Raw genomic sequence first — 56,164 nt, 5'->3', positions numbered from 1 at the left:
AAATTGGGGGCATAAATGAAGGGAATATCGGTGGCAATTGTTATTGCATTTATTTTTATTAATGGAAGCAACGCTTTCTCACAACAAGCACCTTCACTCACTGACACCCCATCCTCATCGCAAAATGCCACATCGGATGCCATTGAGGATGTCGTCGTCACGGCGGAACGGCGGGAAACCAAGCTACAGACCACCCCCGGGTCGATCGCCGTCATCGACCAGACGCGCCTGCAGGACGCGCAGATCAATACTTTGCGCGATGCCAAGGGCCTGATTCCGAACGTCAACATTCCCGGCACGTTCCTGACGAATTCCACGCAAAGCTATTGGTTTCGCGGCATCGGTGAGAACGACCCCTATCAGGACCCCGCGGTCGGCTATTACGTGGACGACGTGGTGTCTCCCCGCCTCATCGGCAGCCTTGGCGATCTCGCTGATGCCGAGCGGGTCGAGGTGCTGGTCGGTCCCCAGGGCACGCTCTACGGCCGCAACACCAACGGCGGCGCCGTCAAGGTGATCACCAAGACCCCCGGAGACAAGGCCGAGGTTTTCGGCGACATCGGCGGGGGAGACTGGGGGCAATTCGAAAGCCACGGCTACGCGGGCGGCGCCATCGTGCCCGGCAAGGCCTACGCCAGTTTGAGCTTCTCCCACGCCCAGAACGACGGCTTCAGTTACAACGAGGTCCTGCGCAAGGACGTGATGAACAAGGATGTGACATCGCTGCGCGGGAAGTTCCGCCTGACGCCGAGCGATGACCTCGATATCCGCCTTTCCATCGATGGCGGCCGCGACAATTCGCCAAGCTTCTTCCGCACCCCGGTCAACCGGGTCGGCGGATATGATCCCGGGCTCATCGACTCCGAGCGGAATCCGCAAGGAAAGCTCGAGCTTGGCGGAACATCGCTCAATATCACCAAGGATCTGAACGACGCGGTGACGCTGAAATCCATCACCGCGGCGCGCGGCTTCACGGAAAGCCCGATCATCACCGACAGCGACGGACTGCCCAGCATCATCAACGAGAGCTCCGACAAGCTGTTCGAGAAATTCTATTCCCAGGAATTCCAGGCGGCCGCGAACTACGACGCGCTCAATCTGGTCGGCGGCCTGTTCCTTTATCACGAATTCTATTCGACGGACCGCACGGTCTTTGCAAGCAATGTGCTGGAAGCGGGACGCCTGACCACCGACAGCGGCGCCCTCTTCGGACAGGGAACCTACAAGATCACCGACCAGCTTTCCGGCATTTTCGGATTGCGCCTGACCGACGAAAAACGCCAAAACCGCTACCGTGTCGACACCATCACCGCGACCGGAACCCCCACCGCCACCCGCTTTAACTCCTCGGCCGCCCACACATGGTATTCGTTGGCGCCCAAAGCCGGCGTCGATTACCAGTGGACTCCGAGCGTTTTTCAGTATGCGACCGTCACCAAGGGCTTCAAATCGGGAGGATACGACCGCGCGGTCACCACGGTCCTGGCCGCGACAACGGCATTCGCGCCGGAAAAGGTCGTCACCTACGAGACCGGCGTCAAAACATCCTGGCTCGATCGTCGAGCGACGGCCAACCTCGCGCTCTTCTACAACGACTACAAAGACCTCCAGCTTTCCATCTGGAACGCCGCGGTTAATACCTACGTCCGCAGCAACGCCGAGAAGGCCCATTCCCAGGGCGCGGAACTGAGCACGACGCTTCTGCTGGCGAAAGGCCTCGAATGGTTGAACTCCGCCGGTTTTCTGATCGGCAAATATGACGAGGCGGTGGGCGCGCTGGGTGCCGGAACCAACGCGAAAGGCAACAGGCTGATGAACGCTCCCCATTGGACGCTCGATTCGGGCCTCGACTACACCCTGCCCCTGGCCATTCCGGGGAAACTCAAGACGCGGGCCGATATCAAGTACCAGACGTCTTCCTTTTCCAACGTGGCCAATACGCCCCAGGTCTCCATTCCCTCCTACGCGATCGTCGATCTCGGCATTTCCTATACCACCGAGGACAATCACTGGACCTTGAGCGGAACCGCCAAAAACATCTTCGACCAGAGACCGCTGCAGATCGGCAACTATTCACCGCCCGGCATCTGGGTGGCGACACCTTATCCGCCAACCACGGTCTTCTTCAAACTGGCTTACCATCTTTGACGAGGAGCAGGGTCTTGACGATCACAACCGTTCCCTTGCCTGAACCGGCCCAGACCGCATACACCGTGCGGGCTTGCAAAAATGATCCGGTAAATCGCCACGGCGTCGGCCACCGCATGGTCGCGGGCTTGCGGGCCTTCGTCCTGGCGTCCGCCCTCCTCGCCATTCCCGCCCGGCAGGCTCTCGCGGCGGGAGAGGCCAACGCGCCGCCTACGCTCAATGTCGGTGACGTCCCCGGCGGATTGCAGACGTTGCTGCGGTCCTCCGGGGATACCCCCTCGCCCCGTTATCAGCTCGTCTGGTATCGGTTCCGCGAGGTCATCGACGAATTGCACGCCTTGAACGCCGGAGCGTTGGACCTGGGGAGCATCGGAGACAGCGGCCTGATCACCGGCCGGGCGACGGGGCTCGCAATCAAGGCGGTCGCCGCCTGGCAGACGGATGGCGCCAACAACGCGATCGTCGCCCGCGCCGGATCTCCGTTCCGGTCGTTGGCTGACCTCACGGGACACAAGATCTGCGTATCCCGTGCCTCCCTGGGGCATTTCCTCCTGCTGACAGCCGCGGCGCGCGAAGGCTTGCCGGAAGACGCCTTGAAACTGGTCTTCCTGGGCCGCGCCGATTGCAAGGCGGCCCTCAGTTCCGGCGCCGTCGACGCCTGGGCCGCCTGGGGCCCCTACACGGTCATGGAGGAGTTGCATAATTCCGCCCAGGTCGTCCTCCGGGGGTCGGAGTTGACCACCTCCCTCGGATTGATCGTCGGCACCGAAAAAGTGCTGCAGGCGAAGCGTGACGTCATCCGCGACTTTCTTGATCGCGTCGCCCGCGCCCGCGCCTGGGGCCGCACCCACCAGGAGGAATACGCCCGGGCATACGCCGAGGAGACCGGCATACCTTTCGACGCGGCCCTGCTTCTGATCAAGCGGGACAACACGCGCATGGTCCCGATTTCCCCCGAGCTGAAGGCGGCGCTGGCCCGCATCCAGAACACCTTTTTCGCCGCCAACATCCTTACCACGAAGATCGATCTCGACGAGGCCTTCGACCTGTCGTTCTCGGTCAGCCAAAACTGACGCCCAGCCCTCCAACGGAGTTCATCGAAATGAACGAAATCGCGATCAACAATGCCCCTGAACGCGCAGGTAGCGATGATGCCGAGCTGTTGCGCGAGGCCGACGCCCTGCTTCGGCTTCGCTATCGCCAGGATGACGATCGGCCGAAACCCCGCCATTGGAACGCAGTTCTGTCGTCACTGCTATCCCATCGGTCGGTCAGAGCCTACCTGCCGACGCCGGTCCCGTCCGACATTCTGGAAAGCGCCATCGCGGCCGCCCAATCGGCCTCGACCTCGCTCAATCTCCAAGCCTGGAGCGTCGTCGCCATCGAAGATCGGCAGCAAAAGAAAAGGGTCTGCGTCGGCGTGGCGGATCAGACGTGGATTCACGAGGCCCCCCTTTATCTGATCTGGCTGGCCGACCTGTCCCGGCATCAGCGCATCGCCGAGGCCACCGGCGCCGATCGGGGGTCGCCCGATCCGAACAATCTCGACCCCATACTGACCGGCGTCGCCGACACGGCGCTGGCCGCCCAAAACGCGGCGGTCGCCTTCGAGTCCTTCGGACTGGGGCTTGTCTACATCGGGGCTCTGAGGCTCTATCAGCGGGAACTTCGTGCCGCGCTCGGCTTGCCGCGTCATGTGCTGCCGGTGTTCGGCATGTGCGTCGGCTATCCCGATGCCGACCGGGAAACCGGTATCAAACCAAGGCTGCCGCTGTCGGCGGTCCTGCACCGGGAACGCTATGACACGGCGCCCCAGTTGGACGCCGTCTGGCGCTATGACCGGAAGCTGCACGCCTACAACCGGGAGCAGGGGCGCGAGGCTCCCACCTGGAGCGAATACTCGCTCTACCGCCTGGATCGCATGCATGAAAGCCAAGACCGGGAGGATTACAACCAAGCCATCCGGGATCTCAATTTGTCACGCTGACGGCGCGAGGAAATCGGCAAACCCGGTCTCCGCAAGCCTCATTTTCCTCGGGGCTTGCGGATCGCCCAAACGCGAAATGCGAATTCACCCGTCAGTTTTTTGAGGAAAAACCAGGAGAAAGCCCATCGTCCAGGGGGACGGGACGACGCAGGAGGACAATCAGCCTCAACGCCACCAGGAAAGCCGCGCCGGCAAGGATAGGCACGACCGGCAGAACATCTGGAGACGCCTCCTTGTCGAAACCGATCGCCCACACACTGCAGGCCGTTCCGATATGCATCGTCGTGGTATTCCATGAACTCGCCGATGCCCTGCGCATGGGAGCCAGCGTCGCCAGCAGCGTCTGCTGGTCGGACACGAAAGCGCCACTGGCGGCGAACCAAAGAAAGACGCAAAGCGCGACGGCGCCGATTGTCCCGCTCACCGACGCTCCCACGATGGATAATCCCAGGAGCACGGACCACACCGGCAGACGCGACGCTGGGTCCGATGCACCCCATGCGTTCGGAAGCGGCACCTTTCTGCCGATCAACGCACCGACGACGCTTCCCGTCCCGACAAGAACGCCGACCAGGCCAAGCTGCTGCGCCGACAAATCGAAGCGTCGCGTCAGATCGACGCCAAGAAACGTGTACGCTCCAAGGTTGGCTGCATGGAAAAAGAAGGTGATCACCAGCGCCACCGCCGTCTCTCGCTGCAACCAAACCCCGAACAATCGGCGGGCCGGGGGCGAACCGGACCGATCCGGAGCCCCTTTCAGCGCAGGAAGCACCGCGCCGGCGGCAAGCACGAGCAGCAGCGACAAACCGGCGATGGCTCCGAATGGCGAGCGCCAGCCGAATTGCGCCGCGACGAAGCTGCCGATCGGCACGCCGGCAACCTGACCGAGGGAAAAGGCCGCCATCCCCAATCCGATCGCGCGCCCGCGACCAGCCGCGGAAGCGAGATCGGCAAGCAACGCCCAAATGGCCGGCCCCGCCAGCGCGGCGCCGAGCCCCCCGACGCCCCTGGCGACGATCAACCAGTCGAGCCCGGAAGAAAGCGAGGAGACCAGGTTACCCACCAGGAACAGGAACATCCCAACAATGATGCCGATCCGCCGTTGCGTGCCATCGGTGACGATGGCCAGGACGGGAGCCAGCACCGCATAGCTCAACGCATAGGCATTGACGATGGCGGCGGCGTCGTTCGGGCTGCGCCCAAGATCAAGAGCGATCGACGGTAAAAGCGGCGAGACGAGGAAGGTCTCGGTTCCGATCAGAAACAGCGCGACATAAAGAATGAGACCGGTCATGACGGCAGCCCCCCCCGATAAGGAAGGCATTTCCATTGTCTGACCTGCATGGACGTGATGTATCCCTGCCGGCGCATGCGCTCCTCGGCGAGATAACCGAGGGCCTCGAAAAACAGCCGTTCCTTTGCCGGAGGAGCCAGTTGGCTGTAATAGGTCCCGAACGTCGCCGCATGGTAGCGGACGTAGGCTTCCCCGCTGGCGGCCCGCATCGTCGCTTCCTGAGGGCGGCTCTGATCGATGTCGAAATGACGGCTCAGCAGTGCCCGCAGATGCCTGACGCTGCGCGTCCGCCTCGCGATCGGGAAAACCCCGTGAGCGGCAAAACGCGCGGTCGCCGCACCTTTCGTATCGCCGAGCAATTGCAAGGCCTGCCTGACCAGTTCATCCGTTCCCCCCAGTCCATCCGCGTCGGCGACGGGGTGATAGGTGGTCAGCACGAAATGGCCATCGGCGCCGATCTGTTGGGAAATCCAGCGGAAGACCTGATCCTCGTGAGGATAAAGCCAATGCAAAACCGATGTCATGACAATGAAGTCGAAGGGCGCATCGACCTCGGGCGACTGGGTCAGATCGGCCGCGATCAGACCCACCTTGTCGCCATGCCCGCGCAGCTTTTCCGCAGCCTCGTCCAGGCGGGCTGCGAGCATGTCGATGCCGACAGCCCGCTCAAGAGCGGGAAACCGCTCGAAAGCCTGCGCCAGCAATGTTCCGGTTCCGCAGCCAAGATCAAGGATCCGCAGGGTATGATGCGGCGCCCAATCGAGAACACTTGCGAGATCCAAGGATTGCCGCAGCCGGCTCGCCTCGTCGTAGCCCGCCTGAACGCGGGCCTGGCGCATCGCGTCCGCGCTCATTGTGCTGCCACCACTTGCCGAGGCGCCGGAAACGCCGGTGGACGCAGCCTGGCGGCGATGGCCGTCCACCGGCAACCGCGAACTCCGCCATTATCCAAGAGTTCGTAATTCGGGGTGCACCCCTTGGCCCGAACGATTTCCGCCATCGCCCGCGTGCAGTATTCGCAAGGAGAGCCCAGGGTGATGGGAACGCCCCGGGCACGAGCCTTCTCGCGATAAATCCAGATGGCGCAGCGGTCGATCTGTACGGTGCTGCGCTCGGAGGACCTCTCGGTAATGGTATAGGTGGAATCATAAAGTTCAGCCTGTTGGGCGATCCGGCGGACCGCCGGGACGGGGCCCTGCCCTCCCTCCTCATCGAGCAGCCTGAGCACCTCGGCGTTTGACCGCGCCCAGTCCGTCATCGCCTCATGGCCGAAAAGTCCGACGAGGAAGCGCTCCAAAAGAGCCTGCGCCCGGAAGAACACCGACTTCCATTCGTCGGCACTGCCATTCGTGGCGGACGGAAGTTCATGGAATATCTTTGAACGGACATCCATCCATGCTGCGAGGTGACGCTCGCCATGCGCATTCAGCAGGTAATTGGTCATGCCTGCCTCAGCCTCGAAAAGCCTGCGGCGCCAAAGAGCTGCGTGCTCTTCCGTCGTCATATTGATCCGAGTCATGCCGCCTCCTTCGATTCCGAAGAGCAGCCTCACCTTAAGCAGGATCAGCCCGGCCGAGCGAATCAAATTTCTATCATAATACTAGATATATAGATTATAATAATACTATAAAATTTTGTATTTCATAAGGTTGGGGTACTTATTATTTTTTATCAAATAGTTATCACCACCTATGCCAACCCGGCATAAAGTCGGTCATGGGTGAGCGAGGGAACCTTCCGTCGCGCCGCGGCGACTTCGGCGGGATCGACCTCGGCAAGGACGAACCCCGGCTGCTCCCCTCCGTCGGCCAGAACCGTCCCCCAGGGGGAAACGATCAGCGCATGACCAAAGGTCTGGCGTCCGCCGATATGCTCGCCGCATTGCGCCGGAGCGAACACATAGCACCCCGTCTCGATGGCCCGGGCACGCAGCAGCACATGCCAATGCGCCCGCCCGGTCGTCCGGGTGAAAGCCGCCGGGACCGCCAGAAAATCGGCGCCGGCCTTGGCCAATCCCCGGTAGAGGTGGGGAAAGCGGACATCGTAGCAGATGGACAGCCCCAGTTTTCCCCAGGGCGTCCCCACCACCACGGCGTCCGCCCCCGGCTTGAAGGTCGACGATTCGCGATAAGATTCGCCATTGTCGAGATCCACGTCGAACATATGGATCTTGTCGTAGTGAGCCACCACATCGCCTCTGGGATCGAGGAAATAGGTGCGATTGGCCACCTGGCCATCCTCCAGCAACACGGCGAGCGACCCGCAATGCAGCCATAACCTGGTTTCCCGGGCCAATTCACGGAAGGCGGCCAGCGCCTTATGCTCGCTCTCCGGCATGGCCTTGCCGACGATGTTCTTTCGGCCCCATTCCATCATGCTGACGTTTTCGGGCATCAAGACCAGTTGCGCCCCGGCGGCACGGGCATCGCAGGCGAGCGTGGCGGCCGCCTGGATATTGGCGTCCATGTCGTTGCCGGCATTGACCTGGATGCAGGCGACCTTGAAGGAACTCATTCCGCCAACCCCAGCAAGGGGTTGAGCGCTCCCTGCCGATCCAGCGCATAGAGATCGTCACAACCGCCGACATGCTGATCACCGATAAAAATCTGGGGAACGCTCCGCCGACCACCGGCCCGCTCGATCATCGCCTCGCGAAGCGCCTCGTCGTCTTCAACGTTGATTTCGCGGAAGGCCACACCCTTCTTTGCCAGAAGCGCCTTGGCGCGAACGCAATAGGGACAGATCGTCGTCGTATAGATCTCGACCGAGGTCATCATAAGCTCCGAATTATGGACCTCTCAATATAACGCGACACGAAACAAAGGCCAGGGCCTCAATCCGGGGCAATCAATCACCGGGACGGACGACACGGGCAAGAGTGAGGACATCGACCACCGCCGCGCCGCCTCCGCGCAGCACGCGGACGCATTCCTCGACCGTGGCCCCCGACGTTAGGACGTCATCGATCAGCAGCACGTGACGCCCCTTGACCTCGGCATGCCGATTGAGATGGATCGCGCCATGCAGGTTGGCCCGGCGCTGGCGCCGGCCCATGGAACCCTGTTTCGGCGTGTGGCGCACGCGGATCAGGGCGTCGGGACGGCATGGCACGCCGGAGAGTTTCGACAAGCCGTTGGCGAGAAGCGCCGATTGGTTGTAACGCCGCTGAAAAAGACGCCATCGGTGCAACGGCACGGGAACGATAAGATCGGCTTCGGCCAGCAATTCCATTCCGGCGCGGGCCATCCAACGCGCGAAGTAGGGCGCACGGCCGACGCGATCGGCGTGTTTCAGACCGAGAACCAGACCCTTGCTGGCGCCGTCATAACGAAAGACCGCCCGAGCCCGGCGATAGCGGGGGGGATCACTCAAACAGCGGGCGCAGATCATGGCCCCGCCGGTATCCACTTCGAAAGGCAGCCCACAACGCAGGCAAAAGGGCGGTCCAAGAAAGGTGATGCCTTCCCAACAGGACGGGCAAAGCGTTCCCTGCGCTTCGGTCACGCCGCCGCAGGACAGACAGCGGGGCGGGATCAGCACATCGATGACAACCCCCGCCCATCGGCGGAAAGCCGCGAAAAGGACGGAGCACGCCCGGTCGATCTCCATGGCGATGATTATTCCACAATGATCCATAATGGCAATAAGGGGAAACATCAACTTGACGGTTGCCCCGGCGGCATGCCATGCCCTATAGCCAATGGATGAGCGACTTCCTGGTCTTCGATCGGCATCAGGTTCGACGGCAACGCGAGCGCGCGGCGGCGACGCTGGGCGCGCACGACTTCTTGCTGCGCGAAATCGGCGAGCGTCTGGCCGACCGCCTGTCCGATGTTACGCGGCGTTTTCCCCTGGCCCTCGATCTCGGATGCCATTCCGGTGAACTGGGCCGCCTGCTCGCCGGACGCGGCGGCATCGAACGACTGGTGGAGGCTGATCTGTCCCCGGCGATGGCGGCACGGGCCGGGCATCTGGCGGTGGCCGTCGATGAGGAGGCCCTTCCCTTCGCCGCCCAGAATTTCGATCTGGTAATCAGCAATCTGTCATTGCACTGGGTCAACGATCTGCCGGGATGTCTTCTGCAGATCCGGCACAGCCTGAAGGATGACGGCCTTTTCCTCGCCTCCATGCTGGGGGGCGAGACGCTGATCGAACTGCGCGGATGTCTTCAGGAGGCCGAACTTGAGATGGAGGGGGGCGCCAGCCCGCGCGTCTCGCCTTTCGCCGACCTGCGCGACGCCGGAGCCCTGCTGCAGCGGGCCGGATTCGCCTTGCCGGTGGTCGATGTCGACACCATCACGGTAACCTACCCGTCGCCACTGAAACTGCTGACGGATTTGCGAGGCATGGGCGAAACCAATGCCGTTGCCGCCCGCCGCAAGACTTTCACCCGTCGAAACACGCTGCTGCGGGCCTTGGCGCTCTATGAAGAGCGTCACGCGGATCGCGACGGCCGAATTCCGGCCACATTCCAGGTGCTGACGTTAACCGCCTGGCGACCGGATGCCTCCCAACAAAAGCCGCTGCCACCGGGCAGTGGACGGGTTCCCCTGGCCCGGGCATTGGAGGAAGGTGTACCGCGCAAGAAAAATTTCGATGCCTGACGGCACAAGCCGACCGAGACGGCATGTGCCGGCATGCCTTATCTGAAATGTAACAACCGCCGGACATTATCGACGCAACGGTTGAATTGGATTAGCCTTCACCGATGATTTTCACCACCCCTTTGCAACGCGCCACATTGGTACGACGCTACAAACGCTTCCTGAGCGACGTCACCCTGCCCGACGGTGAGTTGGTCACGGCGCATGTGGCCAATTCCGGCGCCATGCTGGGATTGGCGGATCCGGGCCTGGAGGTATGGCTGTCCCACCACCCGAGTGCGACGCGGAAATTGGCCTGGAGTTGGGAATTGGCGCGCATCGACGGAGGATTGGTCGGCATCAATACGATGCACCCCAATGCCATCGTCGCCGAGGCGATCGCCTCGGGGACCGTAGCCCCCCTCGCCGGTTACAGCCAAATTCGACGCGAAGTGCCTTATGGAACGAATTCGCGCGTCGATCTGTTGCTGACGTCACCCGATCGCCCCAGATGTTACGTCGAAGTGAAAAACGTTCACTTGAAACGAGGTGACGCGGCCTGTTTTCCCGATGCCGTGACGGCGCGGGGGACCAAGCACCTCCACGAACTGACCGAGGTCGTCAAAGCCGGCGACAGGGCTGTCATGCTGTTCCTGGTGCAGCGTGAAGACTGCTGCTATTTCATGCCGGCCAGCGATATCGATCCGGTCTATTCGCAAGCGTTGTTGCAAGCCGCCGCCGCCGGAGTCGAAGTATATTGTTATGCTTGCCGCCTGACGTTGGAGGAGATTCGGCTCGATCAGCCGTTGCCCCTGAGACTGTCCGGCGACGGGCGTTCGTTTGAAAAGTGAGAGATAGGATGGAACGAAACGACAGCAGCCGGGAGGTGAACCGCATCACCCTGCACGGCCCCGAGGATTTCGAATCGATGCGCCGAGCCGGACACTTGGCTGCCTTGTGTCTCGACTATATCACCCCCTTCGTCGTCCCGGGCGTCACCACGGGTGAACTTGATCGCCTGTGCGACGAGTTCACCCGGACGCACGGCGGCGTTTCGGCGCCGCTCAACTATCGCGGATATCCGAAATCGATCTGCACCTCGGTCAATCATGTGGTGTGCCACGGAATTCCGAGCGACAAGGTCCTGGTGGAAGGCGACATACTCAATATCGACGTCACGCCCATCCTCGACGGCTGGCATGGCGATTCCAGCCGGATGTACTACGTCGGCAAGGTGGGGGTGAAGGCCCGCAAGCTGTGCGAAGTCACCTATGAATCGCTGATGCGGGGAATCGAGGTGGTCAAGCCGGGCGCCACCCTGGGCGACATCGGTCATGTCATCCAGCAGTTCGTTGAGAAGCAGAAATTCTCGGTGGTCCGCGATTTTTGCGGTCACGGGGTCGGACGCATCTTCCATGAACCGCCGAATGTCGTGCATTACGGCAAACCCGGTCACGGACTTGAGCTCCGCGAAGGCATGATCTTCACCATCGAACCGATGGTCAACGCCGGCCGCCACGAGACCAAGATCCTGTCCGACGGCTGGACCGCGGTGACCAAGGATAAAAGCCTCTCGGCGCAATTCGAGCACACCATCGGGGTGACGGCGGACGGTTGCGAGATATTCACCCTGTCTCCGGCCGGGCTGCACTGCCCGCCTTACGCGGTGTGAGCAGGCCAAGGGGACAAGAATTTAAAGGGGCCAAGCGGGTTCACCGATTGCCCCGATCGAGCCCCTTTCAACCATTGGCCGGGAACGGTAATCTCGGCCAATGACTTCCGCCGCCCCCAAGGATTCGCCGCATTATCTCGGACATCGGCAACGGTTGCGCCAGCGTTTCCTCGATGGCGGCGCCGAAGCGCTGCCCGACTACGAATTGCTTGAGCTGATTCTCTGCCTGGCCATACCTCAAAAGGACGTCAAGCCGCTGGCCAAGACTCTTCTGGCCCGTTTCGGCGGCTTCGGCGCGGTAATTCATGCCGAACTCCCGGCCCTGCTCGCCGTTCCCGGCGTCAAGGACAACACCGCCTGCGCCATCAAGCTGATCGGCGCCGCGGCACAAAGGCTGGCCCAGGCCGAGGTGCTCGGCAGACCCGTTCTGTCGTCATGGGAAAAACTGCTCGACTATTGCAAGGTCACCCTGGCCCATCTGCCCCAGGAACGTTTTCACCTGCTGTTCCTCGATCGGAAAAACGCGTTGATCGCCGACGAGCCCCAGCAAAAGGGAACCATCGACCATACGCCGGTTTATCCTCGCGAGGTGGTCAAGCGGGCGCTGGAACTGAACGCCAGCGCCATCATCATGGTCCACAACCATCCCTCGGGTGATCCGACGCCCAGCCAGGCCGATATCGAAATGACCGGCCGCATCAGGGATGCGGCCGGCCCTATCGGCATCATCGTGCACGATCATCTGGTGATAGGCAGAAACGGCTGCTTCAGTTTCCGCTCGCAGGGATTGATCTGAAGCAGCCGCGGGGCCGGTTTTACGCGGAGCGGACCGTCTCCAGGAAACGGCTGACGACATCCCGCAGATCCTTGGCCTCCTTCGACAATGTCCGGGCCGAGTCCAGAACCTGCCCGGCCGCCGAACCGGTTTCCGCGGACGCCTGGGTCACGCCGCCGATGTTGGACGAGACCTCCTGCGTGCCGGTCGCCGCCTGCTGGATGTTGCGGGCGATTTCCGCCGTGGCCGCCGATTGCTCTTCGACCGCCGAGGCGATCGCCGTCGAGATTTGCTTGATTTCCTCGATCCGGTTGACGATGCCGGCGATCGCACTGACCACTTCCCCGGTTCCCGTCTGCACGGCGTTGATCTGGGCGCCGATCTCCTCGGTCGCCTTGGCGGTCTGGTTGGCCAGGCTTTTCACCTCGTTGGCAACGACGGCGAAACCCTTGCCCGCATCGCCAGCCCGCGCCGCCTCGATGGTCGCGTTCAAGGCCAACAGATTGGTCTGGGAGGCGATATCGTTGATCAGCTTGACCACCTCGCCGATGCGGGCAGAGCTGTCGGCCAATCCCTGCACCGTCTGGTTGGTGCGATTGGCCTCTTCGGAGGCGGACAGGGAAACCCGGCTGGACTGCTCGACCTGGCGGCCGATCTCGCTGATCGACGAGGAGAGTTCCTCGGCGGCGCTGGCCACCGTTTGAACACTGGCCGAGGCCTGTTCGCTGGCGGTGGCGACGTTGGTGGCCTGTTGATTGGTCTGCTCGGCGTTGGCAGACATGGCCTGTGCGGTGGTCTGCAATTCGGTCGCGGCGGAAGTCACCCCGCTGACCACCCCCCCCACTGAGGATTCGAAGGTGTTGGCCATTTCATGCATGACACGGCGCCGTTCCGCCTCGGCCTGCGCCTGGGCCTCCGCCCGTTGCGTGATACTCCGCTTCAAATCGTCCTGCATCTTGCGCAGGGCATCCGCCAAAAGCCCCACCTCGTCGACCTGCCGCAGCTCGAGGTTCTGATTGAAGTCCTGGTTCGCGATGCCGTTGGCGAAATCCGAGCAGCGACGGATGGGAGCGGCGATACCGCGCGCGGCGACGATGATCAGGCTGATCGCCGCCGCGGCGACGACCAGGGCGACGCCGATCTGCCAGGCGGTGCTGGATGCCGATTGGGCGCTCAAGGCACCGTCGAGTTTACGCACCGGTTCCATCACCACGTCCCTGGGAACCGAAATGACGACCGCCCATGGCGTGTCGGTCGAACCAAGCCTGATTGGCGAATAGGTGTCGATGAAGGGTGACTTGGGGTCATCCTGGATCACGGCTTTTCCCGCCCGGACGATCGCCTGGCTTTCCGCCCAGCGCGGATCGGCTTCCGCTGCGGTCTTACCGATGACGTCCGCATTGGCGCTGTTGGCGACGATCAAGCCGGTATCGTTGAGAATCGCCACCTTTCCCCTGTCTTTGCTTCTGCCGTCGAACAGCGTGTTGTTGACCTGCACGGCCACCTTTTGGACGAAATCGAGATTGTAATCGGCCCCGGCGACACCGCGGAACTTTCCATTGACCACGACGGGAACCGACATGGTGGCCAGAAACACCGACTTTCCCTGGACGATGTAAGGCAGCGGGCCAAGGATGTTTTCCTTGCCGGAGGTCTGCGGGTTGATAAACCAAGCCCCCTTGACCAGCCCGTTGGGATGCTTTTCCTTGCTGTCATATTCAACCAAAGGCTGAATTGCGATCGTGCCATTCGAGCTTCTTGTCCAGTAGGGAAGGAAGCGGCCGGTGCCGTCCGAACCCAGATCCCGATGGTCCTTGAATTCGGCGTCGTCGCCATCCAGCGCGTTCGGCTCCCAGGCCGAATAGGTGCCGTTGAAGCCGGGATTGTGCTCGAGCACGTTTTTCAACACGGCATTGAGCTGCGAGCGCCGCTGCGCCGTCGGCGTCCCGTTCTTCTCGTCGGCCAGGATCGCGAAGGCATGCGCCATATTGCGGGCCGCGTCGAAGGCCAGATCAAGTTCCGCCTTGACGGTCGCGGCCTCCTGGCCTGCCCGGTTCAACAACGCCTTCTTGCTGAGGTCGTCGGCCAGGGCCGAGGTTTCCGCCGCGACATAGTCATGGCTGCTTTTCGAGGAAAAAAGGCCATAGCCGATCAAAACGGCGATCGTCCCGACCAGGCAAAAACCGGACACCAGAGCGATTTTCATCTGGATGGACCGGATATTGGAGAAAGATACGAAATTCATTTTGCCCCCTACAGAGCGCATAGATCTAATAGCCAGTATGCCATAAGCCAACTTTATCAACCCTTGATTTTTTGTAAATAAGTGAATCGTAGATACAATCACACTCTGATTAAAATTATGCACAACATGTAAACATTATGATATTTTTTTGTAAATAACTACAGCTTTAGTCTCATAGTTGAACGATTTACCACAAACAAATACACCTGTTTCCCTTCCAAAGCCGATGCTTAATCGACCATCCAACCATAAGAATGTTTGCAAGATACGAATAGCGATCCGTCGAAACGATCGTATCAGGCCGAAAATGGCCATCCAGCCAAGACGGCAGTGATGGATACCCCGGCAAAAATAGAATTTTCTCGTTCGCCGCACCTCGACAGATCACCCCACCAAAACAATTGACGCTTTGGTTGTGCCGGCACAATAAAGAGTGATGGGGGATCGACCATGCTTGTTAATCTGAAGATCAATACAAAAGTTCTGCTCATTATGGCGATATCGGTCCTGGCGCTTCTCGGCTGGGCGGCCGTCAGTCTCACCATGCTGTGGAACACGCAGCTTGAGGAACGGAAGGCCAAACTCAAAGACATCACGGAAATCGCCATCGACGTGACACGGCACCTCGATCAACGCGTGGCAAATGGGGAAATAGACCGAAAAACCGCCATGCAGGAGGCCGATCGGCTGATCTCGGCGATGATCTACAGGAACGGCCAATATGTTTTCATTCTGGGCAATGACGGCGCCTTTCTCGTCCACCCGACCCGTGAACTGATCGGCAAGGACAGCTCCGGTCTCAGGGATACGAATGGGGTCCCGGTGGTCCGCGCCCTCATCGCGGCGGGTGGAGCCGGCGGCGATTTCGTCCGTTACGATTGGGCGAAGGCCGGTGTTCCCACGCCACAGCCGAAACTCTCCTATGCCGCCCCGCTGCCAGCTTGGAACGCGGTCATCGGCACGGGCGTCTATATCGACGACCTGGTCGGTGACTTCCGGCGGCAAGCCATGCTCGCCGCCGGATTTCTGATCGGCTTTGTGGCTTCCGTCGGCCTCGTCACCTACAAGGTCGGCAGGACCATTTCCCGTCCGGCCAGCGACATCGTGCAAACCATGAAGGCGCTCGTCGAGGAGCATCTGGACACCGAGATCCTCCACAAGGAGCGAAAAGACGAGATCGGAGCCATGGCGCATGCCCTGGAGGTTTGGAAGGAGCGCCTGCAAAAGCGACGGGAAGTGCAGGCACTGATCGACGAGGAGAAACAAGCCAAGGAAAAGCGGGCCGAAAAGGTCAAGCAGTTGACCTTTGCCTTCAACCGCGACATCAGCGGCACCATCAACACGGTGGTCGGCGCCGTCGGCCAGATGCAGGAGATAACCCGCTCGATGTCAGGCGTCGCCGAACACACGTCCGAACGCGCCTCGAACGCCGCGACGGCGGCGGAACAGGCGTCGTCCAACGTTGAGACGGTCGCCTCGGCGGCGGAGGAGTTGGCGAGCTCGATCGCCGAGATCACCCGCCAAGTCAGTCATTCCAACCGCATCGCGACCGAAGCCTCGGAGGAGGCGCGAACGACCAACGAGCTGATTGGCGGCCTGATGGAAGGCGCGCAGCGGATTGGCGATGTGGTCAGCATGATCAACGATATCGCCTCCCAGACCAATCTGCTGGCCCTGAACGCGACCATCGAGGCGGCCCGGGCCGGAGACGCCGGCAAAGGCTTCGCCGTGGTGGCGAGCGAGGTCAAGACGCTGGCCAATCAGACGGCGAAAGCGACTGAAGAAATCGCGGCTCAAATCGGCGAGGTTCAGACGGCAACCCAACGCGCGGTGACGGCCATCGCCGGCATCACCAAGACCATCGGCCAGATCAACGAAATCTCCACGGGCATCGCCGCCGCCGTCGAACAGCAAGGCGCGGCGACACAGGGAATTGCCCGCAACGTCCAACAGGCGTCCGAGGGAACCAGGAATGTCACGAAAAACGTCCGCGAGGTAACCGAAGGAACGCAAAGCACGGGCACGGCCTCCCGTCAGGTGGCGACGGCGGCCGATGACCTGGGTCGGCAGGCCGAAACCCTGCGCAGACAGGCCGATGCCTTTCTGGCGGAAATGTCGAACGAGGCTTAATACCGAGTTGCGGAGATCGGAAACCGATCAGCGGAGCCCTCAAGCGCCGGGCGGGTGGGACTCCTTCATTTAAGACGAAACGGGGCCGCTAGAGATCTTTTAACGGCCCAGGAAGCGCCCGCTCCGCCGCCTCCTCCAGGTTGTGCTGGTGGCCGCGAACGTAGCGGGCGGAAAGCAGCATCACGACGATGCCGGCCAGAAGCGCTAGCAGACTGACCGGCCCCGTCACCTCCTGGATTTGACGGCCGAACAGATAGGCGCCCCCGCCGTAGAGACCGGCCCACAGGACGCCGCCCGCGATATTGCAGACGAGAAAATGTCCCCAGGCCATGCGATTGACGCCGGCGAGAAGGGCGGCCAGGACCCGCAGCACGGCGACCATGCGTCCAAAAAACACCACTTTTCCGCCGTGACGGAGAAACAGAAACTGACCGAGTTTCAACTGCCGCTGGCGAATACCGATCCGCGAGCCATGGCGCAACAGCAGACGAAAACCGAACTCCCGCCCCACCCAATAACCGATATTGTCTCCGACCACCGCTCCGGCGGCGGCAACGGCGATCACCGTTGAAATATCTAGGGTCTGCGTGGTCGCCGCGATGATCGCCGCCGATATCAGGGTGATTTCGCCCGGCAACGGCAATCCGGCGCTTTCCAGCCCGACAATCAGGAAAACCGCCCAATATCCATAGTGAACAACGAACTCTTCTATGGGCACGCACGACAACAAACTTGGCACGGTTCAAAAACTCCAATGGATCGCCCCGTCCCCGGGGGATATTTACCGGCGGTCGATCCAGCCGCCCACGCTTTTATCCCCAGACAGCAGGATGTCTACCAAAGATGTCCACAATAGGACGGCGGACGAACCGCTTGGAGGGGCCTCCCGCCCCGCGAAAATCCAGGCTTCCGGCTATTCGAAAGACATCCTCGTCCAGGATGCCGCGCCTCTAATTTATGAAAGTATTGATTGGGTGTTGCGCAACATCCGTTATGACCATATCATCCATCCCGTGAGCGAGCCCTATTTCAACATAGTCCGATTGGTCGAAAGACTGCACCGCCATTTCTTGGATGTGCTCAGGACCGAACTTCGTCGCCTGGATGTGGAAGACATCAACGCGGTACAGGCGTTGCTTCTTTATAACATCGGCGAGGCCGAGGTGGTTATTCGCGATCTCAAGGATCGCGGCTACTATCACGGCTCGAATGTTTCCTACAACATCAAGAAGCTGACCGAGTTCGAATATCTCGAACAGGAACGCTGCTCGCATGACCGCCGGTCCATCCGTCTGAAGCTGACGGACAAGGGCATGCGCCTTTGCAACGGCATCCGCGAATTGCAGAACCGATTGGCAGCCAAGATCTTGACCTCTCCGGAGACTCAAAAAGGTCTGGAAGTCGCCACGCAGAGCATGCTGCACGTCGAGCGCACTTGGACGGATTTCATCCGCTACGGTCGCGAATAGAACGCGAAACCAGACGGTTTCGCGCCCGGTTTTTCTCCTTTATCATGCGCCCCTTAAGGGTCGTCGCGAAATTATCGCGTCTCCGCCCTGAGGCTTCATATGGCGCCGCCCTGCCGCTTCCGGCGGGCTCAGACGCAGCTCGGACTGAAGGGCCTGTTTCACTTATCAACGGGCCTTTCCGTGAAGCGACTTCAAAAGAAGGCGGAAGTTTGCCATAACCACCGCTTGGCACATACGCTCTTCGCTTCTCAAGGACACCCCTGATGATCCCTCGTTATAGCCGCCCCGACATGGCCCGCATCTGGGAGCCGGAAAACAAATTCCGCATCTGGTTCGAAATCGAGGCGCACGCCTGCGACGCCCAAGCCAAGCTCGGTGTGATCCCGGCCAGCGCCGCCAAGGCGGTGTGGGAAAAGGGCAACAAGCCCTATACGGCGGAGCGCGTCGCCCATATCGATGAGATCGAAAAGGTCACCAAGCACGACGTCATCGCCTTCACCACCGAACTGGCCGAGCATGTGGGCCCCGAGGCGCGCTTCATCCACCAGGGGATGACCTCCTCGGACGTCTTGGACACCTGCCTCGCCGTACAACTCACCCAGGCCGCGGATCTTCTGCTGTCCGACATCGACGGGCTTCTGGCCGCCCTGGAGCGGCGGGCCTTCGAGACCAGGGACGTCGCCTGCATGGGACGCAGTCATGGCATCCACGCCGAACCGGTCACCATCGGACTGAAGTTCGCGGGCTTCCACGCCGAATTCCAACGCAACCGCGAACGTCTGGCCGCCGCCCGTAAGGATATCGCCACCTGTGCGATTTCAGGAGCGGTCGGCACTTTCGCCAACATCGATCCCTTCGTCGAGAGCCATGTGGCCGAAAAACTGGGATTGACTCCGGAACCGCTGTCGACCCAGATCATTCCGCGTGATCGCCATGCGATGTTCTTCGCCACCCTGGGCGTCATCGCCAGTTCCATGGAACGCGTCGCCACGGAAATCCGCCATCTGCAGCGCACGGAAGTGCGCGAGGTCGAGGAATATTTCTCCCCCGGGCAGAAGGGCAGTTCGGCGATGCCCCATAAGCGCAATCCGGTGCTGACCGAGAACATCACCGGGCTTGCCCGCCTGGTGCGCGGCATGGTCACGCCGGCCTTGGAAAACGTCGCCCTCTGGCACGAACGCGACATCAGCCATTCCTCGGTGGAGCGGATGATCGGCCCCGATGCGACGGTAACCCTCGATTTCGCCTTGGCGCGCCTGACCAATGTGGTGGCCAATCTGGTCATCTATCCCGATGCCATTCTGCGAAATTTGAACCAGTTGGGCGGGCTGATCTTCAGCCAACGCGTGCTTCTGGCGCTTACCCAGGCGGGCATGAGCCGCGAGGACGCCTATAAGGCGGTTCAACGCAACGCCATGCAGGTATGGAACGGCCAGGGGCGCTTCCTCGATCTGCTGAAGTCCGACGACGAGGTTGTTTCCCATCTGGGCTCCGCGGCGATCGAGGCCCTGTTCGACCTCGGCTATCACACCAAGCACGTCGGAACGATTTTCCAACGGGTGTTCGGCAGACAGGAATAGGCATCATCACTCCGGCGGGATCGCCTGCTTGCCGGCGGTCACTTCGGCGACGATCTGACCTCTGGCTTCCGCCTCCAGCCGATGGAATTCATCGGCGAGGCGGCCGACCGCCGCGTCCTTACCGCCGGCCAGCAGATCCGTGCGCAATTTGGCCAACAGGCCGACGTGGGCCGAATCGCCCAGATCGGCCTCGACGGCCTTTCGGGCATAGACCACCCCCGCCTCGCCCGAAAGCCCCAGCTGTTCGGCCACCCACAGGCCGAGAAGCTTGGCGCGGCGCACGCCGATCTTGAAAGCCAGTTCCTCGTCGAGATGGTATTTGGCCTCGAAGGCCTTTTCACGCTCATCGAAACCGCCCATCCGTCACCCCAGTGTTCTGATTTTTCGCGATTGAGTAATATAGCTGTTGGAAATCTCACATCAGCGCCATGTAATATAGCGGTTGTCTCAAACCCTCTTGCGGAGATATCCGCAGGTTTCCTGGAAAGCCCATGTGCAGCATCGTCATCCTTCGTCGTCCCGACCACCGCTGGCCGATCCTCATCGGCGCCAACCGCGATGAGATGACGGGGCGGCCATGGCGTCCGCCGGGCCGCCACTGGGACGACCGCGAAAACGTCGTCGGGGGACTGGACGAATTGGCCGGCGGTTCCTGGCTCGGCCTCAACGACGAAGGGGTGGTGGCCGCCATTCTTAATCGCACGGGCACGCTGGGACCACAACAGGGCAAAAGATCGCGGGGCGAGCTGGTGCTCGAGGCCCTCGACCACGCCGACGCGGTCGACGCCGCCGACGCCCTGCTCCACCTCCACACGGGCGCCTACCGGCCCTTCAACATGGTCGTCGCCGACAACCGCGACGCTTTTTGGCTGAGAGCCGACGGAGAAACGGTTCGCGCCGTTCCCCTGGCCGAAGGGGTCAGCATGCTGACCGCCTCGGAAGTCAACGACGACACGGACCCGCGTATCAAGGCCTTTCTTCCCCGTTTCCAAACAGCCGGGGTTCCCGATCCCGATGCCGGTCAATGGCGCGATTGGCAAGATCTGCTGGCCAACCGGGCGCCGCAGGGGGTGCTCGACAGGCAAGCCGGCCTGACCTTCCAACTCGACACGGGATTCGGCACCCGAAGTTCCGCTCTGATCGCCCTGCCTTCCGTCGAATTACCGGAAATCGAACCGGTTTTTCTGTTCGCTCCCGGCCCTCCCGATGAAATGAGCTACCGCCCCGTCATCCTGTGACGAGAACGGACGTGCAAAACCGCCTCCGCAGGGCTGCCACGCCCGTGGAACGGGGCGGAGGTTGTTGTACTGGCGGGGCGCGCCTGCTATATGGAGCGTAAATATCTTGAAGGGACCGGACGCCAAGCGTACCGGTCCTTTGGTGCTTAAGGACATCAAGGCGACGAATTCGCTTTAAGCACATACTCTTATGCCGGAATTCAGAGCATGGCCAGACGCAAGCAAATTTACGAGGGAAAGGCGAAGGTCCTCTTCGAAGGCCCGGAACCCGGCACCCTCGTGCAGTACTTCAAGGATGATGCCACCGCCTTCAACAACAAGAAGAAGGGGACCATCACCGGCAAAGGCGTGCTGAACAACCGCATCTCGGAATATCTGATGCTGCGCCTGGGCGAGGTCGGTATTCCCACCCATTTCGTCCGCCGCCTCAACATGCGCGAACAGCTGGTGCGCGAGGTCGAGATCATCCCGCTCGAAGTGGTGATCCGCAATGTCGCCGCCGGTTCGCTCAGCCAACGCTTCGGTATTCCCGAAGGCACTCCCCTGCCGCGCTCGATCGTCGAATATTATTACAAGTCGGACGAATTGAACGACCCGATGGTTTCGGAAGAGCATATCACCGCCTTCGGCTGGGCCACCGTCCAGGATCTCGACGACCTGATGGCGCTATCCCTGCGCATCAACGATTTCCTGACCGGCCTGTTTCTCGGTGTCGGCATCCGCCTCGTCGATTTCAAGCTGGAATTCGGCCGCCTTTACAGCGGTGACGACATGCAGATCGTCCTCGCCGACGAGATCAGCCCCGACAATTGCCGTCTTTGGGATTTCAAATCCGGCGAAAAGATGGACAAGGATCGTTTCCGCCGGGATATGGGCGGGGTCGAAGAGGCATATCAGGAAGTGGCGCGCCGGCTGGGCATTCTGCCCGAAGGCGGCCCACGCGATTTCAAAGGTCCGGAAACCGTTCAATAAGGAAGCATATCGTGAAAGCCAAGGTTCATATCACCCTCAAGTCCGGCGTTCTCGATCCGCAGGGAAAAGCGGTTCAGCACGCTCTCTCTTCGCTTGGCTTCGCCGGTGTCGACAATGTGCGCCAGGGCAAGTTCATCGAACTCGAACTGGCGGAAACGGACCCGGCCAAGGCGAAGAGCGCTGTCGAACAGATGTGCAAAGGCCTGCTGGCCAATACCGTGATCGAAAATTATCGCGTCGATCTGGAAGGCTGATCCAGCCGCGCCACGTCTTTTTCCCAGGCAAGGCATGCCATCTGATCCTGGAAGATGGCATGCTTCGTCCATGCTTCATGTCATCGTCCATACTCCCGCCGATACCCTCGCGGCCCTGGAAGCGGCGGAGGAGACGGGCGTCCACCCCATACTCCATTCTTCCGCCGTCGCCGCGCAAAGCCTTGGCGCCGGCTATTTCCTGGCGATGATCGAAGACGCCCGGCGACGACACCCCTCGGCACAATGTCTGGCCGTTCTCGATTGCGGCACGGCCTGCGGCTTGGCCCTTGCGGCTCTCCGGGGCGGGGTCGAGGCGGTGAGTCTCGATGCCCCTCCGGCCGTTCTCGCCAAAATAGCCGACGTCGCAGCGCAAACCGGTGCCTGCCTAGCCCCGACGATTCCCGACGATGCCCTGGATTTGAGGAATCATCCCGACCCGCTGGCGGCATGCCGCGCCTCTTTCACCGGAACCGGACGGGATCCGAGGGCAAGCGTCATCGAACCGCCACAAAACGATTAAGATAAAGTCATGCCGATGGCCGGCCGAACCGGCTTATAAGACGCACGCCGCAGTATGTGGCGACGCCGCCTCGGCGACTTTGCCGCTTTCCGACCGCGTGGAGGACAGAAATGACGCCAGCCGCCTGCATATCCGCCATCCCGAAAAGTACCGGGCATTCGCTGCGCCATCCAACCGCCCTGCCACCCATCCCCCACAGCAGCCTTTGCACGCCGGACCGTTTCGTCGGTGATCACGAACCCACGCTCGATGAACTGCTCGACGATCCCATCATGGCCCGCCTGTTGGCCTGCGACGGCATCGACATGAGAGACCTTCTGACGCTGGTCGCCAAAACCAGGACGGCGCTCAAGCGGGGATAAGTAAAAGAACCGGTCGTTTTCGCGAAGGCCGTTGCAACGGCACAAGCGGTGGACCAAGTGCCAAGGGATCCCTCTTCCCCTTGGAGCCCCCGCCATGAATGCACAATCCGTCCCGGATATCGGTCGCGTCAGGCACATCCTCGATAATTACGAAAGCGATAACCCCGGCACCAAGACAAACCTCGCCCGCCTGCTTCTGCATGGGCGATTGGGCGGGACCGGCAAGCTGGTCATCCTGCCGGTCGATCAGGGCTTCGAACATGGACCGGCCAGAAGTTTCGCCGTCAATCCCGCCGCCTATGACCCGCATTACCATTTTCAACTGGCAATCGACGCCGGCTTGTCGGCCTACGCGGCTCCGCTGGGTATGCTGGAAGCGGGAGCCGCCAGTTTCGCCGGACAGATCCCGACGATCCTCAAGGTCAACAGCGCCAATTCCCTCTCTCGGGAAAAACAGGCCGCCACCCAGGCGGTGACGGCCGGCGTCGATGATGCCCTGCGCCTCGGATGCTCGGCCATCGGCTTCACCATCTATCCCGGATCGGACGAGGCCTATGCCATGTTCGAGGATCTGCGCGATTTGGCCGCCGAAGCCAAATCGGCGGGATTGGCCGTCGTCGTCTGGAGCTATCCGCGCGGCGGCGCCCTGTCGGCCTCCGGCGAAACCGCGATGGACGTCATCGCCTATGGCGCCCACATGGCGGCCCTGCTCGGCGCCCACATCATCAAGGTGAAGCTGCCCACCGCCGATCTCGAACAGGAGGCGGCCCGCAAGGTCTATGAAAAAACCGCCGTCCCGATCGCCACCCTGACCGAGCGCATCCGCCACGTGGTGCAGTCCTGCTTCCAGGGACGCCGGATCGTGATATTCTCCGGTGGCGCCGCCACCAACGACGAGGCTGCGCTTTTCGACGGCATCCGGGCCATTCGCGATGGCGGAGGGTTCGGATCGATCATCGGACGCAACACGTTTCAACGCCCGCGCGACAAGGCGCTCGCCATGCTGAACGCCATCATCGACATTTATCTGGGGAAAACCTGAAATTCCGACCAACAGCCGCCTTTATCTGATCACGCCGCCAAACCTGGAGGACGTGAAGACCTTTTCAAAAACCATGATCTCGGCTCTGGAGGCAGGCGACGTGGCCTGCATCCAGCTTCGGGTGAAGGATCTGGACGATGACGCCCTGTGCCGGATCATCGATGTGCTGCGGCCGGAAGCGCAAAAGCGCGGCGTCGCCTTCATCCTGAACGATCGCCCCGACCTGGCCTTCGAAACCGGTTGCGACGGCGTGCACATCGGCCAAGAGGACGGCACCTATGCCCAGGCCCGGAACGCCGTCGGCCCCAACGCCATCGTCGGGGTCACCTGTCACGATTCGCGGCACTTGGCGATGATTGCCGGCGAGCAGGGCGCCGACTACGTGGCCTTCGGCGCCTTCTATCCGACGACGACCAAGGAGGCTTCGCATCACGCAGATCCGGGCCTTCTATCCTGGTGGTCGGGTTTGATGGAGATCCCTTGCGTCGCAATCGGCGGCATCACCCTGGACAATGCACAACCCCTGATCGAAGCCGGTGCCGATTTTCTCGCCGTCTCGGCCGGCGTCTGGGCCCATCCGGAAGGCGCCGCCGCGGCCGTCGCCGGCTTCAACCGGCTGTTCAAAGGCGAATAACCCTTTCCCTAACCCACCACCGGCGCCCACAGGACATCGTCGATGGCCAGGGAGCCGGTGGCCAGCATGACCAGTCGATCGACGCCCAGGGCGATACCGGCGCAGTCGGGCAGTCCCAGTTCCAACGCCGCCAGGAAATCCTCGTCGACGGGATAGCGCACGCCGTAGAGACGTTCCTTCAGATCCATGTCGGCCTCGAAACGGCGCCGCTGTTCGGCGGCGTCGGTCAACTCTCCGAAGCCATTGGCCAATTCGACGCCGCAGGCGTAGAGCTCGAAACGCTCGGCCAGGCGGGGGTCATCGGGACGGGGACGGGACAAGGCGGCCAGCGGCACCGGGTAATCGTGCAGGATCAGCGGCACGCCATCACCCAGGAATGGCTCGATGCGCTCCATCATGACGCGGAAGAACACATCTTCCCAACTGTCGGTCTCGCCGACATGCAGGCCGCGCTCCCGGGCGGCGGTGGCGAGAACACGGACGTCCGGCCGTGTCGGATCGTCGATGCTGGCCAGCAGATCGATATCGCTGTATTCGAAAAACGCCTCGGCGACGGAAAGCTTGCGCGGGGCGGCGAAGGGATCGCAACGGCGATCCCCCCGACGGAATTCACCGGCCGGCACCGCTCGGGCGGCCGAGGCCATGATCGCCGCGCAGTCTTCCATCAGGGCTTCGTAGCCGGCCCCGGCGCGATACCATTCGAGCATGGTGAATTCGGGATGATGGGTGGGGGAACGCTCGGCGTCGCGCCAGACATGGGCGAATTGAAAGATCCGCGGCATGCCCGCCACCAGAAGCTTCTTCATGGCGAACTCGGGCGAGGTATGCAGATAAAGTTTCTGGCGGGACGCGCCGAACGGTTCGGCGAGTTCGGTGGACAGCGCCATGATGTGGGGTTCGAGCCCGGGAGACCGTTGCAGGCAGGGCGTCTCCACCTCGACGAAGCCGCGATTCCCGAAAAAACCGCGAATAGCCGCCATGATGCGGGCACGGGCCAACAAGGTCGGCTGGCGGAGGGCGAAATCCTCCGGCCGCCACCACTCTTTGCCGGACATGACTTTTCCTTATATGACTGAATGCGGCGCCACTATGCCGAAACTTAAGCGTCCCAGCCAGAGGCAGTAACTCATGACTCCATCCCATCCGCCGGCCCCCCATCCCGCCGCGGCGCGCCGTCGAACGCTGCGCACGGCGACAGATATCGCGGCGGCGGGCCTGGCCCCCGCCCCCCGGATGGCGGAGATCGAGGCGGTGGCCGAACGCTACGCCGTCGCCATCACCCCTGCCCTGGCCGACCTGATCGATCCGACCGATCCGAACGACCCGATCGCCCGACAGTTCATTCCCGACACCCGTGAATTGACGGCCACCCCGGCGGAACGCGCCGACCCGATCGGAGACGACAGCCATTCCCCCGTGAAAGGCATCGTCCATCGTTATCCCGACCGCGTGCTGCTGACGCCGATCCTCCACTGTCCGGTCTATTGCCGTTTCTGCTTCCGCCGCGAGAAGGTCGGCGGCGAGGAGGCGGTCCTGGGCGACGGGGAGATGGCCGCGGCCCTCGATTACATCCGCGCTCACCGGACGATCTGGGAAGTGGTGATCACCGGCGGCGACCCCCTGATGCTGCCGTCATCGCGGCTGGCCGAGATGGTACGGGCGCTCGACGCCATTACCCATGTCCGGACCATCCGCTTCCATAGCCGGGTGCCGGTCAGCGACCCGGACCGCATCGGCCAACCACTGCTCGACGCCCTTCAGTCCGAGACGGCCCTTTGGGTCGCCGTTCATTGCAACCACGCCCGCGAATTAAGCGAGGCGGCACGCGCCGCCTGCCGCCGCCTGACCCGCGCCGGCATTCCGCTGATCAGTCAGACCGTCCTGCTAAAAGACGTCAACGACAGTCCGGCGGCCCTGGAAGAGCTGATGCGCGCCCTCGTCGCCGCGCGCATCAAACCCTATTACCTGCACCACCTCGACCTCGCCCACGGCACCGATCATTTCCGCGTCCCCATCGCGGCGGGCCAGGACCTCATGCGCCATTTGCGCGGCCGCGTCTCGGGCCTGTGCCAACCCTCTTACGTTCTGGACATCCCCGGCGGCCACGGCAAGGCGCCGATCGGACCGGTCTATCTGGACGGTGATCGGGTGGAGGATTGGCAAGGCGGGCGACATCGTTATCCGCCGGAGCGGGGGGATTAGGGCCTGTTCATAAATTATCGAATCAACAGGCCCTTAAGCCGGAGCGGCGTTTGAGCCCGCCGTAGCGGAGCGCAGGCGTCATAGGGAATCTTAGGGTTTGGAGCGATTATTTCGCGACAAGCCCTTAGTCCCCGAACGGAAAGCGACGGCTCAAAACGAAAGGCGCCCCGGGCGCCGGCTGTTCGAAAAGGCAGAGCGAGCGGAAGGCCACCGGTTCGGCCAGGGCCGGCCGGGCCAGGTCTTCGAGGATGGGCCGGTAGATGGCACGTTCCGCCTCATCCAGGCGACAGGTCAGCGTCATATGAAAGCGGAATTCCTCGAAGACGTAGGGGTAGCCCCAGGCGTCCACATAGGCCTTCTGCCGCTCGTTCAAGGGTTGGCTGAGGCGCCTTTGGCGCTCGGCCGGACTGGGCGGGGCACGGAAACGGTCGAAATGGAGGACGCAATCGTCGGCCAGCGACGCGATGGCGGCCGACGGCTGGGCAGGGCGCACCGCCAGAAAACCATGCAACTCGGCGAGGGAGAAAACCTCCTCAAAGGGCCGGCGTCTGGCCGCGAAGCCGGCCGCCAGATCGCACAGCGCCTCGCGGCTGGCGTCCTCCGCCAGGTGGAAGGGCGGTTTCAGGGTGGCGTGGAAACCATAGTTGCGCGCCTCGGCGACCACCTGTTCCTGCCGCGCCGGGTCCAGCCCCACGCAGGGCAGCGCCAGCGGCGTCGGCATATCGGGCCGGCGTCCCAGCCACCCCCAGCCGAACCGGGCCAGAGGACTCTCGTCCTCGGGGGCGAAATAAAGGGCGTAGCGAACACCGCTCATCGCAGCAGATCCTTCGTCGCATGGACCAATTCGCCGCCGACCACGGTGGCGATCACCCGGGGAAGTTCGGGATCCGCGTCATCGATCAGCGCGAAATCGGCGCGCTGTCCCGGTGCGATTTCGCCACGGTCGACGAACCCCGCCACACGCGCCGGATTGGTGGAAACCAGCCGCCAGGCTTGAGCGAAGGGCAGCATGCCGTCACGGGCAAGGCGGAACGGCGCCTGCGGCAGGGCCGGATAGTAATAATCCGAGGTCAGTACGTCGAGCAGGCCGGCCGCGGCCATCTCGGCTGCCCGCATGCCGCCGTCGAGATGGCTGCGTCCCCGCACCACATTGGGCGAGCCCATGATGACAGAGTCCCCCTGGCGGCGCCCTTCCTCGGCGGTTTCCCGGTTCAGCGGAAATTCGCAGAGACCACAGCCCAAATCATGAAAATGCCGCCGCGCCTCCGGTGTCGGATCATCATGGGAGGCCAGGGCAACGCCATGCCGTCGCGCCGTCTCGGCCAGCCGCCGGTTGGTCGGCGCGACCTCGGCTTCACGCTCGGAAACCGTGTTCAGCAGATCGGTGAAGGCGGTCAGCCCCAAATGCGCCCGCTCGGCATACTGGGCGAGCTTCGAGGGTTGTGCGACACGCCGCTTGAACATCGGCAGATGGTCGTTGAAAGCCAGCAGATGGATGCGCCCCCGGACCAGCCATTGCTCGATCTCATCGGCGGCCCCGATGTTGAAAACCTCGTAACGCAGATGAACATGACTGTCGCAGGCCAGAACGGGCCGCAACCTTTCCAGCGTATCCAGAAAACCAACCGCCGCCTCGCGCCCGCGCAAGCCCGGCTCCCATGACCAGGTCAAGCCGTGCAAGGCGGTGGTGACGCCGTTGGCCACCAGTTGGCGATCGGTATCGATCAGGGCGATATCGGCGGGAAAATGCACTTGCGGGCGCGGCATCAGTTGACGTTCGAAAGCGTCCCCATGCAGATCGATGATCCCGGGCAGAAGCAAAAGGCCGGATGCATCGAGCACCCGGCTCCCCGAGGAGCCGCCGATTTCGGCGATCCGCCCGCCGCTCACAGCGACCGAGACCGGGGTCAGCGCGCCATCGGGCAGGAGTACGCGGGCCCCTTCAATGCAAAAGTCCATCTTCTACGCACCTCTTTCATGGGGGACAACGCCAATAGCCCGGCCGGGCCAGGATCGGCGTGATAATTCGGTGACACTGCGAACCAACTATGGATCTGCGGCCGATTCATCCATGGTCGCTGCCCGGTTCGAAAACGATCTGCACGCGGTCCGAGGCCCAGCGGCCGACGCTGTATTCCACCGGACGCCCGGATGCGTCGATGTTGATTCCCTCGGTCAGCAGGATCGGCTTATTGGGAGCCTGCTGCAGCAGGCGGGCATCGGCGGCGCGGGCGGCGCGGGCGGTGACCCGGGTGATCTTGCGGATGTAGTCGCCGACGCCCAACCGTTCCAAGGTGGCGGAGATCGTCCCGGCCGCCGCGAAAATCTCCGGCAAAGCCGGGAACCTCGCTTTGACGAAATAGTGCGAAGCCACGCTGATCGGCCGGCCGTTGGCCTCGCCCACCCGTTCGATCACCCATACGATGGCGCCCTTGCGCAGTTCGAGCGCCTTGGCCACGGCGCCTTCGGCCGCCTCCTCCCGCACAGACAGAATCCGGCCCGAGGGTTCCTGCCGGGCATCCAGAATGTTTTCGGAAAACCGCGTGCGCTGCTTGACCCGGTAGTCGACGACGCTTTCCTGAACGAACGTGCCCCGCCCCTGTTCGATGCGCACCAGACCGTTGGCTTCCAGCGAAGCGACGGCCCGGCGCACCGTATGACGGTTGACGCCGAATTCCTCGGCCAACCGATGTTCGGTCGGCAGGCGCTCGCCCGGCTGGTGCCGGCCGTCGACGATGTCCTTCTCCAGGCGAAGGGCGATCTGGCGCCACAAGGCCATGCCTTCGCCACGCGCAAGGTCCGTCATCGAATTTTCACCCTTCCATTCTTGTATTCGGCCTTCGGAACGATCATAAAGATTGCATAGTTAGATATAGACGTCTAGACCTATTTAGGATTGATCCATGTCTTCTGACGATAACAACGCCCGCCGCCGCTGGATGGGTATTCTCGCCAAGGCCCGGCCGGAAGAGGTTGCGGAGTGCTGGTCGAAGATCGAGCCGCCGCCTCCCTACGACCTGCTTCGCCGCCCCGAGACCGGACTGGTGATGGTGCGGGGCCGCGTCGGCGGCGACGGGGCCCCCTTCAATCTGGGCGAGATGACGGTGACCCGCTGCTCGGTCCGCCTGGCCAACGGCATCGTCGGACATGCCTGGATCGCCGGCAGGGCCGCCGCCCAGGCCGAGCGGGCCGCGCTGATCGACGCGCTGCTGCAAAGCCCCGGCGGGCGCGCCGACATCGAAGCTCTGCTCGATCAATTGGCGGCCCGCAGGGAAACCCGGAAACGGGAGGCCGCGCGAAAAGCGGCGGCCACCCGGGTCGATTTCTTCACCATGGCTCGCGGAGAGGATTGAGCGTCATGCCCCAGACCAATTCGAGCGAGGGCTTGTTGCCCGGCCTTTCCGACCCGGTCCTCGACCAGCAAAGCGTGTTCAGGGCGGTGCTGTACGCCGTCTCCCACCCCGGCAGCATCGTCGCGCTGCCGGTCCGTTTGACGCCCCCCGCCCCCCTCGATCCCTCCACGGCCGCCGTCGCCCTGACCCTGGCCGATTACGAGACGCCCCTGTGGCTGGACGCCGCCGCCCAGTCTTCCCGGGTCAGCGGTTATTTCCGCTTCCACTGCGGCTGCCCTTTGACCGCGCGGCCCGAGGAGGCGGCCTTCGCCGTCGTCGCCGATGCCTCCGCCATGCCGCCGCTCGGGCTTTTCCACACCGGCAGCGATGAATATCCGGACCGGTCGACGACACTGATCATCCAGCTTCCCAGCCTTGATAACGGCGAAGCCTGGACCCTGCGCGGACCCGGCATAGAGAAAAGCACGGTTTTCGCGCCCGCCGGCCTGCCCGGCGACTTCCGGACCTGGATCGCCGACAACCGGGTCCTCTTTCCGCGCGGCGTCGACCTGATCTTCACCTGCGGCGCCTCTCTGGCGGCCCTGCCGCGCAGCACGCGATTGGAGGACTGAACATGTATGTGGCAGTCAAAGGGGGCGAAAAGGCCATCGACAGCGCCCACCGCCTCATGGCCGAGGACCGGCGCGGCGACCGAAACGTCCCCGAGCTTTCCCTCGCCCAGGTAAGCGAGCAGTTGGGCCTCGCCGTCGAACGGGTGATGACGGAAGGATCCATTCACGACCGCGAATTGGCGGCGCTGGCCATCAAGCAGGCCCAGGGAGACCTGGTCGAGGCTGTTTTCCTGCTGCGCGCCTATCGAACCACCCTGCCCCGGTTCGGCCATACCCTGCCCGTCGACACCGCCGCCATGGCGATCCGCCGGCGGATCAGCGCGACCTTCAAGGATCTGCCCGGCGGCCAGGTCCTGGGGCCGACCTACGACTATACCCATCGGCTGCTCGACTTCTCGCTGGCCGAGGACGGCGAACCGGAAGAAGCCCCGCCGGCGGAGCGCCCGGTCGACGCCGCCATGCCGCGCGTCACCGATGTGCTCGGTCGGGAAGGGCTGATCGAGCGCAATCCGGAAAGCGACGACGAGCCCCGGGATCTGACCCGCCAGCCGCTTACCTTTCCGGCCGACCGGACCTTGCGTCTGCAGAACCTGGCCCGCGCCGACGAGGGCTTTCTGTTGTCGCTCGCCTATTCGACACAGCGCGGCTATGGCCATACCCATCCCTTCGCCGGCGAGATCCGCATGGGCGAGGTCTCGGTCGAACTGGTGCCCGAGGAACTGGGTTTCGCCATCGAAATCGCCGATGTCACCCTGACCGAATGCCAGATGATCAACCAGTTCAAGGGCTCCAAGGAGAAGCCCGCGCAATTCACCCGCGGCTACGGCCTTGCCTTCGGCCGCTCGGAGCGCAAGGCGATGGCGATGGCGCTGGTCGACCGCTCCCTGCGGGCGGAAGAACTGGGCGAGGACCTGACGAGCCCGGCGCAAGACCAGGAGTTCGTCATGTCCCATTCCGACAATGTGGAGGCCTCGGGCTTCGTGCAGCATCTGAAACTGCCGCATTACGTCGATTTTCAATCCGAACTTGAACTGGTCCGGCGCCTGCGCGCCCAAGGCCCCGGCAAGGAAGCGGCCGAATGAATACAAGCCAAGGCTACAATTTCGCCTATCTCGACGAGCAGACCAAAAGGATGATCCGCCGCGCCATCCTGAAGGCGGTGGCGATTCCCGGTTACCAGGTGCCTTTCGGCAGCCGCGAGATGCCGCTGCCCTACGGCTGGGGGACCGGCGGCATCCAGGTCACCGCCGGCATCATCGGACCCGACGATATCCTGAAGGTCATCGACCAGGGCGCCGACGACACCACCAATGCCGTCTCCATCCGCCGCTTCTTCGCCCGCACCGCCGGGATCCGCACCACCTCGCGGACCGAGGAGGCCACCATCATCCAGACCCGTCACCGCATCCCGGAAACCCCGCTGTCGGCAGGACAGACCATCGTCTATCAGGTGCCGACCCCGGAACCGTTGCGCTGGCTGGAGCCGCGCGAAACGGAGACCCGGAAGATGCACGCCCTGGCCGATTACGGGATCATGCATGTGAAGCTTTACGAAGACATCGCCCGCTTTGGCCGCATCAGCACCACCTACGACTATCCGGTGCTGGTCGACGACCGCTATCTGATGCGCCCATCGCCCATCCCCAAGTTCGACAATCCGAAGATGCACCGCAACCCGGCGCTCCAATTGTTCGGCGCCGGACGCGAAAAGCGCATCTACGCGGTGCCGCCCTGGACCTCCGTCAGAAGCCTGGATTTCGAGGACCATCCATTCGAAGTCCAGAAATGGTCCCAGGCCTGCGCGCTGTGCGGCTCGACGGAAAGTTTCCTCGACGAGGTGGTCACCGACGACAAGGGCGGGCGCATGTTCGTCTGCTCGGACACCGATTACTGCCAAAGGCGCCGGGACGCCAAGGAGGCGGCGGAATGAGCCCGCTCCTGCAAGTCTCCGGACTGACCCGCCTCTATGGCGATCGCGTCGGCTGCAAAGACGTCGGCTTCGAGCTGTGGCCCGGCGAGGTCATGGGCATCGTCGGCGAATCGGGCTCGGGCAAGACCACCTTGCTCAATTGCCTGTCGGCCCGTCTGGAACCCACCTCCGGTACGGTGGCCTACGACACCCGCGAGGAAGGATTGACCGACATCTATGCCATGGGCGAGCCCCGCCGGCGCATGCTGATGCGCACCGATTGGGGGATCGTCCATCAAAATCCGCGCGATGGCTTGCGCATGGGCGTGTCGGCCGGCGCCAATGTCGGCGAACGGCTGATGGCGGTGGGTGCGCGCCATTACGGACGCATTCGCGCCCAGGCGGCGGAATGGCTGGAACAGGTGGAGATCGATACCGGCCGGATCGACGATCTTCCCCTGACCTTTTCCGGCGGCATGCTGCAACGTTTGCAGATCGCCCGCAATCTGGTGACCCATCCCCGGCTGGTCTTCATGGACGAGCCCACCGGCGGCCTCGACGTCTCGGTCCAGGCCCGCCTGCTCGATCTGTTGCGCCGACTGGTCACCGACCTGGGCCTCGCCGCCATCGTCGTCACCCATGATCTGGCGGTGGCCCGCCTGCTGGCGCATCGGCTGATGGTGATGCAGGGAGGCGAGGTGGTGGAAACCGGCCTGACCGACCAGGTGCTGGACGATCCGCACCATCCCTATACCCAGCTTCTCGTATCCTCGGTGCTGCAGCCATGACCGCGATGATCGAAGTGGACGACTTGTCCAAGACTTACGTCCTGCATACCCAGGGCGGCGTCGAAATTCCCGTTTTCGCCGACGCCTCGCTGACGGTCGAAGCCGGGGAATGCCTGACCCTGCACGGGCCGTCGGGAGCCGGCAAATCGACCCTGCTGCGCTGCCTCTACGGCAATTGCAAACCGAACGGCGGCGCCATCCGCATCCACCACGACGGCGCCATGGTCGATATCGCCCGCGCCGATCCGCGCCAGGTCATCGAGGTGCGCAAGCGCAGCATGGGCTACGTCAGCCAGTTCCTGCGGGCGATCCCCCGGGTGCCTGCCCTCGATGTGGTGGCCGAGCCCCTGCGCGCCATCGGCGTCCCCCTCGACCAGGCGCGACAGCGCGCCGCCGAACTGCTTTCCCGCCTGCGCATCCCGGAACGTCTGTGGTCCCTGGCGCCGGCCACCTTCTCGGGCGGCGAGCAGCAGCGGGTGAACATCGCCCGCGGTTTCGCCGCGCGACACCCCATCTTATTGCTGGACGAACCCACCGCCTCGCTCGACGCCGAGAACCGTGCCCAGGTGATCGACCTGATCGTCGAGGCCAAGTCCGAAAAGCGGGCCCTGGTCGGCGTCTTCCACGACGACGAGGTCCGCGAAGCCGTTTCCACCCGTCTCCACACCATGCGAGGCTAACCGATGAATTCCGAAATCATTCTGACCAACGCCCGCATCGTCACGGAAACCGAGGAGTTCCCCGGCACCATCCAGGTCAGGGACGGCCTGATCGCCGACATCGCCAGCGGGAAAAGTCATATTGCCGGCGCCGTCGATTGCCGGGAAGACCATCTGCTGCCCGGCCTGATCGAGTTGCATACCGACAATCTGGAAAAGCACGTCACCCCCCGCCCGAAAGTCCGCTGGAACGCCACAAGCGCGGTGATGGCCCATGACGCCCAGATGGCGGCCGCCGGCATCACCACGGTGTTCGATGCCATTTCCTGCGGCGACATCATCGACGGCTCGGAACGGCTGGCCAATCTGAATGCCATGGTCGAAGGGGTCGTCAAGGCCCAGGCGAGCGGGCACTTACGTTCGGAACACCGACTGCACCTTCGCTGCGAAGTATCCTCGGCCAACATCGTCTCGTTGTTCGAGAGCTTCGCCGACAATCCCCTGGTCGGCATCGTCAGCCTGATGGACCACACGCCGGGTCAGCGCCAATTCGTCCATGAAGACAAATACATGGAATATTACATGGGCAAATATCACTTCACGGCGGCCGAGATGGCGGCATTCACCCGCCGCCAGCGGGAGAATTCGGCCCGCTATTCCGCCGATCATCGCCTGAGGATCGCCGCGGCCAGCCGCGACCGCGGGCTGACCCTGGCCAGTCACGACGACGCCACGCCCGACCATGTGGAGGAGGCTTTGGCCCTCGGCATCGATTTCTCGGAATTTCCGACCACGGTGGAAGCGGCGCGGGCCGCCCACGCCGCCGGCATCCGCGTCCTGATGGGGGCGCCCAACGTCGTGCGCGGCGGCTCGCATTCCGGCAACGTCGCCGCCGGAGACCTGGCCAAGGCCGGCGTCCTTGACGTGCTGAGTTCGGACTACGTGCCCTTCAGCCTGATGCATGCGGCCTTCCTGCTCAGCCGCGACGGCATCGGCCTCGACCTGCCGGCGGCCGTCGCCACCGTTTCGAGCGTGCCGGCTGCCGTCGCCGGCCTGGATGATCGCGGCGCCATCGCCGTGGGCCGGCGGGCCGATCTGGTCCGCGTCCACGACACCGGCGAGGTTCCGGTCATCCGCACCGTCTGGCGGGGAGGCGCGCGCATCGCCTGATGAAAAAACAACTTTTATGTGCTAATTAAAATTAATTGACATTCCGTATTGTGAAACATACATCCCTCCACGCCACATTCGCCGCCGCGTAAAAGCGATGATATCCAACATGAATTTTATGTATTTGGCCATGGAGGCCCTATGTCGTCATCTCTCGACCTGTCCATCGACGCTCGGCTCACCACGGCGCCGCCGTCCAGCCTGCCGGAAATCAATCGCAGCGTGGTGACGGTTGCCCTCGCCCTGCTGCTGGTCGGCGCGGTCTGGCTGGCACAGACCGTCTCCTGGCGTCAGGGCGTGTTGTTGCTGGTCGGAGGGGCGGCCGGCATCAGCCTTTACCACGCCTCCTTCGGATTTACCTCGGCCTGGCGCGTCTTCCTTGCCGACAGGCGTGGAGCCGGATTGCGCGCGCAGATGCTGATGCTGGCGCTCGCCGTTCTGATCTTCTTCCCCCTACTGGCCCATGGCAGCGTTTTCGGGCAACCGGTGAAAGGCGAGATCGGCGCGGTGGGCGTCTCCGTCGTGGCCGGCGCCTTTCTTTTCGGTCTCGGCATGCAGTTGGGCGGCGGATGCGCCTCCGGCACCCTGTTCACCGTGGGCGGAGGCAATGTTCGCATGCTGGTCACCCTGGCCGCCTTCATCGCCGGTTCGGCGATCGGCGCCTATCATCTGCCCTGGTGGCAGGCGACGCCGAACCTGGGACCGATCTCCCTGATCGCCACCCTGGGATGGGCTCCGGCGCTCGTCCTCAACCTCGCCCTTTTCGGCGCGGTGGCCTGGATCAGCCTGGTGCTCGAACGCCGCCGGCACGGCACGCCGGCGATCGCGGCACGCCCCGCCACCGGCCTCCTGCACCGCCTGACGCGCGGACCCTGGCCGCTCGTCTGGGGCGCCGTCGCCCTGGTTCTGGTCAATCTCGCCACCCTTCTCCTGGCCGGACGGCCATGGGGCGTCACCTCCGGCTTCGCCCTGTGGGGATCGAAAATCGCCTCGGCCATCGGCTTCGACGTCTCCTCCTGGGGGTTCTGGAGCAGCCCGGCCCGCGCCACGGCATTACATGCCAGCGTCTTCGAAGACATCACCTCGGTCATGGATTTCGGCATCGTCATCGGCGCCATGGCGGCGGCCGGATTGGCCGGAAAATTTGCACCATCCTGGCGGATTCCGCTGCGTTCGCTGGTCGCGGCGGTGGTCGGAGGACTGCTGATGGGCTACGGCGCCCGCTTGGCCTACGGCTGCAACATCGGCGCCTATTTCAGCGGCATCGCCTCCTCCAGCCTGCATGGCTGGCTGTGGTTCGCCGCCGCCCTGAGCGGCAGCTACGCCGGAACGAAAGCCCGTCCGCTGTTCGGGCTGGCGGTGGAACGCACCCGCGACACCGGCTGCTGAACGCGTCGAGCCGCTACGGCGGGCCCAAACGCCGTACAGGGCTTGGGGCCTGCCGATTCTCAGGCCGGCCCCTACTTGCCGGCCGATTGCAAAAAAACGGGACCGTTGCCGGTTTTGGCCGCTTCGGGGGGTAGCTCGGCGACCGGAAGCGGTCGCGTATCGCGCAACAAAACGATGCTCATGCGACGGTTGCGCGCATTCGCGGGATCATTGGCCAGAAGCGGTTCGGTGTCGGCATTGCCGATCACACGCCTGACGCGGTCCGCCGGAGTGCCCGATTCCAGCAAGGCCCGCCGCGTCGCCAAGGCGCGATCGGCCGACAGATCCCAATTGCTATAGCTGCCCTGACCGGCGAATGGGACGGAATCGGTATGTCCCGAAATCGCGATTTTTTCCGGCAGTTGCTTGATAACCCGGGCAACCAGATCGATCAGCGCGCGGGTATGGCCGTACATGCTGGCCGATCCGCTGGGAAACATCGCCAAACCGTCCTGATCGACAATCTGGATGCGCAGGCCCTCGGGCGTGTTGTCGACCATCAGGCTGTCGCTCATTTTCCGTAATTCCGGGATCGCATTGATCGCGTCGCGCAAAGCCTGCTGGGCCCTGTCGAAGCGCTGCTGCTCCTGGCGGGCATTGACCTCGACGATTTGCCGCTCGGTCAAAGGTCGCACCTGTCCGGGCTCCTCGGCGTCATCGTCGCGGGATGCGACAAGATCATCTCCGCCCTGGCCGATCGACGGCGGCGGCAAGGAAAGGCTGACGCTTGGCGTGCCGCCTTGCGAGGTCATCGCCCCTTCTCCGACCACCTTCCCCCCCAACATGCCGCCCGCGCCGCTTTTTGAACTCGATACCGTGGTGGGTGCGAAATAATCGGCGACCCCCTGCATCTGTTCCTCGGAAAGAGAACTCAGCAACCAGAGAAGCAGGAAGAAGGCCATCATCGCCGTCATGAAATCGGCATAGGCGACCTTCCATGCGCTCCCGTGATGGGCACCGTGATCACCTTTCTTAATTCGCTTGATGATGATGGGTTGTTGGGCCAATGACTTTATGTCTTGAACGATCTCGGGAATGTGGGTGCCCATATATACAAACAATCGGTATGTTTGTAAAATATCCAGAGTCGAAACTCCGCAGCGAACGGTGGGAAACATGAGGAGGACCAAGGAGCAGGCCGCTGAAACCCGGCAGGAAATCTTGAGGGCGGCGGAAACCCTCTTTTTACAAAAAGGCTATTCCGCGGTCTCCCTGGAGGAGGTCGCCGCCGCGGCGGGGGTCACACGCGGCGCCGTGCATTGGCACTTTGTCAATAAACAGGGCTTGTTGTTTGCCATCCGCGACGAAATGCAACTTCCCATGCGGGACCTCGCCGAACAACTTTCCCTGGACCGAGCCTGCGCCCCACTTGATGCGTTGGGCGACGTGATCACCGGCACCTTCACACGGCTGCAAGCCGATCCGCGCCAGCGCGCTCTTCTCAAGGTCTTGCATCAACTGGACTTTGCCGCATCCGACGACGAAACGGACGACGGAACCATTTTCCGGCAACAATTGCAGGCTTCGCTCTTCAAGATTTTTGACGTGATCGACCGGAAAGGAGAGTTACCCGCTCCCTGGACGTCACAGTCCGCAGCCTTGGCTCTCAGCGTGGTTTTGAACGGCCTCGTCAACGAATGGGTCCGAGGAAAAGCCGATTTCGAGCTTATTCCGGACGCCAGCGCCATCGTGCAAACGCTTTTGGACGCCTGGAGGGTACCGGCACGGTAATCCCCGGCGGCTAAGCCGAAGCCGCGAGGGTCCCCGTCGCGGCTTCGCTTGGTCTCGGACGGGGGTCAGGCCGACAGGGTTGTGTTGTAGGCTTGACCGGCGATGGTGACGTTACTGAGCACCAGATCTTGCGTGTTGTGGAGATAGATCGGCAAGGCGGTGTTAGCCGGCGTGCCGAAATTGCAATTGCTGATGGTAACCCCGGTAACAGGTGGAACCGTGGGTGTGGACACCGCGCCCTTCGCGATGGGGCTGCCGGTCAGCGGAGTATAGTACCTGGGCGTGGGCTGATACTGTTCGGCAGCGAGACGTTTTCGACGCCGCCGATGCCGGTTTTACCCTTCCACGTCCACCAGCATTGGCTTCCATCCCAATCGACATTGGCTTGGCAGCCTATGATCTTTGGCTGTTATGTCCGTTTTCCGGTTTGGCCGTGGAACGCGGGCGCCCCCTGACGCTCAGTTCGATTCCGCGGAATGCTTTGCTTGCTTTGATCGCGCGAGGCCCCACCTTAAGTGGCAGCAACCCAGATAGGAGCAATCAATGGTGCGCGTCGTCCGTTTCCATAAAACCGGTGGCCCGGAAGTCCTGCAGATCGAGAACGTGAGCATCGGCGCACCGGGCTCCGGCGAATTGCGGCTGCGCGTGCATGCGCTGGGTCTCAACCGGGCGGAGGCCATGTTTCGCGCCGGCACCTATCTGGAACAACCGACCCTGCCGTCGGGTTTGGGCTACGAGGCGGCCGGCACGGTGGAGGAAATCGGTGAAGGCGTCAGCGGATTTTCCATCGGCGACAAGGTCTCGACCATCCCCGGTTTTTCGATGAACCGGCATGGGGTTTATGGCGAAGAGGCGATCGTCCCGGCGGCCATCGTGGTCAAACATCCGGAAAACCTCTCATGGGAAGAGGCGGCGGCGATCTGGATGAAATTCATGACGGCTTACGGCGCACTGATCGACGTGGCCGGACTCGCCGCCGGCGAAGCGGTGATCATCACCGCGGCATCGTCATCGGTCGGACTGGCGGCGATTCAGATCGCCAATGCGGCGGGGGCGACTTCGATCGCGGTGACGCGCACCGCCGCGAAACGCGACGCTTTGCTCCACCAGGGCGCGCGGCACGTGATCGTAACCCGGGAACAGGATCTGGTCGAGGAAGTGAAGCGGATCACCGACGGCAAGGGGGCAAGGGTCATCTTCGATCCGGTCACCGGCGAAGGCGTGGACACACTGGCCCAGGCAGCGGCCAAGTTCGGCACCATCATCTTGTATGGCGCCCTGTCGGCATCGGCGACCCCCTTCCCGCTGTTCGCGGCAATCAGCAAGGGCCTGACCTTGCGCGGCTATACGCTGTTCGAGGTGGTCAGCGACCCGAAACGGATGGCCAAGGCAAAACGCTACATCCTGGACGGGCTGACCAGTGGAAAACTGAAGCCGGTCATCGGCAAGACCTTTCCGTTCGAGCAGATCGTCGAAGCGCACCGATTCCTGGAGAGCAACGAGCAGATCGGCAAGATCGTCGTCACCGTGCCTTAGGCTCTGTGGAGAAATAATCGCTCAAGAGCCTAAGGCACGGTGACGCCTGCGCCTCGGGCTTACGGCTCCGTCAGTAGACCAGTTCGTCTTCTTCGCGGCCCTCGGAGATGACGATCTGGCCGCTGGCGGCGAGTTCCTTGGCCAGAACGACGATGGCGCTTTGCGCCTGGTCGACATCGCGCAGGCGGACCGGCCCCATGGCGTCCATGTCTTCCCGCATCATCTTGCCGGCGCGTTCCGACATGTTCTTGAAGAACAGATCCTTGATGGTGTCGGAAGCGCCTTTGAGGGCCATGCCCAGTTTGTCCTTCTCGACGCTTCGCAGCAGGGTCTGGATGCCGGCCATGTCGATGCGGACCAGGTCCTCGAAGGTGAACATCAATTGCTTGATGCGCTCCGCCGATTCGCGGTTGCGCTCCTCAAGTGCGCTCATGAACCGGTTTTCGGCGTTGCGATCGAGGTTGTTGAAGATGTCGGCCATCAGTTCGTGGGCGTCGCGGCGGGCCGAACGTGCCAGGTTGGACATGAATTCGGTCCGCAGCGTCTTCTCGACGCCGTCCAGGACCTCCTTCTGCACCGCCTCCATCCGCAACATGCGCATGATCACTTCCATGGCGAAGTTTTCAGGCAGCAACGACAAGACCCGGGCGGCGTGATCCCCCTTGATCTTGGCCATCACGACGGCAACGGTCTGCGGATATTCGTTCTTCAGATAATTGGCGAGAACCGTCTCGTTGACGTTGCCCAGCTTGTCCCACATGGTGCGTCCGGCCGGACCACGGATTTCGTCCATGATCATGTCGACGCGATCTTTCGGCATCGTCTTCAGCAGGAGTCGCTCGGTCGTTTCGTGCGAACCGACCAGCGTTCCGGTGGAGGAGATCTGATCGGCGAATTCGACGAACAGGCGTTCCACCACGCCGGCGTTCACCGACCCCAGATTGGCCATGGTCTGGGAGATCTCCTTGATCTCCTCGTCGTCCATCATCGCGAAAATTTTCGACGACTGCTCTTCGCCCAGCGACAGCATCATGATGGCTGCCTTCTGGTGCCCGGTAAGGGTGCGGAAGTCGTCCTTCGTGCGAGCCATGGCCCAATCGACCTTATCAGAAGATAACGGTTCAAACCGACATTTACCGTCATCCTGCGCAGCGATTGTCAACAGCTACATCGGTTGAGATGCCACACTACATCACGAAAACGCTTTCCATCAATATTCAACCATGAGTCACACAGCCGCCGGCCGCCAAATCCGCTCCACCGGGCGATACGGCGGCGGAGGCAACTCCGCCCGGATTTTACGGATGGAAGCCCCTTAACGCGCCAATGAAACGAGCGACTCCCTCTTCCAGTCCGTCATCATTGACCACCGTACTCACATCCCCCCCGGCCGGCAGCGGCGCGGCGGCCCGTTCCAGCCTTCGCCGGATATCCGCGGCGGTCTCGCGCCCACGTTTGGCCAGCCGGGCGGCAAGCACCGCCGATGACGCGGTGACCACCACCACGCCAACCGGCGCCAGTTCTTCGCGCGCCTTCTCCACCACGCTTCGCGACACATTGGCCACCACCGCCAAGCCGGCGTGGCGGAAAGCCTCGATCGTCCGGGGAATGCCATAGCTGAGGCCGTGTGCATCCCAAGACAGCAGGAAGCCGTTCCCGGCCTCAATCTCGCGAAATTCGGCGGAGGTAACGCTTTGATGATCCTCGCCGCCGGCCGAGGCGGGGCGGGTCACCACCCGCCGCACGAAATGAAACCGCCCCTCCTCCGCCAGCCGTTGGCGGGCACCCTCCATCAGGGCGTCCTTGCCGGCGCCACTGGGGCCGACCACCAGAATCAAGGGAGCAGTCATCATTGATCGTATTTCTCGGCAAAGGCCGCGATGTCGAGCGTCCTGAAATCTTCGAGCGCCGCGTCGACGGCGGAATGCGGCCAATCCCACCAGGCGATGCGCCTCAGGGCCTCGATTGTCCGTTCATCGGCGCGCAGACGCAAGACCCTGGCCGGCACCCCGACAACGACGGCGAAGTCCGGAACATCCTTGGTCACCACCGCCCCCGAGCCGATGGCCGCGCCGACGCCGATGGAAACGCCTGGCATCACGATGGCATCGTGCCCGATCCACACATCCGGACCGATGGTGACGCCGTCCTCGGCCCGCCACGCGAAGATTTCCCGATCATCGGGCAGATGGAACCCATAGGACTGGGAGCGATAGGTGAAGTGGTGGAGCGTGGCCCGCCACCAGGGATGATTGCTTGGATTGATCCGCACTCCGGTGGCGAGGTTGCAATATTTACCGATGCGGGCATGGGCGATTTGATTGTCACCCATGGCGTATCCGTAGTCGCCGATCACGCTGTCTGCGACATGCGACCTGGGGCCCAGATAGGTATGACACCCGAATTCGGAATTGCGCACCACGGCTGAAGCGTCGATTTCCGGCGCCTCGCCCAGCTTCCGTCCGGCGGTCCAGGGGTCGTGGGCGACGCCACAATTGATCAGCATGGGAAAATCCTCAGATGAAAAGCTTGCGAAGATGAGCCGAGGCGACGTCGAGAACGGTGACGCTGGCGATGACGATGATCATCACCGCGCATGTCTCGGCGAAATAGAACCCGCGAATGATCTCCCAAAGGACGATGCCGATCCCTCCCGCGCCCACCATGCCGACCACCGTCGCCGAGCGGACGTTGGATTCGAAGCGATAGAGCGAATAGCTGATCCACAGCGGCAAAACCTGGGGAATCACGCCATAGACGATCTCCTCCATCGCATTGGCGCCGGTGGAGCGGATGCCTTCCACCGGTCGGGGATCGATCGTCTCGACGGCCTCGGAAAACAATTTGGCCAAGACGCCGGTGGTGTGAATCCACAGCGCCAGAACCCCGGCGAAGGGCCCCAATCCCACCGCCACGACAAACAGCATGGCGAAGAGCATCTCGTTGATCGCCCGCAATGCGTCCATCAGGCGGCGAACCGGTTGACGGATCCAAGCCGGGGCAATGTTCTCGGCCGACAGCAAGCCGAACGGCACGGCGCACAGCACGGCAAGCGCCGTGCCCCAGACGGCGATCTGGATCGTCACCAGCATCTCGTCGGCGTAAAGCCGCCAATCCTTGAAATTCGGGGGAAAGAAGTCCGAGGCGAAACGGACCATGTTTCCCGAATCCTGAACCAGCGTCAGCGGGTTGATTTCCGCGCCCCGCCAGGACCAGGCCAGGATGGCGAAGCCCAAGCCGTAGCACAGCGCCTTGCCCAATGAGAACGGGGGCCGGGCGGCCCTCAACAGTGCGGCCTTGTCATGCATGGAGAACACTCTTCGGCGGGAAAAAATGAAAAGCGGCCCCGTTGCGCCGGGGCCGCCCACCGGAACAAAATATCAGTTGGCCGAAGCCGTCTTCTTCTGAAGCTCGGCCAGTTTGGCATCGATGTCGGCGAGTTGAGCGGTCCTGTCGGCGGGCGAGAGCGCCGCATCGGACTCGATCTTGACCCGAGTTTTGAAAAGCTCGAGTTGACGGATCGGCAGCAGTTGATCGTCGTTGGACGGCTTGAAGCCCGAGAAGGTCAGCACTTCCAAATTCTTGCGCTCGCGCTCCTGATCCGCGGAGGAACCGATCTTTCCATAGGAAAAGAAGAAATCGGCGACCTTCTTCTTGATATCGGAAGACAGATCCTTGCGCCAGACCAACGGATCGGCGGGAATCAGCGGCGACTTCCACACGGCGCGGACGTCCTTGATCTTGTCGCCGAGATGGGCGCTGACCCGTTCGAAGTCAGTGGTGTTGTTGGTGGCCACGTCGACCTGCTTGTTCAGCACGGCCATGATGTTGGTCTCGTGGCTGCCGGTCACGACGCGCTTGAAATGGGTCTTGGGATCAATGTGGTTCTGGCCGAAAACATAATAGCCGGGCACCAGGAATCCCGAGGTGGAGTTGGGATCGCCATTGGCGAAATTATACTTGCCCGGATTTTTGAGGATGTCGTCCAGACTGTGGATGTCTGAATCCTTGTGAACGATCAGCAGGGAAAAATAACCCGGCTGGCCATTGGCCATGGTGGCCTGGGCGAAGACCTCGCCCTCGGCGCGGTCGACGGCCTCCATCGCCGATTTGTTGCCGTAATAGGCCACTTGAACCTTGTTGAAGCGCATGCCCTCGATGATGCCGGCGTAATCGGAGGCGAAGAAGGGCTTCACCTTGAGGCCGGTCTGAGCCTCCATGTCGGCGAAAATCGGCGCCCATTGCTGCTTCAGCGCCATCGACGCCTCGGTCGAAATGATACCGAAATTGATTTCGGTCGGCTCGGCGCGGGCCGGCGCCGACAAGGCGACGCCGGCGCCCAGCAGAACGGCGGCGAAGGACAATAGCTTCATCGTGGGAAGTCTCCTTGGGGATTTTAAAGTCAATGGACCGCGATGGCGGCGGACAGCACGTCGGGATCGGTGATGAAGGCGGCGGAACTCATTGCCGTACTTCGCGCCGCCGTCAGTTCCTCGGCCTGTGATCCATAGAGATTGCGCAACAGATCCGGGGTCAGTTGCGCGCTGGGACCGTCATAAACCACCGCACCGGTCTTCAACGCGATGGCCCGGGGACAATAACGGGTGGCGAAATCGACCTGATGCAGGGAAACGACGACGGTGGTGCCATCCTCGGCATTGATCCTCGCCAGGATCTCCATCACACGCCGTGACGATTCCGGATCCAGCGAGGCGATAGGCTCGTCCGCCAGAATGATTCGCGCCTTCTGAACCAGGGTCCGGGCGATGGCGGCGCGCTGTTGCTGTCCACCCGACAAGGCGGAGGCCCGGACCCAGGCCTTGTCGAGAATGCCGACCCGCTCCAGCGCCTCGATCGCCAATTCCCGCTCGGCACGGGGAAAGAAGCCGCTCAGAGACCGCCAAAGCGGCATGCGTGCGAGGGAACCCGTCAAAACATTGGTGAAGACCGGCAAACGCCCAACCAGATTGAACTGCTGGAAGACGAACCCGATGCCGGAACGGTTCTTGCGGACCCCCTGGGCCAGACGGCCGAGCGTCTGCATCGGACGGCCATCGACCTCGATGCTGCCGCGATCGCCATCGCCACGGGCCAACCCGGCGATATGCCGCAACAGGGTCGATTTTCCCGAACCGGACGCACCGATCAAAGCCACCATCTCGCCGGGTCGGATATCGATGCTGACATCGTCAAGCGCCTTGCAGCAACCGAACGTCTTGCTGAGCGCCGTCACCTTGACGGCGGGAACGACAACCGATACGGCGCTATCCATACTTCCACCTCAAACACCGGGAATTCGAGGTGCATTCTATCGATGGTCGTTGACAGTTTTATTGGTGCTCAATGAACGTTAAGTGACAATGATCAAAATTACCTTTATCTATGAAATACAATGCGGGGACACTCCTCGCCAGTCTATACGACTTCGACAAATAGTTTATAAATGCGAATGAATAAACGATTTGTCTATGAATAACACGGCATGATCGGGGGAAGTTTATATTCCAGAAGCCGACCAAGGCGGCTTGGAAATGAACGAAAGAGACCATCTTCGCCCATCAAATTGGCCAAACCATATACCGCGCCACCAACTAATTGAATTGCGCTGAAAATCTGACGGATGGCGGTAGCACCATCCGTCAGATTTTCAGCGCTGGCCGGATGCGGCAAGATCTCCGGTAGGAAACGTCTAAACAATCTGCCTATCGATTTTGGGAAAAAAATCCGCTTTCCTAAAAAATAGCGACGTCACCATTCGTATTTATCCACAAATAATAACTGTCAGCGCCCATCAAATGAGCAATTTTATTAAGAATACAAAGCGAAGAAGCCTCGTTCTGCGATAGGCTGAGGTCACGCTCCAATTTGTCGGTTCGCGCCAACAGGATTCCATGAATGGCCGACGTTGATAAGAAGCCCGCCAATCTTAGGCGCTGGAACATCGTCGTAATCGGCGCCACCGTCGCCCTGATTACTCTCTCCGCGTCTCTTAGCTGGCGTCACTACACCAAACTTCGCGACGAACGAATCGCCTTGACCCTGACAAACGGCGAACGCGTCTTGCAGGCATTAAGAGACCACACCATGCGCCTGCTTGATTATAGCGACAGCTACATCCGATCGGTACGAAGCTATTACTTGCAAAATGGCGACAAATTCTCCATGGCGCAGTACCTCCAGGAGATCAAAATTGAACATGCCAGCTCGTTTCAAGGGATTTTAGCTATCGGCAATTCCGATGGCGACATCATTTTCAATTCGGAAAACCTGTCCATCCAAAATCTTGGCTCGGCCAAGCCCCCCTATTTCGAATATTTCCGCAACCACCCGCAAGACGGTGTCTACATCGACCCCACGCGTCGCGGCCAAGTTTCCGGAAAAATGCTGTTTCGCCTGGTACGGCCAATCATCAAAAATGGAGCTTTCGACAGCTTTGTCTTGATGGGCATCCGCCCCGAACATTTCACCATGTTGTTCGAGGGCTTCGATCTGGGGCCGCACAGCTTCACCGCGATGTTCACCTTGGACCATCGGCTGATCGCCCGACAGCCATCTCCTCCGGACGAATATTACAACAGACCACTTGATAATATAGATCTCTGGCAACACCTGAAAAATTCAAAATCAGGTAGCTACACAGCACGAAGCCAAATCGACGGAATTGAAAGATACGTACTATACACGAGATTACCAGACTATCCAATCGTCATAGATATTGGAATATCTCGCGATAACATCATTGACACACTACGTGATACAAAATTTTATATCTTAACTCAGGAAATATTATTTTCTGTGTCGTCTGTAATATTCGCAGCCCTCATCATGCTGATTCTCCAGAAAAACAGCAAACTAACCCTGGCAGAGCAAATCATTCGCGCCCTGGCCAACACCGATCCGCTCACCGGATTGAAGAACCGCCGGCATTTTTTTGAAGTCGCCGCCCGTGAGTTTACGCGCGCCGAACGTTACGATCTGCCGCTCGCCGTGATGATGATCGATGCCGATCACTTCAAATCGATCAACGACACTTTCGGCCACGCGACCGGCGATGTCGCACTCTGCCAAATGGTCAAAAAGGTATCGGAAGTCCTGCGGGAGACCGACGTCTTCGGCCGTCTCGGCGGAGAAGAGTTCGCCATTCTTTTGCCGCAGACGACCATCGGCGGCGCGACGGTCCTGGCCGAAAGAGTGCGTGAAAATATCGCAGCCATGACCATCGACACCGACAAGGGCCCCCTGCGCCTCACCGTCAGCATCGGGGTCGATGCCCGTTCGAATCGAACGCCCTCATTCGCCACCATGCTGCACGACGCCGACAGCGCCATGTACCGCGCCAAGGAGGCCGGCCGGAACAGGGTCATGCCAGCCTAAAGGGTCGTTGGGGCAGACGGGATATTTCCGACGAACCCCAACGACCGCTCAGGTCACTGCAGGCCCAGCACGTTCAACACGACGTAAAGCCCCCCGGAAAACAGTGCGGCGCCGAGAAACACGCAAACCGGCAGCGTCAACACCCAGGCCAGCAGCAGATTCCTGAGCGTGTCCATCTGCAACCCCGAGTGATTTGCCGCCATGGTTCCAGCAACTCCCGAGGATAGAACATGGGTCGTACTGACCGGCAGACCGTAGATATCGGCGGCGGCGATGGTGGTCATCGCCACCAGTTCCGCCGAAGCCCCCTGCCCATAGGTCAGATGGGCCTTTCCGATCTTTTCGCCGACCGTCACCACGATGCGCTTCCAACCGATCATGGTGCCAAGCCCCAGGGCGATCGCCACAGCCGCCTTCACCCAGGTGGGAATGAAGGTGGTCAGCGTCTTCACCTTGTCCCGCAACGGCAGGATCTTGGGCTTATCGGCCGCAGCGAAGCGCCCCGCCCCATTCAGTTTGCCGATCGATTCGGACACGAGATAAAGATCGCTGCGCAATGCCCGGCGACTATCCGGCGCGATGTCGGAGATCCCCGCCACCCCTTCCAGCACTGACGCCACCGCCGCGCTTTTACTGGCCAGCGCGGCGAAGGTGACAGGGTCGGCCTTACCGCTGCGCAGATATTGGGACAAGGCGGCGCTGGCATCCTCGGGCGCGGGCCGGGACGCGCCCTCGGCCATGCGCTCGAAAACCCCCGCGGCGGCTCTGGCATCGACGGCGATAGCGTTCAACGTTTCCTGCCGAACCGACAAATCCAGGGCATAGGTGGCCGGCACGATGCCGATCAGGATCAGCATGATCAGCCCCATGCCCTTCTGACCGTCGTTGGAACCATGAGCGAAGGATACGCCCGTGCAGGTCAGCACCAGGAGCCCGCGGATCCACAAGGGCGGCGCCTTGTCCTGGGGAGGATCGCGATAAAGTTCGGGCTTCTTGATCAACACCTTGGCCAGAAGCAGAAGCAGGCCGGCGCAGACGAAACCGACGACCGGCGAGACGAGGAGCGCCATGGCGGTGTCCTGGACCTTGCCCCAATTGACCCCCTCGCCGAAGGCGCGATCCGCCGCCATGTAGGAATTCATCAGGCCGACGCCCAGGATCGAACCGATCAGGGTATGGGAACTCGATGCCGGCAATCCGAAGTACCAGGTTCCCAGATTCCACAGGATGGCCGACACCAGAAGCGCGAACACCATGGCGAAGCCCGCCGCCGAACCGACATTGACGATCAGTTCCACCGGCAACAGGGCCACGATGCCGAAGGCCACCGCTCCGCTCGATGTCAGAACGCCAAGAAAGTTCCAGAAACCCGACCAGACGACGGCCACCATCGGTCGCAGACTGTGGGTATAAATGACCGTGGCAACGGCGTTGGCCGTATCGTGAAAACCGTTGACGAATTCAAAGCCGAGCGCCAATCCCAAGGCCAGCGCAAGTAGTATCAAGGTTGGTAGCGTCAGGCCACCGTCAAAGAATGCATCCATCTCTTCAAGATCCCCCGATCAACGTTGGTCAAGGACTGTAGTCGTTGCTTGGGAAGCTGTTCAGGGAAGTCTTGATGACAATCCGTCGCAGCAGGCAACCGGTCCCGGTTGCACCCGGGCATGCAAGCTGTTAGGGTCCGCCAGATTTTTTTCCAACAGTCTGGTCACACCATGAAGATCAACGCGAACCTCATCCGCCCCGGCAACATCCTCGAGCACAACAATCGCCAATGGGCCGTGCTCAAGATCCAGCTCATCCAGCCCGGCAAGGGGGGCGCTTTCATTCAGGTCGAAATGCGCGATGTGCGGACCGGCACCAAGACCAATGAACGCTGGCGTACCGCCGATACGGTGGAAAAGCTGCAGGTCGAGGAAAAGGACGTGACCTTCCTGTTCGGTGACGACGACAGCGTGACCTTCATGGACTCCGAGACCTTCGAGCAGTTTTCCGTGCCCCGCGAAGTGGTCGGCGAGCCTGGCGCCTTCCTTCAGGACGGCATGCCCTGCACCGTCGACCTGATCGAAGGATCGCCGGTGTCCGTCACCCTGCCCGACAAAGTGGTGATGACCGTGACCGAAGCCGACCCGGTGGTCAAAGGCCAGACGGCCGCGTCTTCTTATAAGCCCGGTATTCTGGAAAACGGCGTGCGGGTCCTGATTCCCCCCTTCGTCGAGGCGGGAACGAAAATCGTCGTCAACACCAGCGACGCCACCTATGTCGAGCGGGCCAAGGACTGATGGTCGTCCAGTCCGCCGCCATCAATGTCATGGTCGGGGCCGCCCGCAAGGCGGCCCGCGGCCTTTTGCGCGATTTCGGTGAAGTCGAGCAGTTGCAGGTCTCGAAGAAAGGCCCGGGAGACTTCGTCTCGGCGGCCGATCTGCGCGTCGAAAAACTGCTCCGCCAGGAATTGCAGAAAGCCCGCCCCGATTACGGCTTCCTGTTGGAGGAATCGGGCGTCATCGAAGGGAAGGACCGGCATAACGTCTGGGTCGTCGATCCCTTGGACGGAACCACGAATTTCCTGCACGGCATCCCGCATTTCTCCATTTCCATCGGCCTGGTGCGCGATGGCGAGGCAATCGCCGGCGTCATTTACCAGCCGTTGACCGACGAGATGTTCTGGGCGGAAAAAGGCAATGGCGCTTTCGTCAATGAGCGCCGGCTTCGCGTTTCCGCGCGGCGCAAGATGGACGAGGCGGTCATCGCCACCGGCATCCCTCACCAGGGACGGCCGGAACATTCCCGCTTTTTGCGCCAGCTTCCCCTCGTGATGGAAGCGACGTCGGGCGTTCGCCGCTTCGGTTCCGCCGCCCTCGACCTCGCCTATGTGGCCGCCGGCCGCTACGAGGGGTTTTGGGAAATGGGCCTCAAGTCCTGGGATATCGCCGCCGGCATCATCATGGTCAAGGAAGCTGGGGGCTATGTCAGCGAAATCGATGGCGGCCATGACATGCTGCAATCCGGAAACGTGCTCGCGGCCAACGACCATCTGCATCTGCCGTTGGGAACGCTGCTGCGCTCGGCCGGCTAACCTGCCGTCGGAGGCCCGCGGACGGGCCTTCGCAAACGAGTTGTGGTCCCCAAGTCCTTGCGCTAGTGTGTTAACTTAATGACAAACGTGCGCCGTTCGGGAGGAGCAGTGAGCAGGTTGCGGCATCGGGGAGCGGGCACCCTGCTTTCCTTGTTCCTCATTCCGGCCCTCGCGGCTTCGGCTTCGGCGCAAGTCGTGGTGGGAAGCAGCGCCAAGCCACAGATCGAAGTCGACATGTCCGTGCTTGACCGCTTGGGAAGCACGCCGACCCTGCCCGACCTTTTTCTCGGTGCCCCTGGCGCCGCCGCGCCAGGCGCGGAAGCGCCGGCTTTGCCGGAAAGCCGGGTCCCGACATTGCGTCGCCCGCAACACGCGATCGTTCTCAAAAAGCCGTCGCATAAGGCCGCCAAGCCGAAAACGGCCGTTGCCGCCAAGCCACCACATGCCAAGACGGCAGCGGTGAAGCCGGCCGCAGCGGTACCGGCCGTAGTCTCTCCGAAGCCGGCCCCAGCCACTCCCCAGGCTGTGCCACCCGTCACCCCCGCCCAATCGAAGCAGGACAGTGCCCCCGCCGAAGCCAAACAGACGGTCGAGGCGACGCCACCGGCGGGACGACCCGGCTTGCCTGCCGTAAGCCTCCCGGTGATCGTGCCGCAGGAAGCCAGCCCGGCCGCCCGGAATGAAAATGCCGCCGCGGAGAAACCCAAGCCGGAGGCGAAGCCTGAGAAGAAAGCCGAAAACAAGGGTGCGAGCGGAATCAAGGCCGATCAGCAACCGGCCCCGCCAGAACCGGTGAAGCTGGTGCCCACGCCGACACCTCCCGTTCCGGAAAAGGCGCCGCCGTCTACGTCCTCCGCGCCGGTCTCGGCGCCTCCAGCCGCCACCGCTCCGCAGGCTCCCACCACCCCGGCTCCGGTCCAGACTCCGGCGCCGGCGCCCGTCCAGCAGACACAGGCTGTTCCGCCTGACGCGGGTTCTCGGGCGCCTGTCGCCGGCGCGCCGATGCCGCCCCTCCGCGAACAACAGGAAGCACGCCTTCCCCCGGCGGCGACGCCGGCCGCTCCCGCACCCTCCGCCGCCGGCAATGGCGCCGAAGCCCCGATGACCATTCTGTTCGAGAAAGACGGCGCCCGACTCCCCGACGAAGTCCGGACTTCGCTCAATCAATTGGGCGACCGCCTTGCCGCCGACGGGGCGCTGCAGCTCCAGCTTCTCGCCTATGCCGAGGGCGACGAAGACAACGCCAGCAAGGCGCGGCGCCTGTCGTTATCGCGGGCCTTGGCTGTTCGCTCCTATCTGATCGATCAAGGTGTGCGCAGCACCCGCATCGAAGTCAGGGCTCTGGGCAACAAGGTTCCCGAAGGTCCTGCCGATCGCGTCGACATCCTCGTGCAGAAACGATAGTTGCCCTGGAATTGACGAAAGTCGACGCTACATTGCCTTCATGAGTGTCTTTTGGACTTAAGTCAGCATGACCAATCCGCGCCGTTTTCTCCTTCGCATGGCCCTGTTCCTCGGCATTGTCGTTCTGGTAATCGGCGTTCTCTTTTCCGGGCTGGAACATGCGTTCTTCAATAATGTCGGCCTGAACAGCCTTTCCCTCGGCATTCTGCTGGTGGGCATCGCCCTCAATTTCCGGCACGTCGTGATGCTGGGCCGGGACATCCGCTGGGTCGACGCCTACCGTGGCGGCCGTCCCCAGGAAATCACCTCGTCCAGCGGCCCCCGTCTGCTCGCCCCTCTCGCCGGCATGCTGGGAGAACGCGGCGACCGCTTCGCCCTGAGCCCCGCGGCGCTTCGTTCGCTGCTGGACGGGCTGGCCTCGCGCCTTGAAGAGTCCCGCGAAATCGCCCGTTACTTCACCGGCTTGATGATCTTTCTCGGACTGCTCGGCACCTTCTGGGGCCTGTCGCAGACCGTGGGATCGATCGGCGAGGTTATCCGCAGCCTGAGCATCTCGGGAGACGATGTCCAGTCGGCCTTCGCCGGCCTGAAACAGGGGCTCGACGCTCCGCTGACCGGCATGGGAACGGCCTTCTCGACATCCCTGATCGGCTTGTCCGGATCCCTGATCCTGGGCTTTCTCGATCTTCAGGCCGGGCAGGCGCAGAACGCCTTCTACAACGAACTGGAAGACTGGCTGTCGACGCAAACCAAGCTGTCCTCCAACGTGGGAACGGGGGAAGGAAGCGATCAGCCGATTCCCGCCTATATTCAGGCCCTGCTCGAACAGACGGCCGACAGCCTCGACAATCTGCAGCGCGTCATCGCCCGGGGCGAGGAAGGCCGGATCTCGGCCAATGCCAATATGCGCCAGTTGACCGATCGGCTTTCAGTCCTGGCCGACCAGATGAAGACTGAGCAAAGCCTGATGTTGAAGCTGGCGGAAAACCAGCTCGAAATGAAGCCGATCCTGGCCCGCCTCGCGGAAAGCGCCGGAAGTTCGGCCATTGACGACCAGACCCGCCAGCACATCCGCAACATGGATGCGGGCCTTCACCGGCTGATCGATGACCTGGCCGGAGGCCGGGATGAGATGGTCCGCGAGATCCGGAGCGAATTCAAATTGCTGGCCCGCACAATCGCGGCGCTGGCCGAGGAGGAGCCGCCGCTCGCCACTCCGCCGAAGCGGACTTAGCCGATGCCCATGGCGCGGCGCCGCGGCGGACGCAGCGGCATCAACATCTGGCCCGGTTTCGTCGATGCCCTGGCCTCCCTGCTGCTGGTCATCATCTTCGTCCTGCTGGCCTTCGTCCTCACCCAATTCTATCTGGGACAGGTGCTGTCCGGACGCGACCAGACCATCTCGCGGCTGTCGCGACAGTTGAACGAGCTGACCGATCTTCTGGATATCGAGCGGCGCTCCAACGCCGAGTTGAAGGTCAACATCGGGCGCCTGACCGATCAATTGCAGGCTTCCACCGCCACGCGCGACCAGTTGCAGGCCCAGGTCAACCAGAATGGCACCGACCGCCAGCAAGTCGCCATGCTCCAGCACGACGTCGATGCCCTCAAGGCGTTGAAGGAGGAGTTGGAAAAGAAGCTGGCGGCGATGGGCGCCCAGGCGGGAGAAGCGCAAGGACAGCTTGCCCAGGAACGCAAACTGTCGGAGGAGGCCCGCGCCGAAGCGGCGCTGCTTCACCAGCAGATGGAGGCGATGCGCCAGGAATTGGCCCGCATCGCCGCCGCGCTGGAAGCCAGCGAGACCCTTTCCAGCGAGCAGAAAGTGCAGATCGCCGATCTTGGCAAGCGGTTGAACGCCGCCCTGGCCAGCAAGGTCGAGGAATTGGCCCGCTACCGTTCGGAATTCTTCGGCCGGCTGCGCAAGGTGCTGGGCGACCGTCCCGGCATCCGCATCGAAGGCGACCGCTTCGTCTTCCAGTCGGAACTTCTCTTCGCCAGCGGCTCGGCGGAACTGGGAGCCGACGGCCAGGCGCAGCTCAGCCAGTTGGCCCGCACGCTGGTCGACGTCACCAAGCAGATCCCGTCCGACATCAACTGGGTTCTGCGCATCGACGGCCATACCGACAAGGTGCCGATCAAGAGCGACCGCTTCCCCTCCAACTGGGAACTTTCCACGGCGCGCGCCGTTTCGGTGGTCAAATTCCTGGGGGCCCAGGGCATTCCGCAGGATCACCTCGCCGCCGCCGGTTTCGGCGAGTTCCAGCCGATCGACAAAGGCGACGACGAGGCGGCCCGCAAGAAGAACCGGCGGATCGAGATCCGCCTCGATCAGCGCTGACCGACGGGAATGCCATAAAAAAACCATATGGCGAAGGCCTATTGGCCAACCGAAAAACGTCTGAACCCATGGCGAACTTGACCGATCCGATTTCGCCATGGCAGGCTCTGCGCCGGATGAAAATGACTCGTTGGACCAACCCTGTGGCAGTGTGTCGGCACGTTCTTACGTGGGTGTTTATTCTCACCTACCTGCTGCCCGTTCAATTGGGCCAGAACGGTCTTGTGCTTTGCCGTGCCGAAGGCAGCCATGCCGCCATCGAATGGCGTGGCCATAGCCACCTTTCCTCGTTCGACGCGCAAGCGACCCCGGATAACCAGAGATCGCTTTTTTCATCTCCATCGCAGCCTTGTGCCGACAGGCCCCTTGTCCAGGAAGTAAGAAACCAGACGAACACCTCTTTTGAGAGAGGTAACGTTCCCCCCAGCGTGGCTCTGGTGGACTTCAGTCCGCCGATCGGTCCCCCGCACCTTCCGGCCCGGAGTGGCGTTTTCGCGTCACCGTCGGAAGATACCCATCCCTCACTTCGTCATCGCCGCACCGTAGTCCTTCTCATTTGAGATTATCCGCGTCAGCACGTGGCCGTGCCTGAGCGGACTATCGCGCAAAAAACCGGAAGGCCAAAACTGGCCGCTCCCCTGTTGCGTCGTTCCCGCCTTTGATGCCCGCTCATACCCGCGCAATGAAGTGTCTCAAGCCCCTCATCTGAAGGCTGACAGGCATCATTCCGCGATTGCGAGCGCCGTCAGCCGCCACGTTTCCCAACCGAAAATTCGTCCTCTTTTCTCGCCGCACGGAAATCCGTGCGCTGGAAAACCGACTCGATTGCGGAGATCAACGATGTACACACGGATTATTGCCACCACCCTTTCCCTCATTTTCGTTTCCGCCTGCTCCACGCCCGGCACCTCCGGGAGTTTGGCTGAAACGGTGAACAGCACGCCGAAAAATGAAAGAAGCGAACTTCTCAGAAAGAAATGCCTCTCGGAGGCGGACTGGGATTTGAATGACGCCAGCAAAAAATACACCTCCCGCGAACATCAAGCCCGCGACAGCATGAGCACCGCCGAAACAAGTCATCTTCGGTCTTTATGCCGGGAAATGGCCGATACGTTGCCGGCAACGCCTGATAAATCCCCTCACAATTTGGACTCCTGGAAAAATTCTATAAGAGAAAAATGCAAAAATGAAATTGATGAACATTCCGCAAAAATCGGCCAAGACCGAATTGAACACCTGAATCGCTACAAAGAAATATGCAATGAGATAATCAAAAATACGACGGCCTCCAATTAAGCAACGAGAATGGAGGGATCTGTTGTCTAAACGATAACGACACATCCCTCCATCGCCACTCATTGACAGACGACTGGAGGCTTCATGAATAGTCAACGACAGCCGTGGCGCGCCCACGGCTCGGCCATGCCGATTGCCGCATGCATCATCTCGTTTTTTCTCGCCGGATGCGCCGGGCCGCGAGACATATCCGCCATCTCCGGCCGACAAACGCCTGAGAGACCATCCATCCCATCGCCGGGACCGCAAAGTCCCGCACCGAAGGCCGACCTCCAAGAATACGCCGACATCCTTCCATCGGGCAGCGACCCCACCGGCCCCCTCACGCTCCGGCGCGCCCTCGCCCAGGCGTTGGTTGGAAGCCCGGAACTGGCGGCCTACTCA

General features: G+C 62.0%; 58 protein-coding genes (1 of these 58 cut by a window edge). 36 read left to right on the top strand and 22 right to left on the bottom strand.

Annotated elements, in window-relative coordinates:
* The first annotated feature begins 30 nt into the window (after window positions 1–30).
* The 3 genes from CWS72_RS00830 to CWS72_RS00820 are packed head-to-tail and all read left to right on the top strand — an operon-like array spanning window position 31 to window position 4,135.
* On the top strand, window positions 31–2,148 hold the full coding sequence (locus CWS72_RS00830) for a TonB-dependent receptor (RefSeq protein ID WP_158240448.1): 2,118 nt from the start codon (window positions 31–33) through the stop codon (window positions 2,146–2,148).
* 14 nt (window positions 2,149–2,162) lie between these two features.
* Window positions 2,163–3,221, top strand: coding sequence for an aliphatic sulfonate ABC transporter substrate-binding protein (locus tag CWS72_RS00825; RefSeq protein WP_101248656.1), 1,059 nt, complete (start codon window positions 2,163–2,165; stop codon window positions 3,219–3,221).
* 29 nt (window positions 3,222–3,250) lie between these two features.
* Window positions 3,251–4,135, top strand: coding sequence for a nitroreductase family protein (locus tag CWS72_RS00820; protein WP_101248655.1), 885 nt, complete (start codon window positions 3,251–3,253; stop codon window positions 4,133–4,135).
* Between the two features lie 91 nt (window positions 4,136–4,226).
* On the opposite strand, the gene CWS72_RS00815 is transcribed toward CWS72_RS00820, so the two are convergent.
* From CWS72_RS00815 to CWS72_RS00790, 6 genes are all read right to left on the bottom strand, one after another.
* Window positions 4,227–5,429 (bottom strand): MFS transporter, encoded by a 1,203-nt coding sequence (locus tag CWS72_RS00815; protein WP_158240447.1) that lies wholly within the window; start codon window positions 5,427–5,429, stop codon window positions 4,227–4,229.
* The gene (locus CWS72_RS00810; protein WP_101248653.1) at window positions 5,426–6,283 is read right to left on the bottom strand and encodes a class I SAM-dependent methyltransferase; all 858 of its coding nucleotides are present in this window, start codon (window positions 6,281–6,283) and stop codon (window positions 5,426–5,428) included. The genes CWS72_RS00815 and CWS72_RS00810 overlap by 4 nt, the downstream gene beginning before the upstream one ends.
* Window positions 6,280–6,948: a hypothetical protein gene (locus tag CWS72_RS00805; RefSeq protein ID WP_146002576.1), complete on the bottom strand. Its 669-nt coding sequence runs from the start codon at window positions 6,946–6,948 to the stop codon at window positions 6,280–6,282. The genes CWS72_RS00810 and CWS72_RS00805 overlap by 4 nt, the downstream gene beginning before the upstream one ends.
* A 170-nt stretch (window positions 6,949–7,118) precedes the next feature.
* On the bottom strand, window positions 7,119–7,943 hold the full coding sequence (locus tag CWS72_RS00800) for a carbon-nitrogen hydrolase family protein (protein WP_101248651.1): 825 nt from the start codon (window positions 7,941–7,943) through the stop codon (window positions 7,119–7,121).
* Complete coding sequence (gene grxC / locus CWS72_RS00795) at window positions 7,940–8,203, bottom strand: glutaredoxin 3 (protein WP_101248886.1); 264 nt, start codon at window positions 8,201–8,203, stop codon at window positions 7,940–7,942. Before grxC ends, CWS72_RS00800 begins: the two co-directional genes overlap by 4 nt.
* Before the next feature lie 73 nt (window positions 8,204–8,276).
* A complete protein-coding gene (locus CWS72_RS00790) occupies window positions 8,277–9,038 on the bottom strand; it encodes a ComF family protein (RefSeq protein ID WP_101248885.1) in 762 nt (253 codons plus the stop codon).
* A 77-nt stretch (window positions 9,039–9,115) separates the two neighbouring features.
* Between CWS72_RS00790 and CWS72_RS00785 the strand changes: the two genes are divergently transcribed.
* The 4 genes from CWS72_RS00785 to radC all read left to right on the top strand — a co-directional run bounded on the left by CWS72_RS00785 (window position 9,116) and on the right by radC (window position 12,480).
* Entirely contained in the window at window positions 9,116–10,033 is a 918-nt protein-coding gene (locus tag CWS72_RS00785) for a methyltransferase domain-containing protein (RefSeq protein ID WP_241911516.1), read from the top strand.
* Window positions 10,034–10,137: 104 nt separating this feature from the next.
* A complete protein-coding gene (gene sfsA / locus CWS72_RS00780; protein WP_101248650.1) occupies window positions 10,138–10,863 on the top strand; it encodes a DNA/RNA nuclease SfsA in 726 nt (241 codons plus the stop codon).
* An 8-nt stretch (window positions 10,864–10,871) separates the two neighbouring features.
* The gene (gene map, locus CWS72_RS00775; protein WP_101248649.1) at window positions 10,872–11,684 is read left to right on the top strand and encodes a type I methionyl aminopeptidase; all 813 of its coding nucleotides are present in this window, start codon (window positions 10,872–10,874) and stop codon (window positions 11,682–11,684) included.
* A gap of 100 nt (window positions 11,685–11,784) precedes the next feature.
* Window positions 11,785–12,480: a RadC family protein gene (gene radC / locus CWS72_RS00770; RefSeq protein WP_101248648.1), complete on the top strand. Its 696-nt coding sequence runs from the start codon at window positions 11,785–11,787 to the stop codon at window positions 12,478–12,480.
* A 19-nt stretch (window positions 12,481–12,499) separates the two neighbouring features.
* On the opposite strand, the gene CWS72_RS00765 is transcribed toward radC, so the two are convergent.
* Window positions 12,500–14,704, bottom strand: a complete 2,205-nt coding sequence (locus CWS72_RS00765; protein WP_101248647.1) for a methyl-accepting chemotaxis protein — start codon at window positions 14,702–14,704, stop codon at window positions 12,500–12,502.
* 450 nt (window positions 14,705–15,154) lie between these two features.
* Between CWS72_RS00765 and CWS72_RS28560 the strand changes: the two genes are divergently transcribed.
* Entirely contained in the window at window positions 15,155–16,834 is a 1,680-nt protein-coding gene (locus tag CWS72_RS28560) for a methyl-accepting chemotaxis protein (RefSeq protein ID WP_101248646.1), read from the top strand.
* Window positions 16,835–16,922: 88 nt separating this feature from the next.
* Here CWS72_RS28560 and CWS72_RS00755 read toward each other — a convergent pair whose 3' ends face one another.
* Window positions 16,923–17,552, bottom strand: coding sequence for a DedA family protein (locus tag CWS72_RS00755; RefSeq protein ID WP_241911515.1), 630 nt, complete (start codon window positions 17,550–17,552; stop codon window positions 16,923–16,925).
* On the opposite strand from CWS72_RS00755, the gene CWS72_RS28705 reads away from it, so the two are divergent.
* Together CWS72_RS28705 and purB are read left to right on the top strand one after the other, a co-directional pair.
* Window positions 17,545–18,303, top strand: coding sequence for a MarR family winged helix-turn-helix transcriptional regulator (locus tag CWS72_RS28705; protein ID WP_338056134.1), 759 nt, complete (start codon window positions 17,545–17,547; stop codon window positions 18,301–18,303). The genes CWS72_RS00755 and CWS72_RS28705 overlap by 8 nt on opposite strands.
* 263 nt (window positions 18,304–18,566) lie before the next feature.
* Window positions 18,567–19,883, top strand: coding sequence for an adenylosuccinate lyase (purB, locus tag CWS72_RS00745; protein WP_101248643.1), 1,317 nt, complete (start codon window positions 18,567–18,569; stop codon window positions 19,881–19,883).
* Window positions 19,884–19,889: 6 nt separating this feature from the next.
* Here the strand turns inward: purB and CWS72_RS00740 are convergent, their stop codons facing one another.
* On the bottom strand, window positions 19,890–20,243 hold the full coding sequence (locus tag CWS72_RS00740; RefSeq protein ID WP_101248642.1) for a DUF1476 domain-containing protein: 354 nt from the start codon (window positions 20,241–20,243) through the stop codon (window positions 19,890–19,892).
* A 131-nt stretch (window positions 20,244–20,374) separates the two neighbouring features.
* On the opposite strand from CWS72_RS00740, the gene CWS72_RS00735 reads away from it, so the two are divergent.
* The 7 genes from CWS72_RS00735 (at window position 20,375) to thiE (ending at window position 24,905) form a co-directional block, all read left to right on the top strand.
* The gene (locus CWS72_RS00735; RefSeq protein WP_101248641.1) at window positions 20,375–21,121 is read left to right on the top strand and encodes an NRDE family protein; all 747 of its coding nucleotides are present in this window, start codon (window positions 20,375–20,377) and stop codon (window positions 21,119–21,121) included.
* Window positions 21,122–21,328: 207 nt separating this feature from the next.
* Window positions 21,329–22,093 (top strand): phosphoribosylaminoimidazolesuccinocarboxamide synthase, encoded by a 765-nt coding sequence (gene purC, locus CWS72_RS00730; protein WP_101248640.1) that lies wholly within the window; start codon window positions 21,329–21,331, stop codon window positions 22,091–22,093.
* Between the two features lie 11 nt (window positions 22,094–22,104).
* Window positions 22,105–22,347, top strand: a complete 243-nt coding sequence (gene purS, locus CWS72_RS00725) for a phosphoribosylformylglycinamidine synthase subunit PurS (protein ID WP_101248639.1) — start codon at window positions 22,105–22,107, stop codon at window positions 22,345–22,347.
* 70 nt (window positions 22,348–22,417) lie between these two features.
* Window positions 22,418–22,867 (top strand): hypothetical protein, encoded by a 450-nt coding sequence (locus CWS72_RS00720; protein ID WP_101248638.1) that lies wholly within the window; start codon window positions 22,418–22,420, stop codon window positions 22,865–22,867.
* A 110-nt stretch (window positions 22,868–22,977) separates the two neighbouring features.
* The gene (locus tag CWS72_RS00715) at window positions 22,978–23,229 is read left to right on the top strand and encodes a hypothetical protein (protein WP_101248637.1); all 252 of its coding nucleotides are present in this window, start codon (window positions 22,978–22,980) and stop codon (window positions 23,227–23,229) included.
* A 94-nt stretch (window positions 23,230–23,323) separates the two neighbouring features.
* Entirely contained in the window at window positions 23,324–24,271 is a 948-nt protein-coding gene (locus tag CWS72_RS00710; RefSeq protein ID WP_101248636.1) for a class I fructose-bisphosphate aldolase, read from the top strand.
* Window positions 24,255–24,905 (top strand): thiamine phosphate synthase, encoded by a 651-nt coding sequence (gene thiE, locus CWS72_RS00705; protein ID WP_101248635.1) that lies wholly within the window; start codon window positions 24,255–24,257, stop codon window positions 24,903–24,905. Before CWS72_RS00710 ends, thiE begins: the two co-directional genes overlap by 17 nt.
* Window positions 24,906–24,913: 8 nt before the next feature.
* Here thiE and epmA read toward each other — a convergent pair whose 3' ends face one another.
* Complete coding sequence (gene epmA / locus CWS72_RS00700) at window positions 24,914–25,960, bottom strand: EF-P lysine aminoacylase EpmA (RefSeq protein WP_101248634.1); 1,047 nt, start codon at window positions 25,958–25,960, stop codon at window positions 24,914–24,916.
* Window positions 25,961–26,033: 73 nt separating this feature from the next.
* Here epmA and CWS72_RS00695 point away from each other — a divergent pair, with 73 nt between their 5' ends.
* A complete protein-coding gene (locus tag CWS72_RS00695; protein WP_101248633.1) occupies window positions 26,034–27,107 on the top strand; it encodes a lysine-2,3-aminomutase-like protein in 1,074 nt (357 codons plus the stop codon).
* 124 nt (window positions 27,108–27,231) lie between these two features.
* On the opposite strand, the gene CWS72_RS00690 is transcribed toward CWS72_RS00695, so the two are convergent.
* The 3 genes from CWS72_RS00690 to phnF all read right to left on the bottom strand — a co-directional run bounded on the left by CWS72_RS00690 (window position 27,232) and on the right by phnF (window position 29,913).
* Window positions 27,232–27,921 carry a DUF1045 domain-containing protein gene (locus CWS72_RS00690; RefSeq protein WP_101248632.1) on the bottom strand — a complete coding sequence of 230 codons (690 nt, stop codon included), beginning with the start codon at window positions 27,919–27,921 and terminating at the stop codon, window positions 27,232–27,234.
* A complete protein-coding gene (locus tag CWS72_RS00685) occupies window positions 27,918–29,066 on the bottom strand; it encodes an alpha-D-ribose 1-methylphosphonate 5-triphosphate diphosphatase (protein WP_101248631.1) in 1,149 nt (382 codons plus the stop codon). Before CWS72_RS00685 ends, CWS72_RS00690 begins: the two co-directional genes overlap by 4 nt.
* Window positions 29,067–29,172: 106 nt before the next feature.
* Window positions 29,173–29,913 (bottom strand): phosphonate metabolism transcriptional regulator PhnF, encoded by a 741-nt coding sequence (gene phnF, locus CWS72_RS00680; RefSeq protein ID WP_241911514.1) that lies wholly within the window; start codon window positions 29,911–29,913, stop codon window positions 29,173–29,175.
* 97 nt (window positions 29,914–30,010) lie between these two features.
* On the opposite strand from phnF, the gene phnG reads away from it, so the two are divergent.
* The 8 genes from phnG to CWS72_RS00640 all read left to right on the top strand — a co-directional run bounded on the left by phnG (window position 30,011) and on the right by CWS72_RS00640 (window position 36,986).
* Entirely contained in the window at window positions 30,011–30,460 is a 450-nt protein-coding gene (gene phnG / locus CWS72_RS00675) for a phosphonate C-P lyase system protein PhnG (RefSeq protein ID WP_101248630.1), read from the top strand.
* A gap of 5 nt (window positions 30,461–30,465) precedes the next feature.
* A complete protein-coding gene (gene phnH, locus CWS72_RS00670) occupies window positions 30,466–31,071 on the top strand; it encodes a phosphonate C-P lyase system protein PhnH (protein WP_101248629.1) in 606 nt (201 codons plus the stop codon).
* A 2-nt stretch (window positions 31,072–31,073) separates the two neighbouring features.
* Window positions 31,074–32,153 (top strand): carbon-phosphorus lyase complex subunit, encoded by a 1,080-nt coding sequence (locus CWS72_RS00665; protein ID WP_101248628.1) that lies wholly within the window; start codon window positions 31,074–31,076, stop codon window positions 32,151–32,153.
* Entirely contained in the window at window positions 32,150–33,001 is an 852-nt protein-coding gene (locus CWS72_RS00660; protein WP_101248627.1) for an alpha-D-ribose 1-methylphosphonate 5-phosphate C-P-lyase PhnJ, read from the top strand. Before CWS72_RS00665 ends, CWS72_RS00660 begins: the two co-directional genes overlap by 4 nt.
* A complete protein-coding gene (phnK, locus tag CWS72_RS00655) occupies window positions 32,998–33,768 on the top strand; it encodes a phosphonate C-P lyase system protein PhnK (RefSeq protein WP_101248626.1) in 771 nt (256 codons plus the stop codon). The genes CWS72_RS00660 and phnK overlap by 4 nt, the downstream gene beginning before the upstream one ends.
* Entirely contained in the window at window positions 33,765–34,448 is a 684-nt protein-coding gene (phnL, locus tag CWS72_RS00650; RefSeq protein WP_101248625.1) for a phosphonate C-P lyase system protein PhnL, read from the top strand. Before phnK ends, phnL begins: the two co-directional genes overlap by 4 nt.
* Before the next feature lie 3 nt (window positions 34,449–34,451).
* Window positions 34,452–35,597, top strand: a complete 1,146-nt coding sequence (locus tag CWS72_RS00645; RefSeq protein ID WP_101248624.1) for an alpha-D-ribose 1-methylphosphonate 5-triphosphate diphosphatase — start codon at window positions 34,452–34,454, stop codon at window positions 35,595–35,597.
* Between the two features lie 141 nt (window positions 35,598–35,738).
* Complete coding sequence (locus tag CWS72_RS00640; protein WP_101248623.1) at window positions 35,739–36,986, top strand: YeeE/YedE family protein; 1,248 nt, start codon at window positions 35,739–35,741, stop codon at window positions 36,984–36,986.
* A gap of 71 nt (window positions 36,987–37,057) precedes the next feature.
* Here the strand turns inward: CWS72_RS00640 and CWS72_RS00635 are convergent, their stop codons facing one another.
* Complete coding sequence (locus tag CWS72_RS00635) at window positions 37,058–38,032, bottom strand: flagellar motor protein MotB (RefSeq protein ID WP_101248882.1); 975 nt, start codon at window positions 38,030–38,032, stop codon at window positions 37,058–37,060.
* Between the two features lie 154 nt (window positions 38,033–38,186).
* Between CWS72_RS00635 and CWS72_RS00630 the strand changes: the two genes are divergently transcribed.
* Window positions 38,187–38,756, top strand: a complete 570-nt coding sequence (locus CWS72_RS00630) for a TetR family transcriptional regulator (RefSeq protein WP_199175488.1) — start codon at window positions 38,187–38,189, stop codon at window positions 38,754–38,756.
* Window positions 38,757–38,821: 65 nt separating this feature from the next.
* Here the strand turns inward: CWS72_RS00630 and CWS72_RS27630 are convergent, their stop codons facing one another.
* Window positions 38,822–38,989: a hypothetical protein gene (locus CWS72_RS27630; RefSeq protein ID WP_158240446.1), complete on the bottom strand. Its 168-nt coding sequence runs from the start codon at window positions 38,987–38,989 to the stop codon at window positions 38,822–38,824.
* 310 nt (window positions 38,990–39,299) lie between these two features.
* Between CWS72_RS27630 and CWS72_RS00625 the strand changes: the two genes are divergently transcribed.
* Entirely contained in the window at window positions 39,300–40,292 is a 993-nt protein-coding gene (locus tag CWS72_RS00625; RefSeq protein WP_101248621.1) for a zinc-dependent alcohol dehydrogenase family protein, read from the top strand.
* A gap of 70 nt (window positions 40,293–40,362) precedes the next feature.
* Here the strand turns inward: CWS72_RS00625 and fliG are convergent, their stop codons facing one another.
* The 6 genes from fliG to phnC all read right to left on the bottom strand — a co-directional run bounded on the left by fliG (window position 40,363) and on the right by phnC (window position 45,564).
* Window positions 40,363–41,382: a flagellar motor switch protein FliG gene (fliG, locus tag CWS72_RS00620; protein ID WP_101248620.1), complete on the bottom strand. Its 1,020-nt coding sequence runs from the start codon at window positions 41,380–41,382 to the stop codon at window positions 40,363–40,365.
* A gap of 208 nt (window positions 41,383–41,590) precedes the next feature.
* Window positions 41,591–42,145: a phosphonate metabolism protein/1,5-bisphosphokinase (PRPP-forming) PhnN gene (gene phnN, locus CWS72_RS00615; RefSeq protein WP_101248619.1), complete on the bottom strand. Its 555-nt coding sequence runs from the start codon at window positions 42,143–42,145 to the stop codon at window positions 41,591–41,593.
* Window positions 42,142–42,798, bottom strand: coding sequence for an LbetaH domain-containing protein (locus tag CWS72_RS00610; RefSeq protein ID WP_101248618.1), 657 nt, complete (start codon window positions 42,796–42,798; stop codon window positions 42,142–42,144). Before CWS72_RS00610 ends, phnN begins: the two co-directional genes overlap by 4 nt.
* A 10-nt stretch (window positions 42,799–42,808) precedes the next feature.
* Window positions 42,809–43,600, bottom strand: coding sequence for a phosphonate ABC transporter, permease protein PhnE (gene phnE, locus CWS72_RS00605; RefSeq protein ID WP_101248617.1), 792 nt, complete (start codon window positions 43,598–43,600; stop codon window positions 42,809–42,811).
* A gap of 72 nt (window positions 43,601–43,672) precedes the next feature.
* Complete coding sequence (gene phnD, locus CWS72_RS00600; RefSeq protein ID WP_101248616.1) at window positions 43,673–44,665, bottom strand: phosphonate ABC transporter substrate-binding protein; 993 nt, start codon at window positions 44,663–44,665, stop codon at window positions 43,673–43,675.
* 29 nt (window positions 44,666–44,694) lie between these two features.
* On the bottom strand, window positions 44,695–45,564 hold the full coding sequence (gene phnC / locus CWS72_RS00595; protein WP_101248615.1) for a phosphonate ABC transporter ATP-binding protein: 870 nt from the start codon (window positions 45,562–45,564) through the stop codon (window positions 44,695–44,697).
* Window positions 45,565–46,187: 623 nt separating this feature from the next.
* On the opposite strand from phnC, the gene CWS72_RS00590 reads away from it, so the two are divergent.
* Window positions 46,188–47,666 carry a sensor domain-containing diguanylate cyclase gene (locus CWS72_RS00590; protein ID WP_101248614.1) on the top strand — a complete coding sequence of 493 codons (1,479 nt, stop codon included), beginning with the start codon at window positions 46,188–46,190 and terminating at the stop codon, window positions 47,664–47,666.
* A gap of 53 nt (window positions 47,667–47,719) precedes the next feature.
* On the opposite strand, the gene CWS72_RS00585 is transcribed toward CWS72_RS00590, so the two are convergent.
* Window positions 47,720–49,210, bottom strand: a complete 1,491-nt coding sequence (locus CWS72_RS00585) for an inorganic phosphate transporter (RefSeq protein ID WP_101248613.1) — start codon at window positions 49,208–49,210, stop codon at window positions 47,720–47,722.
* Window positions 49,211–49,381: 171 nt separating this feature from the next.
* On the opposite strand from CWS72_RS00585, the gene efp reads away from it, so the two are divergent.
* The 7 genes from efp to CWS72_RS00550 form a co-directional block, all read left to right on the top strand.
* Window positions 49,382–49,948, top strand: coding sequence for an elongation factor P (gene efp / locus CWS72_RS00580; RefSeq protein ID WP_101248612.1), 567 nt, complete (start codon window positions 49,382–49,384; stop codon window positions 49,946–49,948).
* Window positions 49,948–50,742, top strand: a complete 795-nt coding sequence (locus CWS72_RS00575; RefSeq protein ID WP_101248611.1) for an inositol monophosphatase family protein — start codon at window positions 49,948–49,950, stop codon at window positions 50,740–50,742. The genes efp and CWS72_RS00575 overlap by 1 nt, the downstream gene beginning before the upstream one ends.
* A 108-nt stretch (window positions 50,743–50,850) precedes the next feature.
* On the top strand, window positions 50,851–52,146 hold the full coding sequence (locus tag CWS72_RS28555; protein ID WP_158240445.1) for an OmpA family protein: 1,296 nt from the start codon (window positions 50,851–50,853) through the stop codon (window positions 52,144–52,146).
* 67 nt (window positions 52,147–52,213) lie between these two features.
* A complete protein-coding gene (locus CWS72_RS00565) occupies window positions 52,214–53,380 on the top strand; it encodes a flagellar motor protein MotA (RefSeq protein ID WP_101248609.1) in 1,167 nt (388 codons plus the stop codon).
* A 3-nt stretch (window positions 53,381–53,383) separates the two neighbouring features.
* Window positions 53,384–54,484, top strand: coding sequence for a peptidoglycan -binding protein (locus CWS72_RS00560; protein ID WP_101248608.1), 1,101 nt, complete (start codon window positions 53,384–53,386; stop codon window positions 54,482–54,484).
* Between the two features lie 840 nt (window positions 54,485–55,324).
* A complete protein-coding gene (locus tag CWS72_RS00555; protein ID WP_101248607.1) occupies window positions 55,325–55,780 on the top strand; it encodes a hypothetical protein in 456 nt (151 codons plus the stop codon).
* Window positions 55,781–55,864: 84 nt separating this feature from the next.
* Window positions 55,865–56,164, top strand: partial view of a TolC family protein gene (locus CWS72_RS00550; protein ID WP_101248606.1) — the start only. Its footprint extends 1,143 nt past the window's final position; the window shows 300 of its 1,443 coding nt (coding positions 1–300); the start codon lies at window positions 55,865–55,867; its stop codon lies beyond the right edge, outside the window.

The organism is Telmatospirillum siberiense (assembly GCF_002845745.1).
Classification (GTDB): Bacteria; Pseudomonadota; Alphaproteobacteria; order Rhodospirillales; family Magnetospirillaceae; genus Telmatospirillum; species Telmatospirillum siberiense.
The sequence above is the reverse complement of the archived record's forward strand: the minus strand, read 5'-3'. Positions and strand labels throughout refer to the sequence as shown.

Bases quoted from the DNA above. Each gene is read 5' to 3' on its own strand.
- CWS72_RS00820 (WP_101248655.1), top strand. From the start codon at position 3,251: ATGAACGAAATCGCGATCAACAATGCCCCTGAACGCGCAGGTAGCGAT.
- CWS72_RS00815 (WP_158240447.1), bottom strand. From the start codon at position 5,429: ATGACCGGTCTCATTCTTTATGTCGCGCTGTTTCTGATCGGAACCGAG.
- CWS72_RS00810 (WP_101248653.1), bottom strand. From the start codon at position 6,283: ATGAGCGCGGACGCGATGCGCCAGGCCCGCGTTCAGGCGGGCTACGAC.
- CWS72_RS00805 (WP_146002576.1), bottom strand. From the start codon at position 6,948: ATGACTCGGATCAATATGACGACGGAAGAGCACGCAGCTCTTTGGCGC.
- CWS72_RS00800 (WP_101248651.1), bottom strand. From the start codon at position 7,943: ATGAGTTCCTTCAAGGTCGCCTGCATCCAGGTCAATGCCGGCAACGAC.
- grxC (WP_101248886.1), bottom strand. From the start codon at position 8,203: ATGACCTCGGTCGAGATCTATACGACGACGATCTGTCCCTATTGCGTT.
- CWS72_RS00790 (WP_101248885.1), bottom strand. From the start codon at position 9,038: ATGGAGATCGACCGGGCGTGCTCCGTCCTTTTCGCGGCTTTCCGCCGA.
- CWS72_RS00785 (WP_241911516.1), top strand. From the start codon at position 9,116: ATGCCCTATAGCCAATGGATGAGCGACTTCCTGGTCTTCGATCGGCAT.
- sfsA (WP_101248650.1), top strand. From the start codon at position 10,138: ATGATTTTCACCACCCCTTTGCAACGCGCCACATTGGTACGACGCTAC.
- map (WP_101248649.1), top strand. From the start codon at position 10,872: ATGGAACGAAACGACAGCAGCCGGGAGGTGAACCGCATCACCCTGCAC.
- radC (WP_101248648.1), top strand. From the start codon at position 11,785: ATGACTTCCGCCGCCCCCAAGGATTCGCCGCATTATCTCGGACATCGG.
- CWS72_RS00765 (WP_101248647.1), bottom strand. From the start codon at position 14,704: ATGAATTTCGTATCTTTCTCCAATATCCGGTCCATCCAGATGAAAATC.
- CWS72_RS28560 (WP_101248646.1), top strand. From the start codon at position 15,155: ATGCTTGTTAATCTGAAGATCAATACAAAAGTTCTGCTCATTATGGCG.
- CWS72_RS28705 (WP_338056134.1), top strand. From the start codon at position 17,545: ATGGGCACGCACGACAACAAACTTGGCACGGTTCAAAAACTCCAATGG.
- purB (WP_101248643.1), top strand. From the start codon at position 18,567: ATGATCCCTCGTTATAGCCGCCCCGACATGGCCCGCATCTGGGAGCCG.
- CWS72_RS00740 (WP_101248642.1), bottom strand. From the start codon at position 20,243: ATGGGCGGTTTCGATGAGCGTGAAAAGGCCTTCGAGGCCAAATACCAT.
- CWS72_RS00735 (WP_101248641.1), top strand. From the start codon at position 20,375: ATGTGCAGCATCGTCATCCTTCGTCGTCCCGACCACCGCTGGCCGATC.
- purC (WP_101248640.1), top strand. From the start codon at position 21,329: ATGGCCAGACGCAAGCAAATTTACGAGGGAAAGGCGAAGGTCCTCTTC.
- CWS72_RS00720 (WP_101248638.1), top strand. From the start codon at position 22,418: ATGCTTCATGTCATCGTCCATACTCCCGCCGATACCCTCGCGGCCCTG.
- CWS72_RS00715 (WP_101248637.1), top strand. From the start codon at position 22,978: ATGACGCCAGCCGCCTGCATATCCGCCATCCCGAAAAGTACCGGGCAT.
- CWS72_RS00710 (WP_101248636.1), top strand. From the start codon at position 23,324: ATGAATGCACAATCCGTCCCGGATATCGGTCGCGTCAGGCACATCCTC.
- epmA (WP_101248634.1), bottom strand. From the start codon at position 25,960: ATGTCCGGCAAAGAGTGGTGGCGGCCGGAGGATTTCGCCCTCCGCCAG.
- CWS72_RS00695 (WP_101248633.1), top strand. From the start codon at position 26,034: ATGACTCCATCCCATCCGCCGGCCCCCCATCCCGCCGCGGCGCGCCGT.
- CWS72_RS00690 (WP_101248632.1), bottom strand. From the start codon at position 27,921: ATGAGCGGTGTTCGCTACGCCCTTTATTTCGCCCCCGAGGACGAGAGT.
- CWS72_RS00685 (WP_101248631.1), bottom strand. From the start codon at position 29,066: ATGGACTTTTGCATTGAAGGGGCCCGCGTACTCCTGCCCGATGGCGCG.
- phnF (WP_241911514.1), bottom strand. From the start codon at position 29,913: ATGACGGACCTTGCGCGTGGCGAAGGCATGGCCTTGTGGCGCCAGATC.
- phnG (WP_101248630.1), top strand. From the start codon at position 30,011: ATGTCTTCTGACGATAACAACGCCCGCCGCCGCTGGATGGGTATTCTC.
- phnH (WP_101248629.1), top strand. From the start codon at position 30,466: ATGCCCCAGACCAATTCGAGCGAGGGCTTGTTGCCCGGCCTTTCCGAC.
- CWS72_RS00665 (WP_101248628.1), top strand. From the start codon at position 31,074: ATGTATGTGGCAGTCAAAGGGGGCGAAAAGGCCATCGACAGCGCCCAC.
- CWS72_RS00660 (WP_101248627.1), top strand. From the start codon at position 32,150: ATGAATACAAGCCAAGGCTACAATTTCGCCTATCTCGACGAGCAGACC.
- phnK (WP_101248626.1), top strand. From the start codon at position 32,998: ATGAGCCCGCTCCTGCAAGTCTCCGGACTGACCCGCCTCTATGGCGAT.
- phnL (WP_101248625.1), top strand. From the start codon at position 33,765: ATGACCGCGATGATCGAAGTGGACGACTTGTCCAAGACTTACGTCCTG.
- CWS72_RS00645 (WP_101248624.1), top strand. From the start codon at position 34,452: ATGAATTCCGAAATCATTCTGACCAACGCCCGCATCGTCACGGAAACC.
- CWS72_RS00640 (WP_101248623.1), top strand. From the start codon at position 35,739: ATGTCGTCATCTCTCGACCTGTCCATCGACGCTCGGCTCACCACGGCG.
- CWS72_RS00625 (WP_101248621.1), top strand. From the start codon at position 39,300: ATGGTGCGCGTCGTCCGTTTCCATAAAACCGGTGGCCCGGAAGTCCTG.
- fliG (WP_101248620.1), bottom strand. From the start codon at position 41,382: ATGGCTCGCACGAAGGACGACTTCCGCACCCTTACCGGGCACCAGAAG.
- phnN (WP_101248619.1), bottom strand. From the start codon at position 42,145: ATGATGACTGCTCCCTTGATTCTGGTGGTCGGCCCCAGTGGCGCCGGC.
- CWS72_RS00610 (WP_101248618.1), bottom strand. From the start codon at position 42,798: ATGCTGATCAATTGTGGCGTCGCCCACGACCCCTGGACCGCCGGACGG.
- phnE (WP_101248617.1), bottom strand. From the start codon at position 43,600: ATGCATGACAAGGCCGCACTGTTGAGGGCCGCCCGGCCCCCGTTCTCA.
- phnD (WP_101248616.1), bottom strand. From the start codon at position 44,665: ATGAAGCTATTGTCCTTCGCCGCCGTTCTGCTGGGCGCCGGCGTCGCC.
- phnC (WP_101248615.1), bottom strand. From the start codon at position 45,564: ATGGATAGCGCCGTATCGGTTGTCGTTCCCGCCGTCAAGGTGACGGCG.
- CWS72_RS00590 (WP_101248614.1), top strand. From the start codon at position 46,188: ATGGCCGACGTTGATAAGAAGCCCGCCAATCTTAGGCGCTGGAACATC.
- CWS72_RS00585 (WP_101248613.1), bottom strand. From the start codon at position 49,210: ATGGATGCATTCTTTGACGGTGGCCTGACGCTACCAACCTTGATACTA.
- efp (WP_101248612.1), top strand. From the start codon at position 49,382: ATGAAGATCAACGCGAACCTCATCCGCCCCGGCAACATCCTCGAGCAC.
- CWS72_RS00575 (WP_101248611.1), top strand. From the start codon at position 49,948: ATGGTCGTCCAGTCCGCCGCCATCAATGTCATGGTCGGGGCCGCCCGC.
- CWS72_RS00565 (WP_101248609.1), top strand. From the start codon at position 52,214: ATGACCAATCCGCGCCGTTTTCTCCTTCGCATGGCCCTGTTCCTCGGC.
- CWS72_RS00560 (WP_101248608.1), top strand. From the start codon at position 53,384: ATGCCCATGGCGCGGCGCCGCGGCGGACGCAGCGGCATCAACATCTGG.
- CWS72_RS00555 (WP_101248607.1), top strand. From the start codon at position 55,325: ATGTACACACGGATTATTGCCACCACCCTTTCCCTCATTTTCGTTTCC.